This window comes from Alphaproteobacteria bacterium (assembly GCA_041396705.1).
Taxonomy (GTDB): domain Bacteria; phylum Pseudomonadota; class Alphaproteobacteria; order CALKHQ01; family CALKHQ01; genus CALKHQ01.
In genome coordinates this window covers 1-57671 of sequence record JAWKYB010000022.1, presented here as the reverse complement: position 1 = coordinate 57671, position 57671 = coordinate 1, and the positions used below count along the sequence as shown (strand labels likewise).

53 protein-coding genes and 1 pseudogene (1 of these 54 running past the window's edge) are annotated in these 57671 nt (G+C 71.1%); 43 read left to right on the top strand and 11 right to left on the bottom strand.

What is annotated here, in order from left to right; all coding sequences use genetic code 11:
- Positions 1-102 carry the 5' end (the start) of a DUF1579 family protein gene (locus R3F55_23975; protein MEZ5670434.1) on the bottom strand. 486 nt of this gene lie to the left of the window's left edge, so only the first 102 of its 588 coding nucleotides appear in the window; it begins with the start codon at positions 100-102; its stop codon lies off the left edge, out of view.
- 123 nt (positions 103-225) lie between these two features.
- Positions 226-681 (bottom strand): nuclear transport factor 2 family protein, encoded by a 456-nt coding sequence (locus R3F55_23970; GenBank protein ID MEZ5670433.1) that lies wholly within the window; start codon positions 679-681, stop codon positions 226-228.
- A 190-nt stretch (positions 682-871) separates the two neighbouring features.
- Here R3F55_23970 and R3F55_23965 point away from each other — a divergent pair, with 190 nt between their 5' ends.
- From R3F55_23965 to R3F55_23945, 5 genes are all read left to right on the top strand, one after another.
- Entirely contained in the window at positions 872-1891 is a 1020-nt protein-coding gene (locus tag R3F55_23965; GenBank protein MEZ5670432.1) for a LacI family DNA-binding transcriptional regulator, read from the top strand.
- Between the two features lie 71 nt (positions 1892-1962).
- A complete protein-coding gene (locus tag R3F55_23960; protein MEZ5670431.1) occupies positions 1963-3237 on the top strand; it encodes a sugar ABC transporter substrate-binding protein in 1275 nt (424 codons plus the stop codon).
- 122 nt (positions 3238-3359) lie between these two features.
- The gene (locus R3F55_23955) at positions 3360-4301 is read left to right on the top strand and encodes a sugar ABC transporter permease (GenBank protein MEZ5670430.1); all 942 of its coding nucleotides are present in this window, start codon (positions 3360-3362) and stop codon (positions 4299-4301) included.
- A complete protein-coding gene (locus tag R3F55_23950) occupies positions 4298-5146 on the top strand; it encodes a carbohydrate ABC transporter permease (protein MEZ5670429.1) in 849 nt (282 codons plus the stop codon). Before R3F55_23955 ends, R3F55_23950 begins: the two co-directional genes overlap by 4 nt.
- A gap of 115 nt (positions 5147-5261) precedes the next feature.
- Positions 5262-6266 (top strand): hypothetical protein, encoded by a 1005-nt coding sequence (locus tag R3F55_23945; GenBank protein MEZ5670428.1) that lies wholly within the window; start codon positions 5262-5264, stop codon positions 6264-6266.
- Between the two features lie 153 nt (positions 6267-6419).
- Here R3F55_23945 and R3F55_23940 read toward each other — a convergent pair whose 3' ends face one another.
- Complete coding sequence (locus R3F55_23940; GenBank protein ID MEZ5670427.1) at positions 6420-8021, bottom strand: von Willebrand factor type A domain-containing protein; 1602 nt, start codon at positions 8019-8021, stop codon at positions 6420-6422.
- Positions 8022-8202: 181 nt separating this feature from the next.
- Here R3F55_23940 and R3F55_23935 point away from each other — a divergent pair, with 181 nt between their 5' ends.
- Positions 8203-8886, top strand: a complete 684-nt coding sequence (locus R3F55_23935) for a hypothetical protein (GenBank protein ID MEZ5670426.1) — start codon at positions 8203-8205, stop codon at positions 8884-8886.
- A gap of 12 nt (positions 8887-8898) precedes the next feature.
- Here R3F55_23935 and R3F55_23930 read toward each other — a convergent pair whose 3' ends face one another.
- The 6 genes and pseudogenes from R3F55_23930 to R3F55_23905 form a co-directional block, all read right to left on the bottom strand.
- On the bottom strand, positions 8899-9747 hold the full coding sequence (locus R3F55_23930) for a fumarylacetoacetate hydrolase family protein (GenBank protein ID MEZ5670425.1): 849 nt from the start codon (positions 9745-9747) through the stop codon (positions 8899-8901).
- Positions 9748-9880: 133 nt separating this feature from the next.
- Positions 9881-10459: an RNA 2',3'-cyclic phosphodiesterase gene (gene thpR / locus R3F55_23925; protein MEZ5670424.1), complete on the bottom strand. Its 579-nt coding sequence runs from the start codon at positions 10457-10459 to the stop codon at positions 9881-9883.
- A gap of 105 nt (positions 10460-10564) precedes the next feature.
- Positions 10565-11611 (bottom strand): NADP(H)-dependent aldo-keto reductase, encoded by a 1047-nt coding sequence (locus R3F55_23920; protein ID MEZ5670423.1) that lies wholly within the window; start codon positions 11609-11611, stop codon positions 10565-10567.
- A 77-nt stretch (positions 11612-11688) separates the two neighbouring features.
- A complete protein-coding gene (locus R3F55_23915) occupies positions 11689-12804 on the bottom strand; it encodes an FIST C-terminal domain-containing protein (GenBank protein MEZ5670422.1) in 1116 nt (371 codons plus the stop codon).
- Between the two features lie 12 nt (positions 12805-12816).
- A pseudogene (locus R3F55_23910) lies at positions 12817-13364 on the bottom strand (arylesterase).
- Positions 13365-13456: 92 nt separating this feature from the next.
- The gene (locus R3F55_23905) at positions 13457-13840 is read right to left on the bottom strand and encodes a hypothetical protein (protein ID MEZ5670421.1); all 384 of its coding nucleotides are present in this window, start codon (positions 13838-13840) and stop codon (positions 13457-13459) included.
- 231 nt (positions 13841-14071) lie between these two features.
- Between R3F55_23905 and R3F55_23900 the strand changes: the two genes are divergently transcribed.
- The 7 genes from R3F55_23900 (at position 14072) to R3F55_23870 (ending at position 23567) form a co-directional block, all read left to right on the top strand.
- Positions 14072-14797: an ABC transporter ATP-binding protein gene (locus tag R3F55_23900; GenBank protein ID MEZ5670420.1), complete on the top strand. Its 726-nt coding sequence runs from the start codon at positions 14072-14074 to the stop codon at positions 14795-14797.
- Positions 14794-17388, top strand: a complete 2595-nt coding sequence (locus R3F55_23895; GenBank protein MEZ5670419.1) for an FtsX-like permease family protein — start codon at positions 14794-14796, stop codon at positions 17386-17388. Before R3F55_23900 ends, R3F55_23895 begins: the two co-directional genes overlap by 4 nt.
- A 137-nt stretch (positions 17389-17525) precedes the next feature.
- Positions 17526-18266, top strand: a complete 741-nt coding sequence (locus R3F55_23890; protein MEZ5670418.1) for a Bax inhibitor-1/YccA family protein — start codon at positions 17526-17528, stop codon at positions 18264-18266.
- Between the two features lie 135 nt (positions 18267-18401).
- Positions 18402-19217 (top strand): DUF547 domain-containing protein, encoded by an 816-nt coding sequence (locus tag R3F55_23885; protein ID MEZ5670417.1) that lies wholly within the window; start codon positions 18402-18404, stop codon positions 19215-19217.
- Positions 19218-19305: 88 nt separating this feature from the next.
- On the top strand, positions 19306-20070 hold the full coding sequence (locus R3F55_23880) for a glucose 1-dehydrogenase (protein ID MEZ5670416.1): 765 nt from the start codon (positions 19306-19308) through the stop codon (positions 20068-20070).
- Positions 20054-21778, top strand: coding sequence for an amidohydrolase family protein (locus R3F55_23875; GenBank protein MEZ5670415.1), 1725 nt, complete (start codon positions 20054-20056; stop codon positions 21776-21778). The genes R3F55_23880 and R3F55_23875 overlap by 17 nt, the downstream gene beginning before the upstream one ends.
- A gap of 94 nt (positions 21779-21872) precedes the next feature.
- Positions 21873-23567 (top strand): dihydroxy-acid dehydratase, encoded by a 1695-nt coding sequence (locus tag R3F55_23870; GenBank protein MEZ5670414.1) that lies wholly within the window; start codon positions 21873-21875, stop codon positions 23565-23567.
- 48 nt (positions 23568-23615) lie between these two features.
- Here the strand turns inward: R3F55_23870 and R3F55_23865 are convergent, their stop codons facing one another.
- Positions 23616-24542, bottom strand: a complete 927-nt coding sequence (locus tag R3F55_23865; protein ID MEZ5670413.1) for a hypothetical protein — start codon at positions 24540-24542, stop codon at positions 23616-23618.
- 158 nt (positions 24543-24700) lie between these two features.
- Positions 24701-25708: an SDR family NAD(P)-dependent oxidoreductase gene (locus tag R3F55_23860; protein MEZ5670412.1), complete on the bottom strand. Its 1008-nt coding sequence runs from the start codon at positions 25706-25708 to the stop codon at positions 24701-24703.
- 265 nt (positions 25709-25973) lie between these two features.
- Between R3F55_23860 and R3F55_23855 the strand changes: the two genes are divergently transcribed.
- The 30 genes from R3F55_23855 to R3F55_23710 all read left to right on the top strand — a co-directional run.
- A complete protein-coding gene (locus R3F55_23855; GenBank protein ID MEZ5670411.1) occupies positions 25974-27161 on the top strand; it encodes an aminotransferase class I/II-fold pyridoxal phosphate-dependent enzyme in 1188 nt (395 codons plus the stop codon).
- Positions 27162-27167: 6 nt separating this feature from the next.
- The gene (locus tag R3F55_23850; GenBank protein MEZ5670410.1) at positions 27168-27926 is read left to right on the top strand and encodes an imidazole glycerol phosphate synthase cyclase subunit; all 759 of its coding nucleotides are present in this window, start codon (positions 27168-27170) and stop codon (positions 27924-27926) included.
- The gene (hisH, locus tag R3F55_23845) at positions 27923-28585 is read left to right on the top strand and encodes an imidazole glycerol phosphate synthase subunit HisH (GenBank protein MEZ5670409.1); all 663 of its coding nucleotides are present in this window, start codon (positions 27923-27925) and stop codon (positions 28583-28585) included. Before R3F55_23850 ends, hisH begins: the two co-directional genes overlap by 4 nt.
- Positions 28582-29835: an N-acetyl sugar amidotransferase gene (locus R3F55_23840; GenBank protein ID MEZ5670408.1), complete on the top strand. Its 1254-nt coding sequence runs from the start codon at positions 28582-28584 to the stop codon at positions 29833-29835. The genes hisH and R3F55_23840 overlap by 4 nt, the downstream gene beginning before the upstream one ends.
- An 81-nt stretch (positions 29836-29916) precedes the next feature.
- Positions 29917-30597, top strand: a complete 681-nt coding sequence (locus tag R3F55_23835) for a hypothetical protein (protein ID MEZ5670407.1) — start codon at positions 29917-29919, stop codon at positions 30595-30597.
- Positions 30552-31388: a hypothetical protein gene (locus R3F55_23830; GenBank protein MEZ5670406.1), complete on the top strand. Its 837-nt coding sequence runs from the start codon at positions 30552-30554 to the stop codon at positions 31386-31388. Before R3F55_23835 ends, R3F55_23830 begins: the two co-directional genes overlap by 46 nt.
- Complete coding sequence (locus R3F55_23825) at positions 31378-32331, top strand: sulfotransferase (protein ID MEZ5670405.1); 954 nt, start codon at positions 31378-31380, stop codon at positions 32329-32331. The genes R3F55_23830 and R3F55_23825 overlap by 11 nt, the downstream gene beginning before the upstream one ends.
- 52 nt (positions 32332-32383) lie before the next feature.
- A complete protein-coding gene (locus tag R3F55_23820; protein MEZ5670404.1) occupies positions 32384-33121 on the top strand; it encodes a class I SAM-dependent methyltransferase in 738 nt (245 codons plus the stop codon).
- Complete coding sequence (locus R3F55_23815) at positions 33121-34089, top strand: hypothetical protein (GenBank protein ID MEZ5670403.1); 969 nt, start codon at positions 33121-33123, stop codon at positions 34087-34089. Before R3F55_23820 ends, R3F55_23815 begins: the two co-directional genes overlap by 1 nt.
- 1 nt (position 34090) lies before the next feature.
- Positions 34091-34930 (top strand): hypothetical protein, encoded by an 840-nt coding sequence (locus R3F55_23810; protein MEZ5670402.1) that lies wholly within the window; start codon positions 34091-34093, stop codon positions 34928-34930.
- Complete coding sequence (locus R3F55_23805) at positions 34897-35640, top strand: acylneuraminate cytidylyltransferase family protein (protein MEZ5670401.1); 744 nt, start codon at positions 34897-34899, stop codon at positions 35638-35640. Before R3F55_23810 ends, R3F55_23805 begins: the two co-directional genes overlap by 34 nt.
- Positions 35637-36710 carry a sugar phosphate nucleotidyltransferase gene (locus R3F55_23800; protein MEZ5670400.1) on the top strand — a complete coding sequence of 358 codons (1074 nt, stop codon included), beginning with the start codon at positions 35637-35639 and terminating at the stop codon, positions 36708-36710. The genes R3F55_23805 and R3F55_23800 overlap by 4 nt, the downstream gene beginning before the upstream one ends.
- The gene (locus R3F55_23795; GenBank protein ID MEZ5670399.1) at positions 36703-38589 is read left to right on the top strand and encodes an ABC transporter ATP-binding protein; all 1887 of its coding nucleotides are present in this window, start codon (positions 36703-36705) and stop codon (positions 38587-38589) included. The genes R3F55_23800 and R3F55_23795 overlap by 8 nt, the downstream gene beginning before the upstream one ends.
- Positions 38586-39611, top strand: coding sequence for a UDP-N-acetylglucosamine 4,6-dehydratase (inverting) (pseB, locus tag R3F55_23790; GenBank protein ID MEZ5670398.1), 1026 nt, complete (start codon positions 38586-38588; stop codon positions 39609-39611). Before R3F55_23795 ends, pseB begins: the two co-directional genes overlap by 4 nt.
- A 33-nt stretch (positions 39612-39644) precedes the next feature.
- A complete protein-coding gene (locus R3F55_23785; protein ID MEZ5670397.1) occupies positions 39645-40655 on the top strand; it encodes an aminotransferase class I/II-fold pyridoxal phosphate-dependent enzyme in 1011 nt (336 codons plus the stop codon).
- Positions 40636-40854, top strand: a complete 219-nt coding sequence (locus tag R3F55_23780; protein MEZ5670396.1) for a DegT/DnrJ/EryC1/StrS family aminotransferase — start codon at positions 40636-40638, stop codon at positions 40852-40854. Before R3F55_23785 ends, R3F55_23780 begins: the two co-directional genes overlap by 20 nt.
- Positions 40847-42775 carry a hypothetical protein gene (locus R3F55_23775; GenBank protein ID MEZ5670395.1) on the top strand — a complete coding sequence of 643 codons (1929 nt, stop codon included), beginning with the start codon at positions 40847-40849 and terminating at the stop codon, positions 42773-42775. Before R3F55_23780 ends, R3F55_23775 begins: the two co-directional genes overlap by 8 nt.
- Complete coding sequence (locus tag R3F55_23770) at positions 42772-43389, top strand: GNAT family N-acetyltransferase (GenBank protein ID MEZ5670394.1); 618 nt, start codon at positions 42772-42774, stop codon at positions 43387-43389. The genes R3F55_23775 and R3F55_23770 overlap by 4 nt, the downstream gene beginning before the upstream one ends.
- Before the next feature lie 13 nt (positions 43390-43402).
- Entirely contained in the window at positions 43403-44599 is a 1197-nt protein-coding gene (locus tag R3F55_23765) for an SDR family oxidoreductase (GenBank protein ID MEZ5670393.1), read from the top strand.
- Positions 44599-46395, top strand: a complete 1797-nt coding sequence (locus tag R3F55_23760; GenBank protein MEZ5670392.1) for an HAD-IIIC family phosphatase — start codon at positions 44599-44601, stop codon at positions 46393-46395. The genes R3F55_23765 and R3F55_23760 overlap by 1 nt, the downstream gene beginning before the upstream one ends.
- Before the next feature lies 1 nt (position 46396).
- Entirely contained in the window at positions 46397-46657 is a 261-nt protein-coding gene (locus R3F55_23755) for a hypothetical protein (GenBank protein MEZ5670391.1), read from the top strand.
- 16 nt (positions 46658-46673) lie between these two features.
- A complete protein-coding gene (locus R3F55_23750) occupies positions 46674-47648 on the top strand; it encodes a Gfo/Idh/MocA family oxidoreductase (protein ID MEZ5670390.1) in 975 nt (324 codons plus the stop codon).
- Between the two features lie 24 nt (positions 47649-47672).
- The gene (locus tag R3F55_23745; protein ID MEZ5670389.1) at positions 47673-48350 is read left to right on the top strand and encodes a TylF/MycF/NovP-related O-methyltransferase; all 678 of its coding nucleotides are present in this window, start codon (positions 47673-47675) and stop codon (positions 48348-48350) included.
- Between the two features lie 27 nt (positions 48351-48377).
- Positions 48378-49877, top strand: coding sequence for a hypothetical protein (locus R3F55_23740; GenBank protein ID MEZ5670388.1), 1500 nt, complete (start codon positions 48378-48380; stop codon positions 49875-49877).
- Positions 49878-49920: 43 nt separating this feature from the next.
- Positions 49921-51978, top strand: a complete 2058-nt coding sequence (locus tag R3F55_23735; GenBank protein MEZ5670387.1) for an aminotransferase class III-fold pyridoxal phosphate-dependent enzyme — start codon at positions 49921-49923, stop codon at positions 51976-51978.
- Positions 51975-53498 (top strand): UDP-2,4-diacetamido-2,4,6-trideoxy-beta-L-altropyranose hydrolase, encoded by a 1524-nt coding sequence (gene pseG, locus R3F55_23730; protein MEZ5670386.1) that lies wholly within the window; start codon positions 51975-51977, stop codon positions 53496-53498. Before R3F55_23735 ends, pseG begins: the two co-directional genes overlap by 4 nt.
- Positions 53465-54556, top strand: coding sequence for a pseudaminic acid synthase (pseI, locus tag R3F55_23725; GenBank protein MEZ5670385.1), 1092 nt, complete (start codon positions 53465-53467; stop codon positions 54554-54556). Before pseG ends, pseI begins: the two co-directional genes overlap by 34 nt.
- The gene (locus R3F55_23720; protein ID MEZ5670384.1) at positions 54540-55445 is read left to right on the top strand and encodes a hypothetical protein; all 906 of its coding nucleotides are present in this window, start codon (positions 54540-54542) and stop codon (positions 55443-55445) included. Before pseI ends, R3F55_23720 begins: the two co-directional genes overlap by 17 nt.
- Positions 55446-55528: 83 nt before the next feature.
- Positions 55529-56407, top strand: a complete 879-nt coding sequence (locus R3F55_23715) for an FkbM family methyltransferase (GenBank protein ID MEZ5670383.1) — start codon at positions 55529-55531, stop codon at positions 56405-56407.
- Positions 56404-57671 (top strand): asparagine synthase-related protein (locus R3F55_23710; protein MEZ5670382.1); only part of this gene is annotated, 1268 nt, incomplete at its 3' end. The genes R3F55_23715 and R3F55_23710, both read left to right, overlap by 4 nt.

Sequence of the window (57671 nt, the reverse complement as noted above, 5' to 3'; positions counted from 1 at the left end):
CGCCATCATCTCCTCCTCGGTCGGCTGCTGGGCCGCCGCCGGCACGACGGCAGACAACCCGGCGATCACCGCGGCCGCCGTCATCATCGCAACGCGCGCCATCTTTTCCTCCCTGCTGCTGCGTCCGGCCACCGGTGGCGGCGGGACGCCCGACTCTGGGTCCGGCCCGCGGTTGCGGTCAATCGCGGCGCGGTAGCAGTTTCGTGAGCGCCGCCGCCGCCGCGCCTAGCCGGGATTGGCCGTGGTGGTGAACAGGGCGGCGATCCGCCAGCCCGCATCGGTGTCGACCGCCAGCATGCTGACCAGGAAGCGCAGCCGGTCCGGCGCGGCGGCGCGCCCGATCACAAGCGTCAGCGGCAGGTGCAGATAGGCCGCGCTGGCGTTGACCGGCACGAACACGGCCTGGTCCAGCGCCGGCTCGACCTGCCAGACCTCGGCGCGCTGGAAGGTCGCCATCCGCTCGACCATGGTCTCGGGCCCCCAGTAGCTCATGCCGTTGCTGACCCACAGGAAGCGCGGCGAGTCCAGCAGCAGGTCCCGCACCGCCGGCACGTCGTGCGCGTTCTGCGCGGCGGCGAAGCGGTCGTAGAGGTCGCGCACCGCGCCCTCCTGGTCCGGCCCGGCCAGTGCGCCGGCCAGTGCGCCCCACAGCACCACGAACACAATCGCGATCCGCAGCATCGTTCCATCCTCCCTCCGGATTGCCGATGCCTGCGTTCTACGGGGCCGCCGCGCGACGGTGAAATGCCTGGCGGCTATCGACCGCAAAGCCCGGCGCTATGATGAGAATTTCCGCAGAAATACGCCAAAGACAACGTTGTCATTGACAACGTTGTCATCGCCGGTTTTGCTTTGCGGAAAGGAAGCGCCGATGCCGACCATCAAGGATGTCGCCACCCGTTCGGGCGTGTCGATCAAGACCGTCTCGCGGGTGATGAACGCGCCGGACACGGTGACGGCCCGCACCCGCGACCGGGTGATGCGCGCGGTGCGCGACCTCGACTTCGTGCCGGATCGGCGCGCCAGCGCCATGCGATCCGGCCGTTCGCGCGTGGTCGGCTTCCTCAGCGACATGGTCGCCACCACGCCCTACTCGGTCGACATCATCCGCGGCGCGCAGGAGGCGATGGCCGAGCGCGGCATGACCATGCTGCTGGCCAACGCCGACGGCGGCGGCTTCGGCGAGCATCTGCGCGACTTCCAGGGTTTCCGCGTCGACGGCGTGATCGTCGCCACCATGTACCACCGGCTGGTCGACGACCTGCCGCCGCTGGACGACGCCGTGCTGGTCAACGGCTTCGAGGCGGCGCTGCGCTATCCCACGGTGCTGCCCGACGACTGGACCGCCGGCTATCGCGCCGCCGGCCACCTGATCGCGCTGGGCCACCGCCGCATCGCCTTCGTCACCCTGCCGGCCGAGGTGGCGGCGACGCCGCTGCGGCTCGACGGCTTCCGCACCGCCCACGCCGAGGCGCGGCTGCCGGTCGATCCCGACCTGATCGTCGAGGGCGTGATGCGCACGCCGGGCCAGGGCCACGACGGCCAGACCTGGCGCGCGTTCGAGGTGGCCTGCGCCCTGCTGCAGCAGCCGGACCGGCCCGACGCGATCGTCTGCGGCAACGACATCGTCGCCATGCACGTCTACAACGCCGTCCACGCCTGCGGGCTTTCGATCCCGGCCGACGTCTCGCTGGTGGGCTTCGATGACAACGTTGTCATCGCGACCGGCCTGCGACCGGCGCTGACCAGCGTCGGCCTGCCCTATGCGGCGATGGGCCGGCGCGCGGTCGAGATCCTGCTGATGCCCGCGCCGGAGCGGCCGGTCGAGACCCTGTGGATCGACTGCCCGCTGGTCGAGCGCGCCTCGTGCCGAAGCCGGGCCGCACCGTGACCCGGTCCCGCAGACAACCGCGCGGCACAGCGCGGACCCACCGACCCAACCAACCGAAGGGAGGACTATCCATGCGCAGACTGCACGCAACCCTGGCCGGCGTCCTGCTGGCCGGCACCTGCATCGCCACCGCCGCCGCCCAGACCATCGAGGTCTGGCACCATGGCGGCCGCGGCGACGGCGAACGCGAGACCATCGAGGCGCTGATCGCCCAGTGGAACGCCGCCAATCCCGACGCCCAGGCCGAACTGGTGCTGCTGCCGGAGGGTTCGTACAACGAGCAGGTGCAGGCGGCGGCGCTGGCCGGCGACCTGCCCGACCTGCTGGATTTCGACGGGCCGAACTACGCCAACTACGTCTGGTCCGGCTATCTGCAGCCGATCGACGCGCTGGTCGACCCGGCGCTGCTGGCCAACGCGCTGCCGTCGATCATCGCCCAGGGCACCTATGCCCCCGACGGCAAGCTCTATTCGCTCGGCATGTTCGACAGCGGCCTCGCGGTCTGGGGCAACAGGGCCTATCTCGAGGCGGCCGGCGTGCGCATCCCCGACGCGGTCGACAACGCCTGGACCATGGACGAGTTCGAGGCCGCGCTGGCGGCCCTGCAGGCGCTGCCCGAGGTCGAATACGCCCTCGACCTGAAGCTGAACTACGGCCAGGGCGAGTGGTACACCTACGGCTTCGGCCCGATCGTGCAGTCGCTGGGCGGCGACCTGATCGACCGCACCGCCTGGCGGTCCGGCGGCGTGCTCGATTCCAGCGCCGCGGTCGAGGCGATGACCCACTTCAAGAGCTGGGTCGACAATGGCTGGGTGGTGCCGGCCTCGGTCGGCGACGACGCCTTCTACGGCACCAAGACGGCCGCGCTCGCCTTCGTCGGCCACTGGATGTGGACGCCGCATCGCGAGAACCTGGGCGACGACCTGGTGCTGATCCCGATGCCGAAGTTCGGCGCGGCCCACGCCACCGGCATGGGCTCGTGGTGCTGGGGCATCACCAGCGATGCCGATCCGAACACGGCGCGCCTGCTGGAATTCCTCATGACCGACGAGGCGATCCTGTCGGTCACCACCCGCAACGGCGCGGTGCCGGCCACCAAGACCGCGATCGAGGCCGCTCCGGAATTCGCCAAGGGCGGGCCGCTGTCGCTGTTCGTCGCCCAGCTCAACGCGATCGCCGTGCCGCGCCCCGCCCATCCGGCCTATCCGACCATCACCGCGGCGTTCGCCCAGGCGGTGGCGGACGTCATCGACGGCGCCGACCCGGCCGAGGCGCTCACGGATGCGGCGGCGCGCATCGACGAGGACATCGACGACAACGGCGGCTATCCGCCGTTCGGCGGCTGACCGGCCGGCCGGTGCAAGCCGGTGCCTGAGCGGGTCGGGCCCGTGCCCCGCCGTGCCGCCCCCCCCACTTCGGCGGAACAACGCGGCGGGGCCGGCGCCGGCCCGATACGGTCGTGCGGGCGATGAGCGGCGCACAGGCAGTCCGGCACGGCCCCGGCGCCGCCGCCGGGTTGACCCTGTCCCAGCGCGAGACGAGGGCCGCCTGGACGATGATGTCGCCGGCGATCCTGCTGGCGGTCACCTTCCTGGTGGTCCCGTTCGCGCTGGCGATCGGTCTGTCGTTCACCAACCAGCGGCTGGTGCCCAACCCGAACGCGCCGACCGACATCGTGTGGTTCACCAACTACCTGCGCATCCTGGGCGACGGCGACTTCCTGCAGTCGTTCTGGAACACGCTGGTGTTCGCGGCAGTGATCGTGCCGCTGCAATCCGCCTTCGCGCTGGCGGTCGCGCTGTTGCTGAACAGCGCGCTGCCGCTGCGCAACCTGTTCCGCGGCATCTATTTCCTGCCGACCGTGCTGAGCATGGTCGTGGTCTCGGTGGTCTGGTTCAGCCTGTACCAGCACGACGGCTTCTTCAACACGGCGCTGGGTGCGGTCACCTTCGGCGCGGTCGAGCCGGTCGACTGGCTGCGCGACCCCGACCTGGCGCTGCCGGCGATCATCCTGCTGTCGATGTGGCAGGGCTTCGGCTTCCAGATGGTGATCTATCTGGCCGGCCTGCAGCAGATCAACGCCGCCCTCTACGAGGCCGCCCGCGTCGACGGCGCCACGCGCTGGCAGGAGTTCCGCCACATCACCCTGCCCTGCCTGCGCAACACCCACATCGTGGTGATGGTCACCACCACGATCCTGGCATTCAAGCTGTTCTCGCAGGTCGAGCTGCTGACCCAGGGCGGCCCGCGCGGGGCGACCAACACCGTCGTGCGCTACATCTACCAGTCGGGCTTCAGTGAGGGCCGGGTCGGCCGCGCCGCGGCCGCGTCGGTGGTTTTCTTCGTCGCCGTGCTGCTGATCGCGCTGGTCCAGCGCTGGCTGGTCCGCGAGGAGCGCGAGATCCGATGAGCCTCGCGCGCCCCGCCGATCTCGTCCGCCTGGTGCTGGCGCTGGTGCTGGTCGCCGTCGTGCTCGGTCCGATGCTGCTGATGTTCGCCACGTCGTTCAAGGCCGACGAATCGCAGATCCTGCGCGACCTGGGCGGCTTCGCCGCCTTCTGGGTCGACCCCGGCGAGATCGCGCTGACCAACTACGATCAGGTGCTCGCCGACCGACAGTCGCCGTTCCTGCGCTACATGATGAACTCGGGCATCATCGTGTTCGCCGTCGTGGTCGCCGGCGTGTTCGTCAACTCGCTGGCCGCCTTCGCACTGGCCCGGCTGCGCTTCCGCTTCCGCGCCGCAATCCTGGCCGTGGTGGTGTCGCTGATCATCATCCCGATCGAGGCGGTGGCGGTGCCGCTGCTGCTGATGGTCAACGAGGTCGGCTGGCTCGACACCTACCAGGCGCAGATCGTGCCGTTCATCGCCCATCCGTTCTCGATCTTCCTGTTCTACCAGTTCTTCACCAAGCTGCCGAAGGACCTGGACGAGGCCGCCTATGTCGACGGCGCCTCGCCGCTGAAGATCTACTGGTCGGTGGTGCTGCCGCTGTCGCTGCCGGCGGTCGCCACCGTCGCGATCCTGCAGAGCCTGGAATACTGGAACGCGTTCCTGTGGCCGCTGATGGTGACGCGCGGGCCTGAAGTGCGGCCGGTGTCGCTGGCGCTGGCACAGTATTTCGGTACGCCGCCGCCGCTGTGGGGCGACATGATGTCCTTCTCGGTGATGATGTCGCTGCCGATTCTCGTCATATATTTCGCTTTCCAGCGCTGGTTCATCCAGTCGATCGTCAACAGCGCGGTGAAGGGGTAGCGTGCGCCCTTCGCCGTCCCACCCGGCGGCGCTTCCGCCATTCCCGGTCAAGTCCCTCGCGGCCGCCGCGCGACGCGGCCGGACCGGCAATCCCGTCTTCTGAGGACCCCTCCGCATGAGCTTTCGCCTGCCCGATGCCTGGATCTGGGATTTCTGGTTCGCCAAGGACGGCGCGACCTATCACATGTTCTACCTGCGCGCGCCGCGGTCGCTGGGCGATCCCGAGCTGCGCCACCACAACGCGGTGATCGGCCACGCCGCCTCGCGGAACCTGGTCGACTGGCAGGATGTCGGGCCCTGCTTCGGGCCGGCGCGCGACGCGGGGTGGGACGACGGCCCGAGCTGGACCGGCAGCATCATCCGCCGCGACGGCCTGTGGCACATGTTCTACACCAGCACCGCGCAGGCCGAGGAGCTGAAGAAGCAGCGCATCGGGCTCGCCACCTCGCGCGACCTGCACCACTGGGACCGCCACCCCGCCAACCCGGTCCTCGACCTGGAGCCGGTGGTCTACGAGGAGTACGACCCCGCGCTGTGGCACGACCGCGCCTGGCGCGACCCCTATGTCATCCCCGACCCGGTCGGCGACGGCTATCGCATGTTCCTGACCGCCCGGGTGAACAGCGGCCCGGCGGCGGCGCGCGGCGTCATCGCCCAGGCCAGGTCGCGCGACCTGGTGGAGTGGCACATGATCCTGCCGGCGACGACGCCGGGCAGTTTCGGGCAGCTGGAGGTGCCGCAGTTCCTGCGCCTGGGCCGGCGCTGCTATCTGCTGTTCTCGACCGCGGTGGAGCATGTGGGCCCGACGCTGCGCGCCGGCATGAAGCCGGGGGCGGTGCATTTCGGCGGCACCCACTACTACATGGCCGACCACCCGAACGGGCCGTGGCACCTGGGCGGCGCGCCATTCCTCAGCGCCGGCACCGAAACCGACCTCTATTCCGGCAAGATCGTGATCGACCCGCAGGGCGCGCCGGTGTTCCTCGCCTTCCGCGACCGCGACGCCGGCGGTCGCTTCTACGGCGAGGTCAGCGACCCGATCCCGGTGCGGGTGCATGGCGACGGCCGGCTTTGGCTCGACCACACCCGCGCCGAGGCCGCGCCGCGCCGGTTCGCCTGAACCGCTTCGCCCCAGGCGGCGCGGCAGCCGGCGCCGCGTTCAGGGCAGCGGCGCGCCGGTGCCGAGCCCCGTGACCGCCCTGCGCAACCGTAGCGGCCCGGAAACGCGGACGGCGGCCCGAAGGCCGCCGCCGTCTCGGCCCTGCCGGCCGGGTCAGTTGGACAGGTTCTGCGCGTCGCGGACCAGCTCGAGGAAGGCGCGGCGTGTGCCGAGCGGGTCGTCGCCCAGCGCGCCGGCGGCGAGGTCGTAGACGGCCTGGTAGTCGAAGCCGCGCAGCATCCGCGGGTCGTCGCGCAGCAGCAGGCCGAGGCCGGCGACGGCGACGGCGAAGCGCGTGTCGGCGTCGGTCGCTGCGATCGACGACCGCGCGTCGGCGGCGGCCACCCGGGCCGTCACCTCGTCCGCCCGGCTGGCATTCGGCAGGCGGTAGCGTACGTCGACCTGGGCCAGGGTGCGCGGGTCCCACGGCTCGCCGTCGCTGCCGAAGCTGGCCGGCACAACCCGCGGCTCGCCGCGCGCCACGTTCAGCATCGGCACGATCTCGTAGATCGCGGTGACGCTGTGGCCGGCGGAGATGTCGCCGCCGTCGGCGGTGTCGTCGTAGAACTGCTCGCGGGTGATCGCCCGGGTCTCGTAGCCGAGCAGGCGGTATTCCGCCACCAGCGACGGGTTGAAGCTGACCTGGATCTTCACGTCGTCCGCGATCGGGAACAACGTGTGCGCCGTGGAGTCCGACAGCGCCCGGCGCAGCTCGGCCGCGCTGTCGACATAGGCGGCGATGCCGTCGCCGCGCTGGGCGATCGCCTGCATCAGCGCGTCGTTCAGGTTGTCGGTGCCGAAGCCGAGCACGGTGATGTAGACGCCCAGGTCGCGGCGCGCCGCCACCATGTCGCCCATCGCATCCGGGCTGCTGGCGCCGACGTTGAAATCGCCGTCGGTGGCCAGGATCACCCGGTTGACCGCCTTCGGATCGTAGTTGGCGGCGGCGAGATCGTAGGCCGCCTCCAGGCCGCCGGCGCCGTTGGTCGAACCGCCGGCCCTGAGCGATTCGATCGCCTGGGCGATGCGGGCCTGATGGTCGCCGGGCGTCGGCTGCAGCACCACGTCGACGCCGCCGGCATAGGCGACCAGCGAGACCCGGTCGACCGGCCGCAGCACCTCCAGCAGGTCGAGCAGCCCGCGCTTCAGCAGCGGCAGCCGGTCCGACGGCTCCATCGAGCCGGACACGTCGACCAGGAACACCAGGTTCAGCGGCGGGCGCAGCACCGTGTCCTCGTGGAAGCCCTGGATGCCGACCCGCAGCACCTGCGAGCGGTCGTTCCACGGCGACGGCGCCAGCGCCGTCGACACCGCGAACGGATGCAACCGGTCCGCCGGCACCGGGTAGTCGTAGGCGAAGTAGTTGACCATCTCCTCGATGCGGATCAGGTCGGCCGGCGGCAGCATGCCGTCGGCGAGGAAGCGCCGCACCCGGGCGTAGGACACCGTGTCGACGTCGGCGGCGAAGGTGGAATGCGGCTGGTCGCCGGCGACCACGAAGCCGGCCGCCTCGAACGGCGCATAGCGTTCCGACGGCTGCGGCACCGCCAGCGGCGGCGGAGCCTGCGGCGCCATCTCCATCGCCACGGTCGCCGGCTGCGCCGTCGTGCCGGCCGTCTGCAACGCGGCGATCCCGCCCTGGCCTTCGCAGCCGGCCAGGCCCGCAAGCGCCATCACGCCCAACGCGGCCCATGCCGCGCGCCGTGCCCTCTCCATCGCAACCCCCTGCCTCTGGAAGTTCTGCATCGGACAGGTCACCGCCGCGATGTGGCGAGATGTGGGCGCCAATGGGCCGTTTTCGCGGCGGCGCACGTCACCCATGACCCTGATCAAGACACCCCGGCGCGCTATCTGATAAGCGGTGTGCATCGGTGCCGTGCCGCCGAGGGAGGTGACCATGCCGAAGCCGTTCGCCATCCTGCTCGCCGTCCTGCTGGCGCTGCCGGCAGCGGGGGCGGGCGCACAGCCGCTGCAGCTGGCCGATACCAGCGAGGACGCGCGCACCGACGCCGCGCGGCCGACGGCGGTCGACGCCATCACCTATCGCGCCGCCATCGGGCTGACCGGCACGCTGACGCGGCTCTATCTCGTCACCGGCGACGCGGTCTACGGCGCCGATCTCGCCGGCCGGCTGACCCGGGTCGGCGAGGACCGCATTTCGCTGCAGGCGATCCCGCTGCTCGGCGACGTGCAGGGGCGGACCTATTCGCGCGTCGACTTCGGCCCGGCCAACAGCGTCGGCTCGGTCGGGATCGCGGGATCGGCCCTGGTGGTCAACATCGGCGCCACCGCCGGCCAGCAGCCGTGGCTGTCGCCGGCAGCGCTGGCGACGATCGCCGGTTCGCTGCACGCGCCCGGCCTGCCGCCGGTCGATGCCGCCGGGCAGCTGGACGTGACGAGCATCGTGATCTTCCACGGCGACTACAGCTATCGCCTGGCCGCCGCCCTGGTGCGGCCGGTGGCGGCAGGCGCCGCGGCGGCCGCACCGGCGGTGGTGCCGCTGGGCGAAACCGGCGGCGCCTACCGCAGCGGCGACGAGCTGCTGGTCGAGATCAAGCCGGCGATCATCACCGGCTATTGAGCCGGCGCGGACTCAGCCCGAATAGGGCACGCAGCGCTGCTCCTGCTCGCCCAGGCCGGCGATGCCGAGCCGGACGACGTCGCCCGCCTTCAGATATTGCGGCGTCGGCTTCTGGCCCATGCCGACCCCGGGCGGCGTGCCGGTGGAGATCACGTCGCCGGCGCGCAGGGTGATGAACCTGGACAGGTGCGCGACCAGCGCCGCGACGCCGAAGATCATGGTCTTGGTGCTGCCGTTCTGCTTGCGCTCGCCGTTGACCTCCAGCCACATCGCCAGGTTCTGCGGGTCCGGCACCTCGTCGCGGGTCACCAGCCACGGGCCGATCGGGGCGAAGCTGTCGCAGCTCTTGCCCTTCACCCACTGGCCGCCTTCTTCCAGCTGGAACTGGCGCTCGGACACGTCGTTGCTGATGCAGTAGCCGGCGACGTAATTCAGCGCGTCGGCCTCCGCGACATGGGCGGCGGTATCGCCGATCACCACGCCCAGCTCGACCTCCCAGTCGGTCTTGACGCTGTTCTTCGGAATCACGATGGGGTCGTTCGGCCCGGTGGCGGCACACAGCTTGCCGAAGATGATCGGCTTCTCCGGCACCGGCAGCCCGCTCTCGGCCGCATGGTCGGCGTAGTTGAGGCCGATGCAGATGAAGCGCCCGATCCGGCCGACGCAGGGCCCCAGCCGGGTGTGGCTGGCTGCCGCCGGCAGGCTGGCCGGGTCGATCGCCCGCAGCCGCGCCATGCCTTCGTTGGTCAGCACCTGGCCGGCGATGTCGTCGACGACCCCGGACAGGTCGCGGATGGTTCCGCCCGCATCGATCAGGCCGGGCTTTTCGGCACCTGCCTCGCCATACCGCAACAGCTTCATCGGTCGCTTCCTTCCCCTTGTTCTCGTGCCACGCCGCGCGCGGCGCTGCGCCTTTATAGCCGAGCGGGCCGGGCCGACAATCGGCAATCGGGCAGGGGAACGGCGGGCCGGGGGGCGGTGCGCGCGGCGGCGCTCAGACGATCTCCTCGCGCTCGTCGTCCCATTCGGTCAGCACGCCGCCGCCGAGCGGATAGTCGGCCTCGGCGACATATTGCGCGCCGTGCTTGCCGAGATGGCTGGAGAACAGCGTGAAACGGTCGACGAGAAAGGAATCCGAGCGGAAGTCGGCGCGGTCGCGCAGGAACGAGCGTACCCGGTCCAGCGGCGCCGCCTTCAGCCGGGCCAGGGTGACATGGGCGCGGAAGTTGCGCGTGTCGTAGCGCAGGCCGGTGCGGCGCAGCGCCGAATCGACCTTCTCCTGCAGGCGCGCCAGGGCCGGGCACGGCGCGATGTCCGCCCACAGCGCCGACGGCTCGCCGCCGGTCTCGAAATGGCCGACGCCGCGCAGCGCCAGGTCGAAGGCCGGCGAATCGATCCGGCCCAGCGCCAGGTCGATCTCCTCGGCGTCGTGCACCGCCACCTCGCCGATGAAGCGCAGGGTCAGATGCAGGTTCTCCTGGTCGATCCAGCGCGCACCGGGGATCGCCGAGCGCAGGCGGCGCAGCCGATCCTGTATCTGCAGCGGCATCCCGATACCGACGAACAGTCGCATGATCGGCGCCCTCCCCTGCTGGTCTCGCCCCGCCGGCGCTGCGGCGCGGCCCGCTACCTGACCGCCCCCGGACGGCGCCGCGGGCCGGGCCCGCGACTCACCCCGTCAGGGACAAGGATTGCTGATTTCGCGGTGAATCGCATCGATCCCGTCGAGCACAGCCTGCGGCAGCGTCACGCCGACGCTGGCCACCATCGTCTCGATATGGGCGGGCCGGGTCGCGCCGGGAATGTTGGCGGTCACAAAAGGTCGTGAATTGACATAGGCCAGCGCCATGATCGCCGGGTCCAGCCCGTGCTCGCGCGCCAGCGCGACATAGCGCTCGGTCGCCTTCACCCCGGTCGGGTGGGCGTAGCGCAGGAAGCGGTCGCCGAACAGCGTCAGCCGCGCCCCTTCCGGCCGGGCGCCGTTCAGGTACTTGCCGGTCAGCACGCCCATGCCGAGCGGCGAGTAGGCCAGCAGGCCGACATCCTCGCGCACCGCCATCTCGGCCAGCCCGATCTCGAACGACCGGTTGAGGAAGCTGTAAGGGTTCTGGATGCTGACCACGCGCGGCAGCCCGGTGCGGTCCGACACGCGCAGGAATTCCATCACGCCCCAGGCGGTCTCGTTCGACAGCCCGACCATGCGGATCTTGCCGGCACGGACCAGGTCGCCGAGCACGCTCAGCGTCTCCTCGATCGGCACGGTCACGGCGTCCGGCTTGTGGACATAGCCGAGCTGGCCGAAGTTGTTCACCGGCCGGTCCGGCCAGTGCAGCTGGTAGAGGTCGATGTAGTCGGTCCGCAGCCGCCTGAGGCTGGCGTCCACCGCCGCCGCGATGTTGGCGCGGTCGAGCCCGCCCTTGCCGCCGCGCAGGAAGCCGAAGCGGCCGTCGTTGCGGCCGATGACCTTGGTGGCCAGGATCACCCGGTCGCGCGGCGCGCCGCCGGCGAACCAGTTGCCGATGATCTCCTCGGTGCGGCCGTAGGTCTCCTCCATCGGCGGCACCGGATACATCTCGGCCGCATCGACGAAATTGATGCCGGCGTCGATCGCCATGTCGAGCTGCTGGTGCGCCTCCGCCTGGGTGTTCTGCTGGCCCCAGGTCATGGTGCCGAGGCAGATGACGGACACGTCGATTTCGGTTCGGCCCAGACGCCGGTACTGCATGCCTGCCCCCCTGGCTGATTTGCGTGGAACGCCGCCGGAGCGGCGGCGAAGGCCGGGGCGCCGGCGCGGCCGGCACCCTAGCAGAAGACGGTCAGGACCCCGGTATAGCCGTGCAGGCGGCCGTTGAAAATCTCCCCGTTGGCGAACAGGCCGATCACGGGAACCGGGCCGAGGCCGTCGCAGATGCGGCGGATCTCCTCCGACTTCTCGCCGAACAGGTTCGGGCCGCGGGCGACGCAGGTGATGTAGACCGCGGCGCGCGGCCGGCCGGGCAGCCTGCCCTGCAGATCCGCCAGCATGGCGTCGAGGTCGGCCAGCGCCGCGTCGCGGTCGCGCCGGCAGAACTGCAGCGGCGCGCCGGGCGACAGCACATCGCCGATCACCACCAGCCCGCACTTGGGATCGACGGCCAGCACGTTGCGGACCAGATATTCGGCGCGGTCGCTGTTCTCCACCGGCAGCGCGGCGTTGAGCACGTCGGCATAGGCGCGCAAGCCCTCGACGTCGCTGACGCCGAGATCGGCGTAGAGCACCTTCAGCGCCGGCTCGCCGTCGAGCTCGAACACCAGGTTGCGGTCGGCGGCGGTGACCCGGTGCACCTTGCCGACCGGGGCGCAGCCCTGCGCGATCGCGGTGGCCAGCGGCACGGTGTCGGCGAACAGCACGCCCGACAGCGAGTCCGCCCGCACCCGATCGGCGACCGTCAGCGCGCCGTTGCGCGAGGCGGTCAGCCCGCCGACGACGAAACAGCCGGCGGTCTCGCCGAGCTCGATCAGATCCTGCAGCAGGTGCGGCGCCGATGCGGCGGCGTGGACCAGTCCCAGGCCGGGGCTGTGCCGGGCGATCCAGGCGCCATGGCCCTCCAGCGGGTCGCAGCCGTCGGCGGCCGGCTCGAGGATGCGGAACTCCTCCGCGGCGATGGGCAGGGCCAGCGCGGCCAGCGCCGGGCAGTCGTAGAACTCGCGCCCGGCCACCGACACGCCGTAGCCCAGCGTCCCGACCCAGTGGCGCAGGCCGGTGCGATCGCCGAGCAGGCCGACCACCGCCTCGAAATCGTCCGCCAGCCGGTCGGAGGCGTAGACGATGCCCAGCGTGTTGTCCGGGTCGAGCGTCCCCAACTCCTGCGCAACGCTCTCGGCGAGGGCGCGCCAGTCGTCGTCGGCCGCGTGGGCGCAGTGCGCCGGCTTGTTCATCGGATGCATCCCTCAGGTGTCGGCGTGGCCCTCCAGCCACGGCACCAGCACCGGCACCATGCGGGCGACGATGGCGGCCACCCCGGCGCTGTTGGGGTGGATGCGATCGCCCTGGTTGAGTTCCGGCACCGTCGCAACGCCGTCCAGGAAGAAGGGATAGAGCGGGATGCCATGCGCCTCCGCCAGCTCGGGGTAGATCGCGTTGAACTCGGCGGCATAGTCGCTGCCGAAATTGGGTGGCGCAAGCATCCCGGCGAGGAAGGCGGGATGCCCCTGTCCGCCAGCGCGGCCAGGATCGCATCGAGATTGGCCCGCGCCGCCGCCGGTTCGATGCCGCGCAGCCCGTCGTTCGAGCCGAGCTCGACCAGCACGTGGGTCGGGTTGTCGCCCAGTGCCCAGTCCAGCCTTGCCAGCCCGCCAGCAGTGGTGTCGCCAGACACGCCGGCATTGAGCACCACCACGTCCAGGCCCTCGGCCCGCAGCGCGGCCTCGAGCTGGGCGGTGAATCCCTCTTCCGGCTGCAGGCCGTAGCCGCTGGCCAGGCTGTCGCCCAGCACCATCAGGCGGACCGCCTCGGCGGCCGCCGCCGATGCGGACACCGATGCCAGCACGGCGGCGGCGACACAGAGGCCGAGGCTACGGAGGCGCGCGATCATTCGCCTAAGATGGGCGTCAAAACCTCCGCGCCAAGAGTGTCGCCGCCATTGACCGCCCAGGCGCCGTAGAGCGTGCCGTCGGTGTCGCGCTGGTAGACCGCGGTGCCGCCGTCATAGCCGACCGCGAGCACGTCGCCGTAGCCGATGCCGGTGCCGACGAAGGTCTGGTCGCCGACATACCACTCGACCCGCCAGGTCTCGCCGGTGCGGATGATGTTGGCCTGGCCGTCGTAGCCGCTGGTGCCGTCCGGGTTCTGGCCCTGCACGGCGTAGACACCGGCGAAGTCGATGGCGTCGTCCTTGGCCAGGGCCTGCGGAATGGCGAGGGCGCAGACCGCCAGCGCGGCGGGTGCCAGGCGGCTGAAAACGGGAAGATGCATCGCGGGACTCCTGGTTGTGCGCCGCACGGGCTCACGAAATGTTGGCCGGGTCGAACGGAAACTATCGATCCAAGCAGACAAAGGAACGGTAAAACCCCAGCAGGCGGTTCCGGCGACGCGCGCTTGAACCTGCGCCCCGGCGCCCCACATCCTGACCGGGCCGGTCGCCCGATTTCCGCCCGAATCGGGCGGTTGGGTCGGCGCCGACGCTTCTGCACCAAGGGAGACGCCATGCCACCCTCCAGCCCAAGCCGCGCCAACGGTCGGGTCGTCGACCTCGACGACGTCCGCCTGACGCTGCGCAGCGAGGCGGGCGAGGTCGAGATCCTGCGCGGCCTGACCCTGCGCATCGATCGTGGCGAAACCGTGGGCGTGGTCGGACCGTCCGGCAGCGGCAAGTCGACCATGATGATGATCGTCGGCGGGCTGGAGCGCGCGACCGGCGGGTCGGTGCGCGTCGCCGGCCGCGACCTCGGCACGATGAGCGAGGATGCGCTGGCCCTGTTCCGCCGCGACCATGTCGGCATCGTGTTCCAGGCGTTCCACCTGATCCCGACGATGTCCGCGCTGGAGAACGTGGCCGTGCCGATGGAACTGGCCGGCGTCGCCGACGCCTTCGACCGCGCCCGTGCCAGCCTCGACGCGGTCGGCCTCGGCCACCGGCTGACCCACTACCCCGGCCAGCTGTCCGGCGGCGAGCAGCAGCGGGTGGCGATCGCCCGCGCCTTCGCCGGCGAGCCGGTGCTGCTGCTGGCCGACGAGCCGACCGGCAACCTGGACGGCGGCACCGGCGAGAAGGTGATCGAGCTGCTGTTCGGCATGACCGAGCGCACCAATGCCACGCTGATGCTGATCACCCACGACGCGCGGCTGGCCGGCCATTGCAGCCGCACCGTGCGGCTGGTCGACGGCCGCATCGCGGCGGACAGCGCCCTGGCGGCAGAGGCGGCGCAGTGAGCGCCGGCAGCGAGACCGCGGTCGGCGTCGCGGCGGCAGGACGCGGCGCGGCACGAGGCGGCGTCGGGCTGGCCATGGCGGTGAAGATCGCGCGGCGCGAGATGCGCGGCGGCATCCGCGGCTTCCGCGTGTTCCTGGGCTGCCTGGCGCTCGGCGTCGCCGCGATCGCGGCGGTCGGCTCGCTGTCGGCCGGCATCGAGGACGGGCTGCGGGCGGACGCACGCGCGCTGCTGGGCGGCGACGTCGAGGTCCGCCAGCTGTACACGCCGATCGAGCCGGAGCAGCGTGCCTTCCTCGACGCGGCCGGCGCGACCGCGGCGAGCCGGCAGATGCGCGCGATGGCGCGCACCGACGACGGTGCCGCGCGGGCGCTGATCGAGCTGAAGGCGGTCGACGGGCGCTATCCGCTGTTCGGCGCCGTCGAGACCGCGCCCGCCGCGCCGCTGGACGACCTGTTCGCCGCGGATGGCGAGGGCCGGCCCGGCGCGGTGGTGGACGGAGCGATCCTCCGGCGGCTGGGCCTGGCCGTCGGCGACCCGCTGCGCATCGGCGACGGCAGCTTCCACGTGGCGGCCGAGCTGACGGCGGAGCCCGACCGGCTGTCGTCGACCGGTTTCTTCAGCCTCGGCCCGAAGGTGATCATCGCCGACGCCGCGCTGGCCGCGACCGGACTGGTCCAGGAAGGCAGCCTGATCTACCACTTCTATCGCGTCGCCCTGCCCGAGGGCGCCGACGCCGCCGCCTTCAAGCAGGCGGTGACCGACGCCTTCCCCGACGCGCCGATCCGGGTGCGCGATTTCAGCGACGGCGCCGAGGGCCTGCGCCAGTTCGTCGACCGGCTGTCGGCCTTCCTGACCCTGGTCGGCCTGACCGCGCTGCTGGTCGGCGGGGTCGGCGTGGCCAATGCGGTGCGGGCCTATCTCGACGCCAAGGTCGCGACCATCGCCACGCTGAAGTGCCTGGGCGCCAGCAACCGGCTGGTGTTCGGCGCCTATCTGATCCAGGTGATGGCGCTGGCCGGCCTGGGCACCGTTGCCGGGCTGGTCGTCGGCGCGCTGGCGCCGGCGCTGGCCACCGGCTTCCTGAACGAGCAGTTCGGCCTGACCGGCGGCTTCGCCATCCACCCGCTGCCGCTGGTGATGGCCGCCGCATTCGGCCTGCTGACCGCCCTGGCCTTCTCGATCTGGCCGCTGGCCCGCGCCCGCGAGGTGCCGCCGGCCCAGCTGTTCCGCGCCATCGTCGCACCGGCGCGGCGCTGGCCCGGCCGCGCCTATATGGCGATGACCTTCGCGGCCGGCGGCGCGCTGGCGGTGCTGGCGGTGCTGACCGCGGCCGACAAGCTGCTGGCGGCGCTGTTCGTCGGCGGCGCGCTGGGCACCATGCTGGCGTTTCGCGGCGCCGCCGCGCTGGTCGCCTGGACCGCACGGCGCGCGGGCCGGCCGCACGGCGCCGCGCTGCGCCTGGGCCTGGCCAACATCCACCGGCCCGGCTCGGCGACCGCCTCGGTGGTGCTGTCGCTCGGCCTCGGCCTGACCGTGCTGGTGGCGATCGCGCTGATCGAAGGCAACCTGCGCGGCGCGATCCAGGACCGGATTCCGGAACAGGCGCCGGCCTACTTCTTCCTCGACATCCAGCCGGACCAGGTTGCGACCTTCGAGGCGACCGCCGCCGCGGTGCCCGGCGTCGGCACCATCCAGGGCACGCCGATGCTGCGCGGGCGCATCGTCGCGATCAACGGCGTGCCGGCCGAGCAGGTGCAGGTGGCGCCGGAGGCGCAATGGGGCCTGCGCAGCGAGCGCGGCCTGACCTACGCGGCCGAGCCGCCGGAGAACAACGAGATCGTCGCCGGCGAATGGTGGCCGGCCGACTATGCCGGCCCGCCGCTGATCTCGTTCAGCGCCGATCTGGCCAACGGCTTCGGCATCGGCGTCGGCGACTCGCTGACCTACAATGTGCTGGGCCGCGAGATGACCGCCACCGTCGCCAACCTGCGCGAGATCGAGTGGGGCACGCTGCAGCTCAACTTCACCACCATCTTCTCGCCGGGGGTGCTCGACGCCGCGCCGCACACGCTGCTGGCCACGGTGCAGGCGACGCCCGACGCCGAGCTGCCGCTGGAGCGCGCGGTCACCGACGCGCTGCCCAACGTCTCGGCGATCCGGGTGCGCGATGCGCTCGACACCGCCAACCAGGTGCTGACCAACATCGCGCTGGCGGTCACCGCCACCGCGGCGATCACGCTGGTCGCCGGCGCGCTGGTGCTGGCCGGGGCGGTGGCGGCGGGCCATCGCCGCCGGGTCTACGACGCCGTGGTGCTGAAGGTGCTGGGCGCGACCCGCGGCCAGGTCAGCCGCGCCTTCCTGGTCGAATACGGGCTGCTGGGCATCGCCACCGCGGTCGTCGCCGCAGCGCTGGGCGCGGCCGCTTCCTTCGTCGTGGTCACCCAGATCATGAACCTGGACTGGGCGTTCCTGCCTTCGGCCGTGCTGCTGGTGCTGGCGGTCAGCCTAGCGGTGACGCTGGCCTTCGGCTTCCTCGGCGCCTGGCGCGCGCTCGGCCAGAAGGCGGCGCCGCTGCTGCGCAATGCCTGAATCGCTGCCGATTGCGGGCGATGCGCCGAATCCGGACAATCGTTGCTTGATCGCAAGGTCCGAAGTTCCAATATTAGCGGCAAGTGGCCGCGGCCGATCGTGGCCCCGTCGCTATGCGTAACGAGAGGGATTGTGCAATGGCGCCTCGGCTCGACAACCAGTTCATGACGCGCGTACAGGGCATTGCCACGTCGGCCGACGTCGATGCCGGCCTGCGGTCGTACATGCTGCGCGTCTACAACTACATGGTGCTCGGTCTCGCCCTGACCGGCGCCATCGCGTTCTTCATCTCGACCTCGCCGTCGATCTGGCAGCTGTTCTTCACGCCGACCGGCCTCAGCGGGCTCGGCTGGATCGCGATGCTGTCGCCGCTGGCGCCGGTGCTGTTCTTCATGTTCGGCTACGAGCGGATGTCGCCGGGGATGGCCCAGGCGATGTTCTGGCTCTATGCGGGCCTCAACGGCATCGGCTTCGCGCTGATCTTCATGGTGTTCCTGCCGGCCGACATCTTCCGCGCCTTCTTCATCACCGCGGGCATGTTCGCGGGCATGAGCCTGATCGGCTACACCACCAAGCGCGACCTGACCGGCCTCGGCGGCTTCCTGATGATGGGCGTGATCGGCCTGATCATCGCCTCGGTGGTCAACATCTTCCTCGGCTCCACCGGGCTGATGTTCATCATCTCGATCGCCTCGGTGCTGATCTTCGCGGGCCTGACCGCCTATGACACCCAGAAGATCAAGGAGAACTACTACCAGGTCGGCCACGACGGCACGCTGGCGCAGAAGTCGGCGATCTTCGGCGCGCTGATGCTGTACATCGACTTCATCGTGATGTTCCGCAACATCCTGTACCTGATGTCGATCGCCCGCGAATAGGGCGGCGCCAGCCCGTACGAGACACCGACGCCCGGGCCCTGGCCCGGGCGTTTGGTTTTCGGGCCGGATCAACGCCGCTCAATCCGCCGTGACGGCCCCTGGCGAAGGCGCCCGCCGCAGGCTATCTCAGCCGCCATGCGCCGCCTGCTCGCGATCCTGATCCTGCTCGTGCCCGCCGCCGCGGCTGCCGCGCCGGACGCGGAACTGTGGACGCGCTGGACCGGCCACGACCCCGCCTCGCAGGCGACCGTCGACCACGGCGCCTGGTCCGCCTTCCTCGCCCGCTACCGGGTCGATGGGCCCGACGGCATCGCCCGGGTGCGCTACGGCGCCGTCACCCCGGCCGACCGCGCCGCTCTCGACGCCTATCTCGACCGGATGGCGGCGACCCGGGTCACCGCGCTGGCCCGCGCCGAGCAGCGGGCGTTCTGGATCAACCTCTACAACGCGCTGACCGTGCGCACCGTGCTCGACCACTTTCCGGTCGACAGCATCCGCGACATCGACATTTCGCCCGGCGTGTTCGCCGACGGTCCCTGGGGCGCCGAGCTGGTCGCGGTCGAGGGCGTGCCGCTGACGCTGGACGATATCGAGCATCGCATCCTGCGTCCGCTGTGGGCCGACCCGCGCACCCACTATGTGGTCAACTGCGCCGCGCTGGGCTGCCCAGACCTGCCCGCCGCGGCACTGACCGCCGCCACCATGGAGGCGGCGCTGGACGCCGCCGCCCGCGCCTATGTCAACCATCCGCGCGGCGCCGCGGTGACCGCGGACGGCGAGCTGGTGGTGTCGTCGATCTTCGACTGGTACGCGGCGGATTTCGGCGGCAGCGACGCCGCGGTGATTGCCCACCTCGCCCGCTATGCCGCGCCGGCGCTGGCGTCGCGGCTGGCCGGCATCGACGCGATCGCCGACGACGCCTACGACTGGTGGCTGAACCGCGCCGAATAGCGCCCCTCGCCCCGCTTTCGCCTTGTCAGCGGCCCGCCGCCGCGGGCAGGCTGAGGCCGAACGACAACAATGGGGGAGGAAGGCGTTCATGCGCCTGCAGGACAAGGTGGCGCTGGTCAGCGGCGCCGGCAACGGCATCGGCCGGGCGATCGCCGAGCTGTTCGCCGCCGAAGGCGCGGCGGTCGCCGTCGCCGAGATCGAACCCGACAGCGGCAAGGCCGTCGCCGACGGCATCGTCGCACGCGGCGGCCGGGCGCTGGCCCAGGTCACCGATATCGCCGACATGGCCGCGGTGCAGGCCGCCGCCGACGCGACGGTGGCCGCTTTCGGCCGCATCGACGTGCTGGTCAACAACGCCGCCGCCTTCGTCTTCGGCGGCATCGACGAGATCACCCAGGCCGATTGGGACCAGGTGCTGGGGGTCAACGTGGTCGGCTATGCCAACACGGTGAAGGCGTGCCTGCCGGCCTTGCGTGCGGCCGGCGGCGGCGCGATCGTCAACGTCGCCTCGGTGTCGTCCTTCGTCGCCCAGCCGCGCTTCATCCCCTACAACGCCTCGAAGGGCGCGGTCGCCCAGCTGACCCGCTGCCTGGCGATGGACCTGGCCACCGACAACATCCGGGTCAATGCGATCTGCCCCGGCTCGATCAAGACCCGCGCCACCGACCGCCACATCGCCCGTCTCGGCCTGGACCCGGAGCAGGCCTATCGCGACTTCGGCGCCGCCGCGCTGATGAACCGGCTCGGCCGACCGGAGGAGATCGCCACCGTCGCGCTGTTCCTCGCCACCGCCGATTCCTCGTTCATGACCGGCGCCCACATCGTGGTCGACGGCGGTGCAACGCTGGACTGAGGGGCCGACGGCGATGCACGACCTGATGTTCAGGAATGCGACGATCGTCGACGGGACCGGGGCGGCGCCGCGGCGCGGCGACCTGGCCGTCGACGGCGCAACGATCGCGGCCGTCGGGCCCGGGCTGGCCGGGCCGGCGGCGGCGACGATCGACGCCGACGGGCTGGCGCTCGCGCCCGGCATCATCGACGGCCACACCCACTACGACGCCCAGATCACCTGGGACCCGTTCGCGCGGCCGTCGCCGGCGCTGGGCGTGACCACGGCGGTGATCGGCAACTGCGGTTTCACCATCGCGCCGTGCAAGCCCACGGACCGCGACCTGGTGATGCGCAACCTGACCCAGGTCGAGGGCATGTCGCTGGCCGCGCTGCAGGAGGGCATCCGCTGGGAGTTCGAGAGCTTCGCCGACTACATGGCGATGCTGGAGCGGCGCGGGGTCGGGCTGAACGTCGCCGCCTTCTTCGGCCACTCCTCGGTGCGGACCTACGTGATGGGCGCCGACGCGGCGCGGCGCGCGGCCAATGACGACGAGATCGCGCAGATGGCGCAGCTGGTGCGCGCGGCGATGGCGGCCGGCGCGGTCGGCTTCGCCTCGTCGACCAACGAGCCGCACAACGGCGCCGGCGGGGTGCCGATGCCGTCGCGGCTGGCCGACCGCAAGGAGTTCGCCGCGCTGCTGGCGGCGATGCGCGAAAGCGGCCGCGGCGTCTACATGCTGACCAAGGGCGCGGTGACGTCGGTCGCCGACCTGGAATCGCTGGTCGCGGAGACCGGCGCGCCGACCGTGGTTGCCGCCATGTTCCACGCCAGCCGCGCGCCGAACGCGGTGTTCGACCAGATCGGCGCGATGGCGGCGGCGCGCGGCCGCGGCCGTCCGATCATCCCGCAGACCTCGTGCTGCCCGCTGGAAATGGAGTTCACCCTGGCCAGCCCCTATCTGTTCGAGGGCCTGGCCAGCTGGAAGCCGGCGATGGCGGCGGCGCACGACCGCGCCGCGCTGGCCGCGGTCTATGCCGACCCGGGCTTCCGCCGGGCGGTGGGCGCGGAGATCGCCGGCATGCGCGGCGGCCTGTTCAACGGCGAATGGGACAAGGTGCACCTGGTCGAGGCGGCGACGCCGGCGAACGCCGGCAGCGAGGGCCGGCCGCTCGACGCGCTCGCCGCCGAGGCCGGCAAGGCGCCGCTCGACCTGATGCTCGACATCGGGCTGGCCGAGGACCTGGGTACCACCTTCACCGCCCAGCTGCTGAACATCGACGAGCCGGCGGTCGGCCGGCTGCTGCAGATGCCGGAGGGCCACATCGCGCTGTCGGACGCCGGCGCGCACCTGACCTTCCTGTGCGACGCCGGCTTCGGCCTGCACCTGCTCGGCCACTGGTCGCGTGACCGCGGCGTGATGAGCCTGGAGGCGGCGGTGCACCGGCTGACCGGCCAGCCGGCGGCGATCTTCGGCATGGCTGACCGCGGCACGCTGGCGCCGGGCAAGGCGGCCGACCTGATGCTGTTCGATCCGGCCACGGTCGGCCGCGGGCCGCGCTACCGCGTGCACGACCTGCCCGCCGGCGCCAGCCGGCTCAACACCGACGCCCGCGGACTGCACGGCGTCTGGGTCAACGGCCGGCGCATCGTCGACGCGGACGGCCTGATCGGCGAGGCGCCGCTGGCCGGCCGGGTGCTGCGCCGCTTCGCCGACGCCGCGCTCTGAGCGCGCCTGGCGCGTTGACAGCATCGAAGCCGCGGCTAGGGTGCGGCGTCTTGCGGCCGCCCCTTCCGGCGCGGCCGGATCGGGGAGGACCAGGGTGGCACGCGGGCTGCGGCGGCGACTGACCAGTTACGGCGACGAGGATTTCTCGCTGTTCCTGCGCAAGGCCTTCATCAAGGCGATGGGCTTTTCCGACGACGCGCTGGACCGGCCGATCGTCGGCATCACCAACACCTATTCCGACTTCAACCCGTGCCACGGCAACGTGCCGCAGCTGGTCGATGCGGTGAAGCGCGGGGTGATGCTGGCCGGCGCGCTGCCGATGGTGTTCCCGACCATCTCGATCCACGAGAGCTTCGCCCATCCGACCTCAATGTACCTGCGCAACCTGATGGCGATGGAAACGGAGGAGATGCTCCGCGCCCAGCCGATGGACGCGGTGGTGCTGATCGGCGGCTGCGACAAGACGCTGCCGGCGCAGATGATGGCGGCGGCCAGCGCCGACGTGCCGGCGATCTTCCTGCCGACCGGGCCGATGTCGACCGGCAGCTTCCGCGGCGAGACGCTGGGCGCCTGCACCGACTGCCGCCGCTACTGGGGGCAGTATCGCGCCGGCGAGATCTCCGCCGACGAGCTAACCGAGATCAACAGCCAACTGGTCGCCTCGGTCGGCACCTGCACGGTGATGGGGACGGCCAGCACCATGGCCTGCCTGGTCGAGGCGATGGGCCTGTGCCTGCCCAGGGCGGGCTCGGCGCCGGCGACCTCGGCGGAGCGGGTGCGGCTGGCCGAGGAGACCGGCCGCGCCGCGACCGCGCTCGCCGCGCGGCAGGGCCCGACCGTGGCCGAGCTGCTGCGCGGCGGCGCCGTCGTCAACGCGATGGCGACGCTGCAGGCGCTCGGCGGCTCGACCAACGCAGTGGTTCACCTCGCCGCGGTGCTCGGCCGCGTCGGCCGCCGCCTCGACCTCGCCGCGCTGGACGCAGTCGGGCGCAAGGTGCCGGTGCTGGTCGACCTGAAGCCGTCGGGCAGCGGCTCCATGAAGGAATTCCACGACGCCGGCGGCATGCCGCGGCTGCTGGCCGAGATCGCCGACGACCTCGACCTGTCCGCCGCCACCGTGACCGGCGGCACGCTCGGCGCCATTGTCGCCGCCGCGCCGCCGGCGCACGACCGCACCATCCGCCGCCGCGACGACCCGATCAGCGCCGAGGGCGCGATCGCGGTGCTCGGCGGCACCCTGGCGCCGCGCGGCGCGATTATCAAGCAGTCGGCCTCGACGGCGGCGCTGCGCACCCATGCCGGCCGCGCCGTGGTGTTCGATTCCATCGCCGAGCTGACCGAGCGGCTGGACGATCCGGCCCTGGACATCGCCGCCGACGACGTGCTGGTGCTGCGCAACATCGGACCGCTCGGTGCGCCGGGCATGCCGGAGGCGGGCTACATCCCGATCCCGCGCAAGCTGGCCCGCGCCGGCGTGAAGGACATGGTCCGCATCTCGGACGCGCGGATGAGCGGCACCGCATTCGGTACCGTCGTGCTGCACGTCGCCCCGGAATCGGCGGCCAACGGACCGCTGGCCGCAGTGCGCACCGGCGACCGCATCGGGCTCGACATCCCGGCGCGCCGGCTGGACCTGCTGGTCGGGGCGGACGAGATCGCGCGGCGGCTGGCGGCCCTGCCGCCGGTGCAGCCGTCGGGCGAGCGCGGCTATCGCGGACTCTATCTCGGCCACGTCAACCAGGCCGACCTCGGCGCCGACTTCGACTTCCTCGCCGGCCGCGACGACTGACGCGCGGGCCGCAGCGGCCCGCGCGCCGGTCGGCGGCCGATGGCGGTCCTACTGCCTGCGGCAGTAGGACATCCGGAACACCGGCGAGCCCGGCTGCATGATCTGGCCGAGGTAGGTGTAGCCGGCCGGGCACTGCGGCCCGTCGAAGATGATCACCGAGCCGGACGGTAGCGCACCGGCGACGCTCGGCGGCGTCGGCTGCTGCGGCACCGACGGCGGCAGCGACGAGAACGGCATGGCGACGATCACCGCGCGGCAGGAATATTGCGACTGGTCGGGATAGGCCATCTGCCACTGCCCGCCGCTGACCCGCATCGAGCGCCCGGTGTAGACGTAGTCGGAGGGGTTGGCGAAGTTGGTGCCGCGGATGTCGCACAGCAGCGGCATCGCGCCCGGCGCCTGGCAGGAGACGTCGTTGCCGGCGCAGGTGCGCAGCTGGCCGCCGTAGCCCTGCGGGATCGGGCCGACCAGCACGGCAGCGCAGGCATAGTCCTGCTGGTTGTGCGAATAGAAGAACCGCCACTGGTTGCTGACCACGCGGATGGCGTCGCCGGTGTACTGGTAGACCGTGGGCTGACCGACCGCGGCGCCGTCCTGCCAGCAGGCATAGGGAACCTGACCGGGGGTCTGGCAACTGCGGTCGTTACCGGCACAGACCCGCATGCCGCCGCTCCACCCCTGGCCCAGGCCGCGCTGCACCAGCACGTTGGTGCAGTTATAGGTCTGGCTGGTGCTGGCGTAGAACATCTGCCAGCGGCCGTTCAGCACGCGCAGGGCGTCGCCGGTGTCCTTCCACAGCGTCGGGTCGCCGACGGTCTCGTTGGAGCCGAGGCAGGCGAGCGCGACCGTGCCCGGGGTCTGGCACTTCGCGTCGTCACCGGCGCAGACCTCCAGACCGCCCGCCCACTGCGCCGACGCGCTGCCGGCGAAGCCGCAAGCCAGCGCGACGAAAAAGAAGAACAAGCCCAAGCGCATCGTCTTTCCCCATGCTGTGCCCGCCGCCCGGCGGCCGGGCCGTGGCCCCACTTTCGCGGCGGCGGGCTGTAATTGCCATAGCCGTCCGGTTAGGCGCCGTTAATGCGGCCGCGCACCGCCCGCATTGCGCCGGGTCAAGGTGCCGGCCGGCGCGACGGTCAGACGGCGTAGCCGGCGCCGGTTCGCACCGCCCCGGCGGCCAGCCGCTCGCGCCACCATGCGACGGTGCGTTCCAGCCCGGCACGGAACTCGACCTGCGGTTCCCAGCCGGTTGCCTGGCGCAGCCTGTCGGCGCCGGCCAGCAGCACGCGCACCTCGGACTTCTCCGGCCGCAACCGGGCCGCTTCGGTTTCCACCGGCTTGTTGACGCCGGTGATGTCCTGGACCAGCGCGATCATCTCGGCCACCGAATGGGCGACGCCGCTGCCGGCGTTGTAGGGCACGCCGCAGGCGACGGCCGGCGACGCGCCGACCGCAAGGAAGGCGCGGACCGTGTCGCCGACATAGTTGAAATCGCGCAGCGGCGCCGTATCGCCGACCCGGATCGACGTGCAGTCCGGGTCCAGCGCCTGACGGATCACTGTCGGGATCACCGCGCGCTCGCTCTGGCGCGGCCCGTAGGTGTTGAACGGGCGCAGGATGACCGCCGGCAGGTCGAACGACCGCGCGAACGCCTCCACCATCATGTCGGCGCCGATCTTGCTGGCGGAATAGGGCGACTGGCCCTGCAGGGGATGGTCCTCGCCGATCGGCGTCGTGATCGCGGTGCCGTAGACCTCGCTGGTCGAGGTGTGCACCAGCCGGCCGACCCCCGCGGCGCGCGCCGCCTCCAGCACGTTGACGGTGCCGGCGACGTTGACGTCCACATAGGATTGCGGCGCCTGGTAGGAATAGGGAATGGCGATCAGCGCGGCGAGATGGAACACCACCGCCTGGCCGGCCACCAGCTTGGCGACGAAGCCGGGATCGCGGATGTCGCCGCGCACCAGCCGCATCGCCGCCCGCGTCGCCTGCGGCAGCGAATCGAGCCAGCCGTGACTGCCGAAGGCATCGTATTGCGCCAGCGCGGTGGTGTCCGCGCCGGCCGCGACCAGGGCCTCGGCCAGATGCGAGCCGATGAAGCCGTCCGCCCCGGTCACCAGCACCGTCTTGCCCGCATAGTCCATCGCTTCGGCATCCCCGCGCTGTTCCCAGGCCGTGCGCATGTCTTTATCAGCCCGTCCCGGCGGGTCAAACACCGCGATCCCCGGGCCGCCCGGACGGCGCCAGATAAGGCGTTGACGTCGATGTTCAAAATATGAACAATGCGCCCGCTTTCTCTTCCAGGCGCGGGTGGCGTCATCGGCCTTTTGGCCGGGCGACGACGAGTCACCTCGCGTGCGGTAGCTTGCGCGACCGCCGGAATCGCCTGGGTCTGACCCCTCGAGCACGATGACCAGAACCTCCACCGAGTCGGCCGCGGCGCACGGGCGCATTCCGCTGGCGGTGCCCGACCTGCGCGGCAACGAAGCCGCCTATCTGCTGCAGTGCGTCGCCGACAACTGGGTGTCATCGGCCGGGCCGGCAGTGTCCGAGCTGGAGGCACGGCTTGCGGCGCTGACCGGCCGCCGGTCCGCCGTCGCCACCGTGAACGGCACGGCGGCGCTGCATCTGGCGCTGAAGGCCGCCGGCATCGAGGCCGGCGCGCGGGTCGTCGTGCCCGACTACACCTTCGCGGCGACCGCCAACGCGGTGCTGTCGGTCGGCGCCGTCCCGGTGTTCGTCGACGTGACCGCCGAGACCTGGACGCTGGACCCCGCCCTGCTGGCGGCGACGCTGGAGGCGGAGCCGGATGGCCTTGCCGCCGTCATCGCCGTGCACGTGCTGGGGCATCCCGCCGACATGGACCCGATCGCAGCGCTCTGCCGCCGCCACGGCGCGACCCTGATCGAGGACGCCGCCGGGGCGATCGGCGCCGCCTATCGGGGCCGGCCGGCGGGCGGGCTGTCGGACATCGCCTGCTTCAGCTTCAACGGCAACAAGACGGTGACGGCCGGCGGCGGCGGCATGCTGGTGATGGACGACGCGGCCTGGGCGGAACGCGCGCGGGCGCTGTCGACCCACGCGCGCTCCGGCGCCGCCTATCGCTATGGCGAGGCTGGCTTCAACTGGCGCATGCCGAACGTCAACGCCGCTTTGGGCCTGGCGCAGCTGGAGCGGATGGACGAGATGGTCGCGGCCAAGCGCGCGATCGCCGCGCGCTACGACGCGGCCCTGGCCGGCCGCAACGACCTGGTGCCGATGCCGCGCGCCGGCTGGGCCGACAGCTCGTGCTGGCTCTATTCGGTCCGCTGCCGCGACGCCGGCGTCGCGTGCGCGCTGGTTCACCATCTGGCCGGACGGCAGATCGAGGCGCGGCCGTTCTGGGAGGCGCTGTCGAGCCAGCCGCCCTATCGCCGCTTCGCACGCGGCACCAACCCGGTCGCCGCATCCCTGTCGGGAACCGTGGTCACGCTGCCCTGCTCCAGCCATTTGCGACCGGACGAGCAGGACCGGGTGCTGGCAGCGCTGGCTGACTGGCGTGGCGGCGCGGCCGTCGCGGACGCCGCCGGTCCCGTCGCCGCCGCGGCGCAGGGATAGCCCGCGCTGCCCGCCCCCCGCATCATCGCCCGGCTGGACATCAAGGGCGCCAATGTCATCAAGGGCATCCACCTGGAAGGCCTGCGCGTGGTCGGCCGGCCCGCGGACCTGGCACGCGGCTACTACGAGCAAGGCGTCGACGAGATCATCTACATGGACACGGTGGCCTCGCTCTATCGCCGCAACAACATCCTCGACGTCGTCAGCGAGGCCGCCCGCGACATCTTCGTGCCGCTGACGGTCGGCGGCGGCATCCGCTCGACCGACGACATCGTCGCGGCGCTACGGGCCGGCGCCGACAAGGTGGCGCTGAACACCGCGGCGATCGCCCGGCCGGCGCTGATCCGCGAGGCGGCCGAGGCGCTGGGCAGCCAGTGCATCGTCGTGTCGGTGGAGGCGAAGCGGCGCCCCGACGGCCGCTGGGAGGCACTGACCGACAACGGCCGCGAGCGGACCGGCGTCGACGTGCTGGACTGGGTCGCGGAGGCGGAGCGGCTGGGCGCCGGCGAGATCCTGGTCACCTCCGTCGACATGGAGGGCACGCGCAAGGGCTTCGACCACGCGTTGCTGCGCGCGGTGCGCGAGCGGGTCGGCATTCCGGTGATCGGCTGCGGCGGCGCCGGCAGCGCCGACGACGTGGTGGCGGCGGTCCGCGACGACGGGCTGGACGCGGTCGCCTGCGCCAGCCTGTTCCATTACGGGCTGTGCGCGCTGGGCCCGCTGAAGGGCCGGCTGACGGATGCCGGCATCGCGGTGCGCCAGTGATCCTGGTGCTGGACTATGGCCGCGGCAACCTGTTCAGCCTGGGCGAGGCGCTGCGCCACCTGGGTGCCGACTATCGTATTTCCGGCGACCCGGCGGCGCTGGCGCAGGCCGAGCGCATCGTCTTTCCCGGCGTGGGCGCCTTCGGCGACGCGATGGACGGGCTGCGCAAGCGCGGTCTGGTCGCGCCGCTGCAACAGGCCGCCGCGCGCGGCGTGCCGATCCTCGGCATCTGCGTCGGCTGCCAGCTGATGTTGGACCGCGGCGAGGAATTCGGTGCGCACGCGGGCCTGGGCCTGATCCCCGGCGCGGTCGCCCGCCTGCCGGCACCGCGGTCCGGCGATCCGGATGCGATCCGCATTCCCAACGTCGGCTGGCGCCGGCTGGAGGTGCGGCCGGGCGCGCCGGTGCTGGACACGCTGGCGCCGGGCACGATGATGTATTTCGTGCATTCCTATGCGCCAATGGTTGCCGATCCCGCGCACGTGGCGGCAACCATCGACGTGAACGGGACCGCGATCCCCGTGGCGATCCACCGCGGCAACCTGGTCGGCGTGCAGTTCCATCCCGAGAAGAGCGGGCCGGCGGGGCTCGCGCTGATCGGCCGGTTTCTAGCCGCGGATTTCAGCCCCGCCAGAACCGAAGTCGAGCAGGAGGCATGAGCCAGGTGGACGCTGCAAGCGGCAACGCGACCGAGGGCGGGCTGGAGGTCAAATACGGCCTGCCGGCGGAGGTGAGGTTCTGCACCCGCTGCGTGATCTCGAACCAGCGCCCGTCGTCGAGCGTGGAATTCGAGCACACGCGCGAGTCCAAGAAGCAGACCATTCACTTCGACGCCGAGGGCGTGTGCGACGCCTGCCGCTATGCCGAGGCGAAGGAGACCCGGGTCGACTGGCAGGAGCGCGAACGCGCGCTGAGGTCCCTGTGCGACCGGTTCCGCTCACGCAACGGCTCGTACGATTGCCTGGTACCCGGCTCCGGCGGCAAGGATTCGGTCTACGCCTCGATGGTGCTGAAGCGGACCTACGGCATGCACCCGCTGACCGTGACCTGGGCGCCGCATCTCTACACCGACGTCGGCTGGCGCAACCACCAGGCCTGGGTGCACCGCGGCGGCTTCGACAACTACCTGTTCACGCCCGACGGCCAGGTGCACCGCAAGCTGACCCAGCTGGCCTATCGCAACCTGCTGCACCCGTTCCAGCCGTTCATCTTCGGCCAGAAGAACTACGCCCCGAAGATGGCGGTGCGCATGGGCCTGCCGCTGGTGTTCTACGGCGAGAACGAGGCCGAGTACGGCAACCCGGTGCAGGAGAACAGCACCGCCCAGCGCAGCCTGTCCTATTTCGCGCGCGAAGGCCGGGCCAACCGCCAGCTCTTTTTCGGCGGCGTGCCGCTGGACGAGCTGCCGGCGCACGGCATCGAGCCCGGCCAGATGGACCCCTACATGCCGGCCGAAGCCGACGCGCTGGCCGGCGCGGGTGTGGAGGTGCACTACCTCGGCTACTATCTGCGCTGGACCCCGCAGGAAAACTACTACTATGCCGCCGAGCACATCGGCTTCGAGGCGAACGAGGACCGCACCGAGGGCACCTATTCCAAGTACAACTCGATCGACGACAAGACCGACCCCTATCACTACTGGACGACGCTGGTGAAGTTCGGCATCGGCCGGACCACCTACGACGCCAGCCAGGAGATCCGCAACCGCCACATCACCCGCGAGGAGGGCGTGGCGCTGGTGCACCGTTACGACCAGGAATTCCCGCGCAAGTACTTCCCCGACTTCCTCGCCTATCTCGACATGGACGAGGCCGAGTTCTTCGCCATCGCCGACAGCTTCCGCTCGCCCCACCTGTGGCGCCGCACCGAGGCGGGCTGGGACCTGCGGCATCGGGTTCGGAATGGCTGACGCCGTGCAGGCCGAGCGCAATCACACGCACATGGCGCCAATGCGCGTCCCGGAGAGTGCGGGGACGGGAGCGGCGCCGAGATGAGAATCTTCCTCGTCGCCCACTCGGAATATCGCGGCGTCTACGTTGGCGTGGCCCGGAAACTCCAGGAGGAATTCGCGGCACAAATCGATCTATATGTTTCGACACCGCAGGAGGAGACCTACTACAGGCGGACCCACCCGCAGCTGTTCGAGACGATCACAGTCGCCCGCGCGCTGTACGCGGCCTGCGCCGATCGGGTTGCCGAGCCGGCTCAGGTCATCGAGACGGCACGACGCTTCGAGGCGCAATATGCGACGACCATCAACGAGCTGGCGGTTAGCGACCGCCATCTCGGCCGCGGATTTGCGCCGGGCGGATATCGTCACCCGCGCTCGCGCATCTCGGAAGGCACGTCCTATTTCCAGATGCTCAATGGATTCAATACGGTGATCGCCTTCTGGCGCGACCAGATCGCCGAAAAATCACCGGCGCTGATCATCAACCCCGGCAAGGTGCTTTGCGTCGTCGCCCGCGCGGCAGGCATCCCGTTGCGCTTGCTGGCGGGCGCCCGTTACAAGAACTACTATTACTGGTCGGACTCGGAGTATTTGGACAACCCAGCGTTGGAAGCGGCTTTCGCCAAGGCAGTGGCACCGGCTGACCTCGGTATCGATGCCCCTATGATGCCCACATGCGCTTTCGCGAAAGGCATCGGAAGGACGTTTCTGTCCTGCTGACGCTCAAGAAGACGGCGTTTCTGTTTGCCCGCTACCTGTATTGGCATCTTCGCGGCTACCAGAAGGCGAAAGGTTATTATGTACTGGAGAACGCCACCTATCTGTGGCGTCGCAGGCGCGACATCGCCCGCATGACCAGCGCGGAATTGCCCGGCCTCGAAGGGTTCGCGGACGCACCTTTCGCATTCTTCCCGCTGGCAACGGAACCGGAGACCGCCCTGCAGCGGCTGTCGCCGGAATATCTCTACCAGCTCGCTGCAATCATATCGGTGGCACGGGACCTGCCCGCCGGCGCCACTTTGGCCGTCAAGGAGCATTTTGCGGCCACCGGCCGCCGGCCGGCAGACTTCATCGGCCAGATCAGCGAGTTGAAGAACGTCCGTCTGATGAACATGGCGGAGCTCGGGATGGCGGCGACCCGCAATTGCCGTGTCGTCGTCACGATCAGCGGCAGCAGCGGCTTCGAAGGCGCAGTCATGGGTAAGCCGGTGATCAGTTTCGGGCGGCACAACACGTACAATTTGCTCGATCACGTATTGGTCGTGACCGACGAGGCACAGCTGAAGGGCTATCTTGAGCGCGCCTTCGCCATGACGTTCGATGAACACAAGGCCCGCGCAGATGGACAACGCTTTTTGCAGGCCGTGATCGACACGTCGTTCGATCTTGGGACGTTCGTGCCTTCGGAGCCGGACTCGATCGGGCCGGAAGCCCTGGACAATGCCTTCCGTGCACTGACCGACAGCCTCGGCCTCGACGCGCAGCGCCGCGAGTTCGCTCATGCCAGCTGACCTCTCCGCCCGCCGCAGCGCTCCAGCAGGCGACTGCTCCCCGCTGGTGATAACTGGCGCACCGCGATCCGGCACCAGCCTCATCTACAACCTTTTCGACGGACATCCGGAGGTCAACTGGCTGGTCGACGAGGGCTTCCTCTTCGAATACCTCGACGACATGGGCCCGGCCGGTGCCGACCTTTTTCTTGACGCCATCCCTGTCGACCTGAACGCTCTCGTCGCCGGCCTCCGCGACAAGCAGGTGATGCCGCCAGTCGAGCGGCCCTACCGTCAATCCCGAGACCGCGGCAGCGTTTCCGACGTCGAAATCCAGGCGGACTGGGACGAAGAATGCTTCATCGCTTCGCTCGCGCAGCCGGCCAGGGGCGGCGTCTGCGGGCTGTGGCTCCGTCTTGCGCATGCCTATCTGGCCGGCATGCGGCAGGACCCGCGTCGCTATTGCTGCCTGAAAGCCCCGGACTACGGCAAATCCGCAGCCAGCGCCCTGGCATCGATTCCCGACGCGCGCGCAATCGTAATCGTGCGAGACCCGATCTCCTCTCTGGACAGCCTGAAGCGGTCGCGGGAGTTGCGCGGCGAAAAGCTGCTGACCTGGCCCCTGCTCGCCCAGAATGTGAGGAACTTCCAACGTCTGCTGGATCGGATCGACACTGCAGACCCTGATCGGACGCGCGTGGTTCGCTACGAATCCCTTGTCGCAGAGCCGGAACCGACGATGCGGGCGCTTGCCGACTGGCTGGAAATCGCATTCGATCCATGCCTGCTGCAGCCCACGATGCGGGGCCAGCATTGGCCCGGCATATCGAGCTTCAAGGCGACGGACGGAATCGAGACGTCCGCCGCGCGCCGGCCTGTCCTGTCCCTCGATGAGGCGGAGGTCGACCTGGTCACCCGCCATCTGGCCGGCTTCCGCATGCGGTTCGGCTACGGTCCGACCTGATTCGACCACTGCTGAGAGGAACGACGAGCACCGCGGCGGAAAGTCCCGTAAAATGATCGAAACGATCAAGAAAGCGCTCCGTGGGCGCCACAATTCGCTGCGTTACAAGTTCTTTGTGCTTCCGCGCGAGTGGCTGATCTATTTCCTTGCCTACCGGCTTCGCGGCCGTTCCTGGGTGGACTTTTATGCGCATCGCCTGGATGCCTATGTTGCCGGCGATGCCAACAGGCCGGTCAGCCAGCGCTATCTCGGCGGCGGTCAGATCCACCGCGACTACTTGGTCGCGCATGGCCTGCTCGCACACCATCGTCTGTTGGATTTCGGCTGCGGGATGCTTCGCAGCGGGCTGCATTTCATCCGCTACCTAGATGACAATCGGTATGTCGGCGTGGATATTTCCGGCCACCGGGTCGAGCGGGGCATCAGACTGCTTAGCGATCACGGCATTCCGGCGGATCGGTTCGAGACTCACGTGGTGGGCGACTGCAGGTTGCGCGAACTGACCGGGCAGACCTTCGACTATGTCTGGGCCAATTCCGTGGTCACCCATATGCCAGAGTCCGACGTACGCACCGCATTCCGGGCGATTCGTGGCCTGTTGGCGCCGGACGGCGCATTCTACTTCACGTTCGCCGAAGCCGACCGCCGCCGGCGCATGAACATCAAGGATTTTTGGTACACGCGGGCCGACATGCAGGCCCTGTGCGCCGATTGCGGACTCGATTTCGCCGTTCAGGAAGACTGGCGCGATCGCGGTGACGTGATGGTGTGCGCCCGTCGGGCGAACTGATGACCCAGCCGGACGAGGCCGACGAGATTCTGTGCGCCTGCGTCGGCCTGGGCCGCAAGGCGGCAACGAGCCGGCTCGCCACGGCGCCGGGGCAGTCCTTCGATGCCTTTCTGGCCGCGACCGGCGCCGGGCAGGTTTGCACGGCCTGCATGCTCGACCTCGAGCATTTCTTTGTCGAGGCGCCGCGCGCCGCCCCGACCCATTCCGGCGCGCCGACCGAAACCAAAGCCGCGCGACGCAGTTTCAAGCAGCGCGTCTACGGCTTTCTCGACCGCCTGTCTCCGCCCGTCGCGACCAATCGCACCAACTGGATGCCTGTCCTGCATGGCGCCGGGGTCGAGCAGTTCCTGTGGGTGTCCAACCACGCGCTGCTCTATCAGCGCGGCAGCGGCGAGACCGACTTCCGCATCGCCTACCAGATCAGGGACACATCGGGTCGCATCGTGCTGCGCGCCCGCGAAACACTGCCGGTCGACGGCATGTTGCGGCTTCCGTTGTCGCAGCATCTTCCCCCGGCCGAGGAACTCACGGTCGGCAGTGTCGCGGTCGACCGGGTTGCCGTGCGCCCGGGCGTTCGCGGAACGACCAGGCCGCAGGTGGAAATCGTCACCGCGTCTGCGGCGGCCAGCCTGCATTTCCAGGCGCCCAATCGGGGATATCGCAAGTCGGTGTCATTCCACTACCGGCCGACGGCGGAGCGGATCTTTTTCACGGCAGTAAACTGCGCTGACGCGCCATTCTCGCTCAGCCTGAGCTACCGGCTCGCCGAGACCGGCAACGAGACGTTCGCGACGGCAGATCATGCGCTCGGCCCCTTTGAAGGACGCCTTATCGAAGCAAAACCAAGTCTACCCGCGGGTCGCGACGAAGCGTTGGTGACCGCCGACCTGCGGTCTTCCGGCTATGGCAAGCTTCACCTGCTAATTGCTTCGCCGGACCTGTCACGGTTGTCGCTGGATCATTTGTGACATGGCCTCGGCATTCCTGATCCCGATCGTGACCTGGCTGCCGAAAGGCTACGCCTGCACAATCGTCATGCCACCGGCTGCCCTGGTCGACGTCGTGCGGCCGCAGGGCGGGGTCGCCGAACAATACTGGCGGGTGTCCGCCGGCGGCACCGTTGTCGACGAGGGGGCCGATGAAATCGTGTTCGGCCGCGGCAGAATCGAATCGGCGCCAAGCCACTGGCTGACCTGCCGCGCGGCTCTGGCAGCCGACTGGCCGGAGGATGGCGGCTTTCTCGAATACGGCGTGCGTGCCAAGGACGACACGCCGCTGTTCGCCGGTCGCCGGCTGCCCAGCTTCTACAACATATACAGCGGCGAGCGACGCAAAGGCTTCGTCACCTGTCACACCTGGAAGTTCGGGTCACCGCAGGTGATCAGTCAGATCGCGCTGTTCGGCCGCTATGTCGACGCCTACTCGGTGATTCACATCGATCGCCGCCGCAACCTCGGCGACAGCCTGATCCTGGTCAATCCATACAAGAAGCCAGTGCTGGCCCAGCTGCTGGCCAGCGACGGCCAACGGCCGGCGCGCCAGCGCGTCCCGGCGTTGGGCGTGCATCGGCTGGACCTCGGCACGATGCTGGCCGAAGGTCGCGACGAATGGATCGGACAGGTCCAACTGACGGCGAACAACCGGCTGATCACGCACATCGTCAAGCATTCGTTGTCGGACCCGACCGTGATCAGCGCCGTCGAGCACCTGGATCCGTTCCGGGCGGATCCGACGCACATGCCCGGGTTCCAGTGGTTGCGCAACCAGTATGGCGAATGGGCGGCGCGGCGCCGGGCGAGGCACGCCTGAGCGCGGTGCGCGCGGACCTGCTGGTGCTCGTCCCGGCCCGCGGCGGGTCGAAGCGGCTGCCGGGCAAGAACCTGCGCCCGCTGGCCGGCCGGTCGCTGCTGGCGCACACGGCCGAGGCGATCGCCGCATCGGGGCTGGCGGCGCCGGTGCTGCTGACCACCGACGACGCGGCCATCGCGGCGGAAGGCCAGCGGATCGGCTGGCAGGTTCCGTTCCTGCGCCCGGCCGCACTGGCCGGCGACGCGGCGCCGACCGTCGGCGCCGTGCTGCATGCGCTGGATTGGTGGCGGGCGACGCACGGTGCGGACCCCGCCGCGGTGATGGTGCTGCAGCCGACGTCGCCGCTGCGCGGCGGCGCGTGCCTGCGCCGGGCGGTCGCCCTGCTCGACGAGCACCCGCTGCACGACAGCGTCGTCGCTGTCGACGCCCTGCATGTCGCCGCCGGCCATGTCTATGTGCCGACCTCGGACGGCGGCATGGCGCCGCTGGCCGGCACCGATGGCCGCCGTCCGGTCTATGTGCCCAACGGCGCCCTCTACCTCACCCGGGTCGCCGCACTGCGCCGCGACGAGACGCTCTATGCCGGGCCGATCCTGCCGCTGCCGCTGGCACCGCCGCGCGGTCTCGATGTGGATACCGAGGACGACTGGTTCATGGCCGACGCCCTGATCGCCGCACTGGCCGCCCGTCCGGCCGGGAGCGCACCGTGAGCCGGCGCGGCCTGGTCCGGGTGACCGACCTGTCGGGCTACGAATGCGCGCCCGACCAGCCGATCCGCCTGGCAATGACCCGCCTGAACGCCAGCGACCACCTGTTCCAGCTGGTGGTCGACAGCAACCGCCGCCTGCTGGGCACGGTGACCGACGGCGACGTGCGCCGCGCGCTGCTGCGCGGCGTCAGCCTGGACGACCCGGTGCGCGACTGCATGCACACCGCCTATGTCGCCGGACGCAGCGGCGACGACAGCCGCAACCGCGAACTGGCCGGCGGGATGAAGTTCCTGCCGATCCTCGACGACGGCGGCCGCGTGTGCGAGGTGCTGGCGCCCGGATCGCGGCTCGGCGGCATCGGCACCGCGGTGGTGATGGCCGGCGGCTTCGGCACCCGGCTCGGCGAGCGCACCCGGAACACGCCGAAGCCGCTGCTGCCGGTGGCGGGCAAGCCGATCCTGGAGCATGTCATCGCCAGCCTCGAGGCCGCCGCCGTGCCGCGGGCCTATCTGACGCTGCATTATCTCGCCGACCAGGTGCGCGCCTTCGGCGAGGCCCGCCGCGGCTCGATCGCGCTCCACTACGTCATCGAGGACCAGCCGCTCGGCACCGCCGGCGCGCTGACCCTGATTCCCGACCTCGGTGCCGGCCCGGTCCTTGTCGTCAATGGCGACGTCATCACCGACGCCGACTTCGCCGCCCTGCACGACTTCCACGTGCGCCACCAGCACGACGCGACCATCGGCGTCTCGCGCTACGAGCACCGGCTGCCGTTCGGCGTGGTCAGGCACGACGAGCACGGGTTGTTCCGCCGCATCGACGAGAAGCCGCTGATCTCCGAGTACATCTCCGCCGGGCTCTACTACCTCGAGCCGGCGGTGCTGGCGCTGATCCCCCGCGGCCGGCCGGTCGACATGCCGGAGGTGCTGAACGCCGCCCAGGAGGTGGGGCTGCGCATCGGCCTGTTCCCGATCCACGAATACTGGACCGACGTCGGGCGGCCGCACGACCTGGCCGCCGCCGACAGCAGCCTGGCCGGGCCGCGCAACGCGGGAGCCGCCGATGGCTGAGAACCGGCTGCTGCGGCCCGTGCGCGCCTTCCTGCCCGGCTTCGTCGACGGCATGCGGCGTCTGCACTACCGCTGGAACTGGGTCGCGCTGATCCTGCTGCTGCAGCTGGCCGCCGTCGCATTCGAGACGCTCGGGCTGGGCAGTATCGTGCCCATCCTGGAATACATGGACGCCGCCGGCGACACGGCCAAGCTCGCCGAATCCTCCGACGCCTGGCAGGTCATCCTGTCGGTATCGGACGAGATCGGGATCGAGGTCGGGCTCGGCACCCTGCTGATCGGCGCGTTCATCGCCATCGTCCTGCGCCAGGCGTTCTCCTACCTGCGCCAGGTGTTCTCCTTCCATGTCCAGAACGAGCTGATCCGCAACGTGCGCGACCGCGGCTTCCAGCTGTATCTGAACGCCCGTTTCGAGACGACCGACCGCATCAGGCCGGGCGTGCTGGTCAACGAGATGACCACCGAGCTGGCCCGGGCGATCGGCGCCATTTCCGCCGCCATCGACTGCATCGCCTATTGCATGCTCGGTGCCTGCTACCTGGCCATCGTCCTGGTGCTGTCGCCGACCCTGTCGCTCGCCGCGATCCTGATCCTGCTGGCGGTGGCCCTGCTGCTCGCCCGCATCACCCGCGACGTCCGTCACATCGGCCAGGGCGTCACCGATTCGAACCGGAACGTGTCGTCCTTCCTCGTCGAGCGGCTGGGCGCCGTGCGGCTGGTGCGGCTGTCCGGCGTCGAGGCGGCGGAGACCGAGACCTTCGCGCGCTTCACCCGCGTTCAGCGCGACCGGATGATCGGGCTGCAGCGCCTGATCGCGCTGTACAGCGTGCTGATCGAGCCGGTGATCATGGTCTTCGCCTTCGTCATCCTGTACGTGACGGTCGAAGGCCAGCTGCTTTCGTTCGAGACCACGATCCTGTTCTTCTTCATCCTGATGCGGCTGGCGCCGATCGGAAAGGAGCTGATGCTTCGGCGGCAGACCTACCTCGGCACCATCCCGTCGGTCGACGTGGTCAAGGCGCGGCTCGACGCGCTGGAGGCCGCGCCCGATCCGGTCGGCGGCACCCGCGCATTCCAGCCTTTGCGCGACGGCATTGCCTTTGCCGACGTCCACTTCAGCTACGAGGCGCCGGGCAAGCCCGCCGCCCTGCATGGCGTCGACCTGTTCATCCCGGCCAACCGCCTGACCGCGATCGTCGGACCGTCCGGCGCCGGCAAGTCCACCCTGCTCGACCTGCTTGCGAGCCTGCGCACGCCGCAGACCGGGACGATCCGCTATGACGGCGTCGCGCAGGCCGAATTCGCCACGTCGAGCCTGCGAGGGGCGATGGCGTTCGCGCCGCAGACGCCGCAGATGTTCGACGGCACCTTCGCCGACCACATCCGTCTCGGCCGGCCCGGCGCGAGCGACGCCGAGATCCGCCGCGCGGCCGAGCTGGCCCAGGCGGCCGCCTTCATCGAGCGGCACGCCGACGGCTACGACGGCGGCATCGGCCCCGGCGGCAGCGCCCTGTCCGGCGGGCAGCGCCAGCGGCTCGACCTCGCCCGCGCGCTGGTGCGCGGCGCGCCGATCCTGCTGCTGGACGAGCCGACCAGCAACCTCGACCCGGAATCGGAGGCGCTGTTCCGGCAGGCGCTTCAACACATTCGTAACGAAACCCGGACCACCATCATCATGATCGGCCACCATCTGCCGACCGTCAGCGTCGCCGACCAGATCGTCGTGCTGATCGACGGGCGGATCGCCGAGACCGGCACCCACGACGAACTGGTCCGTGCCGGCGGCTGGTATGCGGGCGCGTTCCGCCGCCAGGCGCTGCACGCCCCGATGCCGGACGCGCCCACCCCCCTGCAGAAAGCCAAAGCGGTCGCACAATGAGCAACCCCAGCTATCCGATCGACATCGACCTGAACGGCAAGAGCGTGCTGGTGACCGGCGGCACCGGTTCGTTCGGCAACGCCTTCGTCGAGACGGTGATGGCCCGCTACAAGCCGAAGAAGCTGGTCATCTTCTCGCGCGACGAACAGAAGCAATACGAGATGTCGCAGCGCTGGAACCTGAACACCGCGCCGATGATCCGGTACTTCATCGGCGACGTGCGCGACGGCGACCGGCTGGACATGGCCATGCGCGGCATCGACATCGTGATCCACGCCGCCGCGCTGAAGCACGTGCCGATCGCCGAATACAACCCGTTCGAATGCATCAACACCAACGTCCTCGGCGCGCAGAACGTGGTCAAGGCGGCGATCCAGAACAACGTGCGCCGGGTGATCGCGCTGTCGACCGACAAGGCGGCGAACCCGGTCAATCTCTATGGCGCCAGCAAGCTGGCAGCGGACAAGATCTTCGTCGCCGCCAACAACCTGAGCGGCCACGCCCCGACCCGATTCGCCCTGGTCCGCTACGGCAACGTGCTCGGCTCGCGCGGCAGCGTGGTGCCGCTGTTCCGCCGCCTGATCGCCGAGGGCGCCGACCACCTGCCGATCACCGACGCGCGGATGACCCGGTTCTGGATCACGCTGCCGCAGGGGGTCGACTTCGTGCTGTCGTGCCTCGGCATCATGCAGGGCGGCGAGATCTTCGTGCCCAAGATCCCGTCGATGAAGGTGACCGATCTCGCTGCCGCGATGGCGCCGCAGCTGCCGCAGAAGGTAGTCGGGATCCGGCCGGGCGAGAAATTGCACGAGGTGATGATCACCAAGGAGGACTCCGGCCAGACCATCGAGCTGACGGACCGCTACATCATCCTGCCGACCTTCTTCTATTGGTCCGCCACCGCGCCGGAATATCCCGGCTCGCATCCGGTGACGGAAGGCTACGAGTATTCCAGCGACACCAACGACGACTGGATCGAGGGGCAGCGCCTGCATGCCCTGCTCGAGACACTGGGCGGGTAGACGGCCACGCACACGCTTCCCTATGCCCGCCAGCTGATCGACGACGACGATGTCGCGTCGGTCGCGGCGGCCCTGCGCGGCGAACTGCTGACCACCGGCCCGCTGGTCGAGCGGTTCGAGGCGGCCCTGGCTGACGTCACCGGCGCGCGACACGCCGTGGCGTGCAACAACGGCACGTCCGCGCTGTACATGGCCGCCCGTGCGCTGGAGATCGGCAGCGGCGACGCGGTGGTCGTGCCGGCGCAGACGTTTCTCGCCACGGCCAGCGGCCCGCATCTGGCCGGCGCCGAGGTCGTCTTCGCCGACGTCGACCCGGAGACCGGCCTGATGCGGCCGGCCGACCTGGAACGGGCGATCGATGCGGCCCGGCGCCGCTTCCCGACGCTGCGGCTCAGGGCCGCCTTCGTGGTCCACCTGAACGGCCAGGTCGCCGACATGCCGGCGCTGAAGGCGCTGTGCGACAGCCAAGGGCTGGCGCTGGTCGAGGACGCGGCCCATGCCGTGGGCGGGCTTGCGCGCCGCGCCGGCGATGCCGGGTCCGGCGGCTCGGACAGCCGCGTCGGCGACTGCCGCTGGTCGTCGATGGCGACCTTCTCGTTCCATCCGGTCAAGACGATCGCGATGGGCGAAGGCGGTGCCGTGACCACGAATGACGATGTGCTTGCCGCGCGTCTGCGCCGGGTGCGCAACCACGGCATGGAACGGGACAGCGCCGCCTGGCAGCACCGCGACGCGGGGTTCGGCGGCGACGGTCTGCCGAATCCCTGGTACTACGAGATGGCCGAGCCCAGCCTCAATTTCCGCGTACCCGACATCCTGTGCGCGCTCGGCATCAGCCAGCTGCGCAAGCTCGCGTCATGGGTGGCGGAACGCAGGCGGCTGTTCGAGCGCTACCGGCATCTGCTGGCCGACGTCGGCGCGCCGGTTCGCCCGCCGGCAACGGTGACGTGGGGCGCACCGGCCTGGCATCTGGCCGCGGCCCGGATCGCGTTCGACGCCAGCGGCGCCGTCGCGCGCCGAGACGATGCGACGGCTGCGCGCTGAGCACGGCGTCGGCTCGCAGGTCCACTACATTCCGGTCCACAACCAGCCCTATTGGCGCCGGCGACACGGCCCGGTCAGCCTGCCCGGCGCGGAGGCCTATTACGCGCACGCCCTGTCGTTGCCGCTCTACATCGGGCTGACCGACGCCGAGCAGGACCGGGTCTGCGCGGCCTTGAAGGCGACGCTCGCCGTTGGCTGACCCCGAGGTCTATGCGGTGGTCGAGTGCGCCGAGGCGGTCGAGCATGCACGCAGCGTGCTGGCCGGGCGACGCATCGCCATGGCCGCGACCTCGCCTTATGTGCTGGAATTCTGCCGGCGGGAAGGCTTGGCCTTCCACGCGCTCGACGGTTCGGTCAGCCAGGCCGAGGCGGATGCGATCGGCTTCGCCAGCCTCGACGCGGCCCATGCGATCGCGCGCCGGCTGGATGCGGACGGCGGTCCCGACCGGCCCCCGCTCGGCCTCGCGGTGCAGCCCGTCCTGCACCGCACGCTCTGTGCCTATCTGTACAAGGCGCACCTGCTCGACCGGCTGGTCGGGCACGCCGGCCGGACCGGTGCCGAGATCCGCTGTTTCGGCGTTGCCGAGGACGAGGCGGTCAGAGGCTTCGGCCTGATGCCGAACCGGTTCGCCACGCTGCTGACCGTCCTCGGCAGCCGGATCGGCCTGGCGCACGAGGCCTTCCAGGGCCGCGAGCCCTCCGGCGCCCAGGAAAGCGGCGATTTCATGCGGCCGTCGGCCTGGACCCGCGTCGTCACCCTGCTCAACGCGCCGAAGGCCAGTCTGGCCTATCGCCTGTGGCGCCGCATGCTGCGCGGCAGGCCAGTCAGCCTGCCGCTCTCGCGCGGGCCGGCGGTGCTGCTGTACCGCAGCAACGAGCTGATCGAAGAGCTGATCCTGCCGCTGCTGCGCCACGGATGCGCGTTGCGCAGCTTTGCGATGCCCCAGTTCGCGGCGCCGGACGCGGCCTGCCGGCATCGACCGGGCGGCGAGGTCGACGAACTGGTCGCCACGGCCGTGACCGCGGCCTGGCGCAACCACGGCCTGCAGCCGGCGCCGGCGGTGACCGCCGCCGCCGCCGCGGTGGCCGCGCGGCTGGCGTGCGTGCTCGATCACGCGGCCGCCTGCGCACCGCAGATCCGTGCCGCCGTCGTCACGGCCATGGCCGACGCCGACAACAGCGGCCGCCCGACCGTGTTCCTGTCGAACGCGATGACCGCGCCGGCCGACCGCCTGCTGCGCTTCGAGGTGGAGCGGCTCGGCCGCCCGGCCATCGTCGCCGAACATGGCGTGGCGCCCGGCCTGAGCCCGATGCACTTCGCCGTCGGCGCGCGCGAGGCGCCGGCGTGGCTCGGCCATACCCTGCTCTACACGCCGGCGCAGCGCGACCTGATCGGCGAGATCGCCGGCGTCGACGTGGCGGCGAGCTGTGCCGTCGTCGGCGCGCCCGGCCTGATCCGCCGCGTCGGGGCGCGGGCGATCCAGCGCATGGCCGGCCGACTGGCGCTGAAGGCCAGCCGGCGGCTGATCGTCTGGTGCACCGCCTTCTATCCCAACAACTTCCAGTTCCTGCCGCATTACTGGCGCGACACCCACTATCACGACATCCGCCGCCAGGTGCTCGACCAGGTGCTGGGCAGGCTGCCGGACGACGTGCTGCTGAAGCTCTATCCGACCTATCGCTACCTCGACCCCGATCCGCTGGCCGGACTTGTCGCGCTGCCGGCCAACTGCCGCGTCCAGCAGTTCGTCGACTTCCGCAACATGCGCGCGGCGGCCGACGTGGTCATAGTCGATGGCCCTGGCAGCATCATGTCCTGGGCCTGGAGCGCCCGTGTGCCGTTCGTCTTCCTGGAGACGGGCATGTATGTCGTCACCGATGCCGCGCGCCAGGCGCTGGAGCGCGGCGCCTTCGTGGTGGACTGCCGCGAGGACGGCTGGATCGACCGCTTCCACGCCCTGCTGGCACAGGACCACGCGTCCCTGCGCCGGCAGTTCGCGGCGAAGGCCGATGCCCGCCGGGACCTGGAGGAGCGCTTCCTGTTCGGTCCGGCCGGCACCGGCCGGAGCGGCGTGCGCTTCCTGCGCCGGATGGCAACGGCAACGGCGCGCGCGGCGTGACGATACCGGCCGAAGCGACGGCGGCGGCGCCGGCCTATCGCGAGCGGCTGGACGGCACGCTGGTCGACCTGGCCCGGTTCCGGCCGGAGGACGTGGGCGACGACTATCTCGGCTGGATGCGCGACCCGGAGGTCACCCGGTTCATCCAGGCGCGATTCCAGCGCCACGACATCGCCAGCCTGCAGCGCTTCGTCGCCGGCTTCGACCATCGCGACACGTTCATCTTCGCGATCCATGCCAGGGAAACCGGCGAGCGGATCGGCACGTTCACGCTGCGCGTCGATCCGGTGCACCGCTTCTCCAGCATCGGCTACCTGATCGGCGCCCGCGCCTACTGGCAAGGCGGCTATGCACTGGATGCCTGCCGCACCGGCCTGGACTTCATCTTCTTCGAGCGCAAGGTCAGGCGCGTGTTCGAGCCGACGACCGCCAACCACCTTGCGTCGAACTTCAACTTCAAGCGCCTCGGCTTCACCCTGGTGGCCACGGTGCCGAACCTGTACTGGGGCGGCGACCGCTACCAGGATGCGACCTACTGGATGCTTTCGGTCGAGGAATGGGCCGCGCAGCGCGGCCGCCCGGTACCGGACATTCCGACGCCGGATCGCCCATAGCCCCGACGACGCCATGAGTGGACTGCCGAAAGTGGACAGCGAGGCCGCGATCGAACTGGCCGTCGATGCCGACCTGCTGGACCGCTTCGCCGCCTACTCGGGCGACCGCAACCCGATGCATTTCGACGACGATTTCGCCCGCAGGCACGGCCTGCCGGGCCGGGTTGCCCACGGCATGGCATATGCCGCCCACATCTCCACCCTGATCGGCATGCACCTGCCCGGACCCGGCGCGCTGTGGGCCTATCTGACCCTGCGGTTCCTGAAACCGGCCCATGTCGGCGACCGGGTGACGCTGAGCGCCCGCGTGATCCGGGTCTCGGACCGGCGGCGCGAGGTCGTGCTCGACCTCGCGGCCCGGAACCAGCACGGCGAGGCGCTGCTGTCCGGCGAGGCCGGGACCCTGCTGCCGCTGGGCGGTGCAGAGTCGGCGACGGACGACCGGGGGCGAGCGGAACGGCCCGTCATGCCGGAAGGCGCGGCGGGCACCGCCTTGGTCTTCGGTGCATCCGGGGCGCTCGGTGGCGCGATCGCGCGGCGCCTGGGCGCGGACGGTTTTGCCGTCGGCCTGCTCGGCCGCCGGCTCGACGCGCTGCAGCGCTGCGCCGACGAGCTGGGACCGGCCGCGGCGCCGCTGGCGTGCGACCTCACCGACGCCGGCTCCGTATCCGATGCGGTCGACCGTGCCCGCGCCGCATTCGGTCCGATCCGGGCCGTGGTGCATTGCGCCAGCGCCCCGCTGGCCGCGCAGCCGGTGGACGAGATCGGGGCCGCCGCGGTCGACGCCCACTTCCGGGTCCAGGTGCATGGGCTGGTCAACATCCTGCGGGCCTGCGCCCCCGCCCTGCGCGAGGCAGGCGGCGGAACCGTCACCTATCTCGGCTCCACCGCGGCACACGGCGCGCCGCCGCCCGGACTGGCGGCCTATGCCGCGGCCAAGGCGGCCGGCGCCGCGCTGGTGCGTTCGGTCGCGGCCGAGCTCGCGCCCGCCGGCGTGCGAGGCAACATCGTGTCGCCGAGCTTCCTGGCCACCGAGTTGACGGCGCACGTGCCGGAGCGGGCGCGCAAGCTGGCCGCGGCGCAGACGCCGATGCGCCGGCTGGCCGAGCGCGACGAGGTCGCCGCGGCGGTCGCCTTCGTGGCCGGCGCCGCCGGCAGCTACGTCAACGGCCACGACCTTGTCGTCGACGGCGGGCAGGTGATGGCCTGATGGCTGCGAACGACGCGCTGGCGCCGGCCGAGCTGGCCGCTCTTCGCGCCGAGGTCCGCGCGGCGCCGCAGCTGCTGACCTATCTGAAGCTCCGCAAACGGCTCGGCGGCGAGCCGGCTGCCGGCCGCAAGGTTGCCGTCGTCTCGTCCTACACCGTGCGCCCGCTCGAGCCCTATCTGGCCGTCGAGGCCGCCCTGAGCGGCTGGCGTATCGCCGCGGGCTTCACCGAATACAGCCTGTGGCAGCAGGCGCTGCTGGCGCCGCCGGACGACCTGGAGGCCTGCGTGCTGCTGCTGCACCTGGGCGAACTGATCGGCGACGCGCGCGACGCGGCCGCCGCGGCGGAGACGGCCGCCGCGTCGCTGGCCGGCGTCCTCGCCGGCTTCCGCGCGCGCAGCGGCGCACCGCTCGTGATCGCCCGCGTGTCGGCGCCGGCCTGGGCAGGCGCACAGGCATTCGGCGACCGCGGCGCGGCATCGCTGTCGCGCGCAGCCGCGACGGTGAACGCGGCCATCGACGCATTCGCAGCCCAGCACCCGCAAGCCCATGCCATCGACCTGCCGCAACCGAGCGACGGCGACGCCGGCGCGGAAGGCCTGGCGCGTACGCTTTCGCCGATCGCGCCGACCGACGCGCCGCGGGTCGCCGAGGCCGTCGCGCGCGCGCTGTCGGGCTTCTTCCGCCCGCGCCGCAAGGTGCTGGTCACCGATCTGGACAACACGCTGTGGCACGGCGTCGTCGGCGAGGTCGGCCCGGAGGGCATCGGCCTGGCCGGGTCCTGGCCCGGCGAGGCCCACCGCCAGCTGCAGCGCGCCATGCTCGACCTGTCGCGCAGCGGCGTACTGCTCGCCGTCAACAGCAAGAACAACGAGGCCGACGCCCGCGCCGCATTCGAGCGGGACGACATGCTGCTGCGCTGGGACGACTTTGCCGCGCACCGGGTCAACTGGCAGGACAAGGCCGAGAACATCGGCGAGTTGGCGCGCGAGCTCTCGCTCGGCACCGACAGCTTCGTGTTCGTCGACGACAGCGCCATCGAATGCGCCCGCATCCGCGCCGCCTTTCCCGAGGTCGAGGTCGTCCAGCTGCCGGAGGATCCGGCGCGTTTCGTCGACGCGCTGATCGACTGCCGCGGGTTCGACGCGTTGTCGGTGACCCGAGAGGATCTGGCGCGGGCCGAGGGGGTGAAGGCGGAGCGGAAACGCACGGCGCTGCAGGCCGCGGCTGTCGACCTGTCCGGCTTCCTGGCGTCGCTCGACCTCACCGTCGCGATCCGGCCATGCGACGACGCCACCCGCGAACGCATCCACCAGCTGTTCAACAAGACCAACCAGTTTCATCTGACCCTGGAGCGGCCCGGCCTGGCCGACCTGGCCAGGCGCGGCGACGGGCTGTACGCGCTGTCGCTGAGGGATCGCTTCGGCGACTATGGCGTGATCGGCGCGCTGGAAATCGCCGCGGACGGCGAGGCCCTGCAGCTGCGCAACCTGGCCCTGAGCTGCCGGGCGCTCGGTCGCAGGGTCGAGGAGACCGCGCTCGCCTTCGCCGTGGAGCAGGCGCGCCGCGCCGGCGCGAAGACGCTGACCGCCCGGCTGGTCCGCGGCCCGCGCAACGCGCCGGCCTGGGAGTTCGTCGCCCGCGCCGGTTTCGCGGCGCGCGACGCAGGCGAGCGTGTCGGCGATCCGGCCGGCCAGTGGTTCGGCCTGGACCTGGCATCCGCGGCGGACGGCTACCCGCCGGAGGTTTCGGTCACGCGGCCGGAGCCCGCGCCGGCGCTGGCGGCGGTCGGGAGATGAGATGACGCAACAATGGACGAAGGCCGGCATCCGCGCGGCGCTTGTCGAGGTGTTTTCCCTGGTCCTCGACATGCCGGAGGCCGAGGTGGCGGACGAGCTGTCGCCGGACAGCTGCCGCAACTGGGATTCGCTGCGCCACATCCAGCTCTGCACGGCCATCGACGAGACCTTCGGGCTGTCGCTCGACGTGGCGAAGCAGGTCGAGATCCTCACCTTCGACCTGGCCGTCGAGACCGTCGCCGAGGAACTGGGCGTCGGCTGAGCGGCCGGGCGCGCGGATGCGGATCGCCGTGCTCGGCCTCGGCTCGATCGGGGCCCGCCACTTGGCCAATGCCGTCGCCCTGGGGCACCGGGCGGTGGGCTTCGACCCGGTCGCGGCGCAAGCCGAGGCCGTCTGCCGGCAGGCGGGCGCGACGCCGGCCGGATCGCGCGCGGACGCGCTGGCGCAGTGCGACGCGGTGGTCGTCGCCAGCCCCTCTGCGGCGCATCTGGCCGATCTCGCCGCCGCCGTCGACGCCGGGCGCCACGCACTGGTCGAGAAGCCGTTCGCCCATACCGCCGAGGGTCTCGGCGCGATCCTGGACCGGGCCGAGGCGGCCGGCGCGACGGTCGCGGTCGCCCAGAACCTGCGCCATCACCCGGCGGTCGAGCGGGCGCGCGCGCTGGTCGAGCGGACGGCGTACGGGCCGGTGCTCGCCGCGGTCGCGGTCGGCGCCAGCTACCTGCCGGACTGGCGCCCGGGTCAGGACTACCGGCAAGGCTATGCCGCCGACCCGCAGACCGGCGGTGCGATCTTCGACTGGGTGCACGAGATCGACCTGCTGGCCCACCTGCTGGGGCCATTCGCCGTTGCCGGCGCGACCGCGCAGGCCGGCCGCTGCCTCGACATGGCCGCCGAGGAAAACGCCGGGCTGCTGCTGCGCCATGACGGCGGCGCGCTTTCGACCGTGCTGCTCAGCTATGCGACGCGGCCGCCCTTGCGCCGGACGACGCTGCTGGGGCCCGGCGGCCGCATCGAGATCGACATCCCCGGACGGCGGCTCACCATTCTGGACGCTGCGGGCGAGCCGGTCGAGGATTCCGCCTTCGGCGGTGCGCATGCCGACGACTACCGGGCGGAGCTGGCCGATTTCGTCGCCGCCGCGGCGGCAGGTCGGCCGCCGCGATGCCCGGCGCGCGAGGCGCTGGCGATCCTGGGCGGCGTGCTCGCCGCCCGCCGGCTCGCCGGCCTGCCGCAAGCCGGCGCAACCTGACACGACAAGACCGGAGCGAAGCCCGTGACCAGGCAGTCATCCAACGCCGACGCGCGGATGTGGGAGGTGTTCAACGCCTTCCACTATCTGTGCGATACCCACCGCTACCAGAAGCTGCTGGCGCGCGCCGAGCTGGTGCGCCGTGTCCGCGACCTGCCCGGCGACATCGTCGACTGCGGCACCTTCAAGGGCGTCAGCACGATCCAGTTCGCCCACTTCCTGAAGACTTACCGGCCGACCGGCGCCGGCCGGGTGATCAGCTTCGACACCTTCGAGGCGGTGTTCCCGCGGGTGCGGCCCGACGAGGCGGCGGCGGCGGAGGACCACATGACCGCTCTCTACGACCAGTCCGCCTACGACAACCTGCGCGAGGCGCTGCCGAGGCTGGGGCTCGACGAGGCGGTGACGCTGGTCCGCGGCGACATCGTCGAGACTCTGCCGGCGTTCCTGGCCGAGCGCCCCGGCTTTCGCATCAGCCTGCTGCACTGCGACCTTGACGTTTATGCGGCGACGCTCGAAGTCCTGAAGTTGGCGTGGCCGCGCATCGTGCGCGGCGGCCTTGTGGTGTTCGACCAGTATGCGGTCGACAAGTGGGGCGAGTCGGACGCGGTCGACGAGTTCCTGGCCGGCCTCGAGGCGCCGCCGCAGATCGCCCTGGTGCCGGACACGCCGACGCCGACGGCGTATCTGGTCAAGGCCTGACGACAGCGCGGGAAGGAGCGAGACAGCATGAAGCCGTTCCGGGCGGTCGAGGACAACCGCCGCAGCTATCACCGCGACGCGGCGCGCAACAGCGTCCATCGCGCATCGCTGCTGGTGCCGGAGCTGCCGGGCAGCAGCGCCTGGATCAGCTTCCTCAACCACTTCATGCTGAAGCGCGGCTACGAGCAGGTCGGCTGCCGGATCACGGCGATCGACGAGGCCGGCCAGCGGATCGAATCGCGGCTGGTCTCCATCGATGCGGCGCGCGCCTATGCCATCCCCCTGACCGGCATGGTCGACGCGCCGGCGCACAGCTATCTGGTCGAGTTCTTCGCCGCCCAGAACCTGTTCATCCCGTTCCCCGCGGTGATGGTCAACCATGTCGGCGACGGCTTCCTCAACACCGTCCACGCCTATAACCGCGTGCTCAACGACGTGTTCGAGGACGACGAGATCAACACGATCCAGCACACCGAGGTCGCCATCGACCTGCAGCTGGCCGACGGCGTCGACACCTTCGTCCAGTTCGCCGCCGGCGCGACGCCCGTGGCGGGCGATATCGCCATCAGCGTCAGCGCGAACGACCGGCGGCTGACCCGCGCGGTGCCGGTCGCGCTGCCGCGCTTCGGCCAGCGCCGCATCGACCTGGCCGCGCTGTTCCCGGAGATCGCCGGCTGCGACGGCGGGGTGATCCGCGTGCGCGCGCCGCGCCAGCCGATGTTCTTCGGGCGGATGCTGGTCGGCCAGCGTCGCGCCGACGGCGCGTTCAGCGGCAACCACTCCTACTACGACTGCTCCGACGCGGCGGAATACTGGGACGACGCGCGGCCTTCGTCGCGCCTCTACCCGTTCATCGCCGCGCTGGACAATCGTCTGCGCTTCTACCCGATCATGGCGCCGGGCCGCTTGCGGCTGCGCGCCTCGGCCCGCGACGCGGCCGGCGCGGCGGTCGCGGCGCTCGACCTGGGCACCATCGCGTCGCCGGGCGACGCGCATCTCGACATCGACCTGAACGCGCGCCTCCGCGCCGCCGGCGTCGACCCGGCCGTCGTCACCGCCGTCGCGGTGGATGCCGAGCCGGCCGACGGGCCGACGCCCACCCGGATCAACCATCAGCTGGTCTATGGCGGCGGCGCGGGATCGCTGGCGACGTCGATCAACATGTCACTGACCAACCCGAACGTGTTCGCGCCGCCGGGCAAGACCGGGTTCCATTGGGGCCAGGTGCCGGTCGGCCCCGACCTCGACACCTGGCTCGGCCTGGTCTGCAACGCGCCGGACGGGCCTGACACCTCGATCGAACTGACGCTGTACGACGAGGACGGCGTGGCGGCCCGGCGTACGGTCGCCCTGCCCGCGGGCGGCGCAACCCTGATCGAGCCCGACGATCTGCGCCGGATGGCGCGCGGCGAAGCACGGCTGAACTTCGCCTGGTTCGAGCTGCGGTCGGACAACCCCGACATTTACGGCTATGCGGTGACGCGCCACCGCCGGTCGGGCCACATGACCGGCGAGCACGCATTTTGACCGTCGCGGTCGTCGGCGCCTCTTGCGACAGCGCGGCGGCGGCATGAACGCGGTCGCGATCATCCAGGCGCGCATGGGCTCGACCAGGCTGCCGGGCAAGTCGCTGACCGCGATCGCCGGCATGCCCGCCCTCGGCTGGACCGTGCGTGCGGCCGGCGCGATCCCGGGCATCGACACGGTGGTCGTCGCCACTTCCGAGGCCGCGGACGACGACGCGATCCGCGACTGGTGCCGGGACGCCGGTGTGCGCTGCTTCCGCGGCGACGAGCGCGACGTGCTGACGCGCTTCGCCGGCGCGGCACGCGAGGCCGGCGCCGACGTGGTCATGCGGCTCACCGGCGACTGCCCGTTTCTCGACCCGGCGGTCTGCGACCAGGTGCTGCACCTGCTGGTCGGCGGCGGGCTCGCCTATGCGTCCAACGTCGATCCGGCGCGCTGGCCGGACGGGCTCGACTGCGAGGCGATGACCATGGCGGCCCTGGCCGCCGCCGACGCGGAGGCGAGGCGGCCAAGCGACCGCGAACACGTGACGCCGTACATCCGCAACCACCGCGACCGCTTCGGCCAGGCCAATTTGGATTGCCCGCTGCCCGATCTGTGGCGCGAGCGCTGGACTCTCGACACCCCGGAGGACCTCGCGTTCCTCCGCGCGGTCGCCGAGCGCCTTCCCGCGGATCGGCCGCCGAGCCACGTCGAGGTGCTGCGCTGCCTCGACGCCGCGCCGGACCTGCGCGCGATCAACGGCGGCGGCCAGCGCAACGAAGGCTTCCGGAATGCGCTGATCGAAGAGGCCGAGACCGACGGCGTCGCGCCGATGCGCGGCTTCGAAGGCTCCGTCCGCCAGCTCGCCGTCGCCGAGCGCCTGATTCCGCTGGGCGCGCAGACTTTCAGCAAGAGCCGGGTGCAGTTTCCGGTCGGCGCCGCGCCGCTGTTCGTGACACATGGCGACGGCGCGCGGGTGTGGGATGTCGACGGCAACGAGTATGTCGACCTGGTCAACGGGCTGCTGTGCGTGTCGCTGGGCTATCGCGACCCCGACATCGACGAAGCCGTCCGGCGCCAACTCGGGCGCGGCGTCAGCTTCTCGCTGTCGACGGCGCTGGAGGCCGAGCTCGCCGCACTGATGGTCGACCTGGTCCCGTGCGCGGAAATGGTGCGCTTCGCCAAGAGCGGTTCCGACGCCACCTCCGCCGCCATCCGCGTCGCGCGCGCCGCCACCGGCCGCGACGGGGTGATCGCGTGCGGCTATCACGGCTGGCACGACTGGTATATCGGCGCCACCAGCCGCAACCGCGGGGTGCCGGAGGCGGTCCGCGGTCTGACCACCACCGTCGCCTACAACGACGTCGCGGCGCTGGAGCGCGCCTTTGCCGAGCGCAGCGACCGGGTCGCGGCGGTGATCATGGAACCGGCCAACGCCGTGCCGCCGGCCCCCGGCTACCTGGCCGCGGTCCGCGACGTCGCCCATCGCAACGGCGCCCTGCTGGTGTTCGACGAGGTCATCACCGGCTTCCGCTTCGCGCTCGGCGGCGCCCAGGCGTTGTTCGGCGTGACGCCGGACCTCGCCGCCTTCGGCAAGGGCATGGCCAACGGCTTCCCGATCTCGGCGGTGGTGGGCCGGGCGGAGCTGATGCGCGAGATGGAGGAAATCTTCTTCTCGGCCACCTTCGGCGGCGAGGCGGTGTCGCTGGCCGCCGCGATCGCCACCGTGCGCAAGATGCAGCGCGAGCCGGTGATCGAGGCGCTGTGGCGCGTCGGCGAGGCGCTGGCAGCGAAGACCCAGGCCCTGATCGACGAACACGGCCTCGGCGACACCATCGGGCTGGCCGGCCTGGCACCCTGGAAGCTGATCCAGATCCGCGAGCATCCCCGTGCCGGCGCGCAGATGATCAAGACGATGCTGATCTACGAGCTGGCCGCGCGCGGGGTGCTGGGCCTGGGCAGCCACAACGTCTCGTACGCGATGACCGGGCCCGACCTGGCCCAGGTCGCCAGCGCCTATCGCGGCGCCTTCGCGGCGATCCGCGAGGCGCTCGACAGCGGCCGCTTCGCCGAGCGGCTGAAGGTGCCGCCGCTGCAGCCGGTGTTCCGCATCCGATGACGGCGGGCACCGCGCGCGCGATCTTCCGGGCCGACGCGTCGCCGGCGATCGGCGGCGGCCATGTCGCCCGCTGTCTCACCCTGGCCGATGCGCTGCGCGAGGCAGGCTGGCAGTGCCGCTTCGCCTGCACCGAGCAGACGCCGGACACCATGCCCGCGCTGGCCGCCAGCGGTCACGGTGTCGACCTCGTGGCCGGCACCGACGCGTCCCTGCCGACGGGCTGCGGCGACGCCGACCTGCTGGTCGTCGACCACTACCGGCTCGACGCCGCCTTCGAGCGCGCGCACCGCGACCGGGCCGGCCGCATCCTGGCAATCGACGATCTGGCCAACCGCTCGCACGACTGCGACGTGCTGCTGGACACGACGCCCGGCCGGCGCGCCGCCGCCTATGCCGGCATCGTGCCGGCAGCGACCGAGTTTCTGCTCGGGCCCGACTATGCACTGCTGCGCCCGGCATTCGCCGCCGCGCGGCGGACCCGCCTGCCGCTGGGGCGGCGCCCGCTGCGCCGGATCGTCGTCGGCTTCGGCGCCACCGACCCGGACAATCTGACGGCCGTGGCGCTGGCGGCGCTGGCGGCGCTCGCCCGCCCACTCGAGGTGACGGTCATGCTCGGCGCCGGCGCCCCGCATCGCGCGGAGGTGGCGCGGCTGGCAGCGCAGGTCGGTGCCAAGCTGGCACCGCCCGATGCCGGTGTGGCCGGCCTGCTGGCCCACGCCGACCTGGCCATCGGCGCCGGCGGCACCAGTGCGTGGGAGCGCTGCTGCCTGGGCCTGCCAACCGTGGTTCTGGTCGCGGCGGACAATCAGCGCGCCAATGCCGACGCGTTGCAGAACCTCGGCGCCGCCTTGGTGGTGCCGCACCCCGATGCGGCGCTGCTGGCCGAGGCGCTGGCGGGGCTGCTCGACGATGCCGCCGCGGTCGCGGCGATGGCGGCGCGCGCGGCGCGGCTGTGCGACGGCTACGGCGTGCGCCGCACCCTGCTTGCCATCGCCCCGCCGACGACGACGGCGCACGGCCGCGCCCTGGCGGTGCGCCCTGCCCGGAGCGACGACGAGGCGCTGCTGCTGGCCTGGCGGCGCGATGCAGGCACCCGCGCCTTTGCCCGCAATCCGAATCCGCCGTCGGCCGCCGAGCATCACGACTGGCTGGACGCCAAGCTGGCCGACCCATTGTGCCTGCTGCACCTGCTGCTTGTCGGAGACGAGCCGGTCGGCGTGCTCCGCCTCGACTGGCGGGCCGACCTCGGCGGCTGGGAGGTCTCGCTGACCGTGGCGCCGGATTGGCGCGGCCGCGGCATCGGCGTCGCCGCGCTCGACTGCGCCGCCCGGCTGACCGGCAGCGAAGCCCAGTGGGCCTTCATCAAGCAGACCAACGCCGCCAGTTTGCGCGCATTCGCCCGGGCCGGCTTCGCGCCGAGCGAGCGACCGGACTGGTATGTGCGCACGGGCGCGCCGCGACCGATGATGTCCGGCACGGTCGAACAATGCAGGGAGCCGATGCCGTGCGGCATCCGCTGATCGAGATCGCGGGGCGGCCGATCGGGCCCGGCCACCCGCCCTATGTGATCGCCGAGCTCTCCGGCAATCACAACGGCAGGCTGGAGCGTGCGCTTGCGCTGATGGAAGCGGCCGCCGCGGCCGGCGCCGATGCCGTCAAGCTGCAGACCTATACGGCCGACACCATCACCATCGACCACGACGGCCCCGACTTCCGCATCGAGGGCGGGCCGTGGGGCGGGCGCACGCTCTACGACCTGTACCAGGAGGCGCACACCCCCTGGGAATGGCACCCGCAGCTGTTCGTCAAGGGCCGCGAACTGGGCGTCGCCGTGTTCTCGTCGCCGTTCGATGCCACCGCCGTCGCCTTTCTCGAGCGGCTCGGCGCGCCGGCATTCAAGATCGCCAGTTTCGAGTTGGTCGACATTCCGCTGATTCGGGCCGCAGCCCGCACAGGGAAGCCGCTGATCATGTCGACCGGCCTTGCCGACCTGGACGACATGCAGCGGGCGGTCGAGGCCGCCCGTGCCGCCGGTGCCGCCGGCCTGTGCCTGCTACACTGCGTCAGCGGCTATCCGACCCCGCCCGAGGACTGCAACCTGCGCACCATCGCGGACCTGGCGGCGCGCTTTCCGGACGTCGTCATCGGCCTGTCGGACCACACGCTCGGCGTGGCGGTGCCGACCGCTGCGGTCGCCCTCGGCGCCGCGGTGATCGAGAAGCACGTGACCCTGGCGCGCAGCGACGGCGGGCCGGATGCGGGCTTTTCGCTGGAGCCGCACGAGCTGCGCCAGATGATCGAGAATATCGGGATTGCCAGCCGGGCGCTCGGCGCGCCCAGCTACCGTCTCGAGGACAGCGAGCGCGGCAACATCCAGTTCCGGCGTTCGCTCTACGTGGTGCGCGACGTCGCCGCCGGCGAGCCGCTCAGCCCCGAGAACGTGCGCTCGATCCGCCCCGGCCACGGCATGCCGCCAAGGCTTCTCGACAGGGTTATCGGCCTGCGCGCCGCCCGTGCCCTCGCGCGCGGCGAAGCGCTCAGGCCCGACATGATCGTCGGTCTTGAGCCCGAAGACTGACGACCGCGACGGTGCCGGCGCGGAGCGGTTCGTGTTCACCGCCTCGACCGGGCGGTGCGGCGAGGCCTCGCTGACCGAGGTGCTGCGCCGCCACGCACCGCTGGTCTATCCCGGTTTCGAGGAACCCCAAGTCCGGCCGATGCTGCCGTCGATCCTCGGCACCGCCGAGCGGCATTTCCGGCGCCGCTGGGTCGAGACCGACGCACTGCTGGGACGCGGCGAAACCCTGCGCGCCGCCGCGCGCGGCGACACCGCCTTCCTCGAACGGATCGCCGCGCGGCGCCTGCAGATGGCGCGCGCAAGGATGCGGCGAAGCGGCGCCCGGGTCTATTTCGACATCAGCAAGTTCTTCGTCCGTGGCCTTCACCTGGGTTTCGCCCGGCTGCTGCCGCGCTTCGACATCGTGCTGCTGGTGCGCGATCCTGTGGTGAACATGCGCAGCTACCTCAACCGCCACAAGGCGTTCGCGAAAGACAGCCTGTTGCCGTCCGACCGATCCAATCTGCTGTGCATGACCGACAGCGACCTCGCGCCCGGCGAGCTCTATCTGTGGGCGTGGTTCGAGACCTATCTGCGCTATCTGGCGCTCTGCGAGGACGCGCGGGTCAGCCGCAGCGCGACGCTGCGCACCGAGCATCTCTCCGACCCGGCCCGCGTCGAGGCGTTCCTGACCGCGCTGGACCTGCCGCACGAGCCGGTCGGCCGCGTGCCGCCGCAGAACACCAACGTGACCGCGGGCCACGGCCCGACCCATGTCAGCGACGACGACCGGCGCCTGTTCGAGCGCTTCCTGTCGCGCGTGCCAGCCCACGTCGTCGATCGCATCGGCTATCTCGACGGCTATGTCCCGGCCGGTGCCGGCGCATCGCAAGCGGGAGCGGCGGCCTGAGCGCGCTCGCGCCGCTGCGCCGCCTGGTGCGCGCCCGCCGCTATCGGGTGTTCCTCGATTGCCTGGCGGAGTGGACGCCACGCATGGCCTTCGACCGCGACGCGGACGGCCCGCTGGTGCGCATCGCCACGCACGACGTGGTGCTGGGCGGCGTGGATTCGACGCCGCGCGACATCGCCATGTTCGACGCCCTCGCCGGCCTGCTGCCGGCCGGGATCGAGCCGTGGAACTTCCGGCTGGCCCGCGACGTCGTCACCCGCTTCGCATTCCCCCACATGCGGCCGGACCTGAAGCCCGGCGGCCGCCGCGGTGCCGCCGGCCTCGACGGCTTCCACGGCCAGCACAAGGACGCGATCGCCGACCTCACCGATCCGCACGTGCGCGAACAGCTGATGCACGCCTTCGCGCCGAAGCCCGGAGACGTCGTGCTCGACTGCGGCTCGTTCCTGGGCTTCGGCGCGCTGCGCATGGCGCAGGACGCGCCGGGCGGCCGGGTGATCGCGGTCGAGGCTAGCCGCGCATGCTTCGCCCGGCTGGAGAGCAATGTCGCGCGCAACGCGTCCGGTGGCGTGGTGGCCCGGCATGCGGCGATCTGGTCGACCGAGGAGACCCGCGCGCTGAACGTGACCGCCGCACAGGCCAACAGCCTGATCGCCGAGATCCAGGACAGCGACCGCGCCGAACCGACGCCCACCGCCACCGTGGACGGTCTGGTCCGCGACCATGGCCTGCAGCGGCTCGACATGCTGAGCCTGACCCTGAACGGGGCCGAGGTCGAGGCACTGGCGGGGGCGACGGCGACCCTGCGCGACCTGCGTCCGCGCGTGCGCGCCGCCGGCTGGTATCGCCGCGACGGCCGGCTGATCGCCGAAATCGTGAAGCCGGTGCTGCAGCGGGCCGGCTACACGGTTCACGTCGGGCCGCACGGCAACGTGCTGGCGGTGCCGGAGGGTTCACGATGATCGGGCCATTCGGCAAGTTCCACGCCGACCCGGCCGCACCGGCCTGCCTCGACGACATGGCCGCCCGCACCGCGCCCGGGCTGCACGTCGACATCCTGGGCGGCAAGGGGGCGGCGCTCGGCCTGCTGTCGCACGGCGCCGGCGGCGCCGGCACGCTGGCGGACCCGTCCGGCGAACTCGCGGTCGTGGTCGCCGGCCACATCTACAACGGCAGGGCCCTGTGCCCGGCGCTGGAGCACGACGCGCCGGAGCCGGCACAAGTCGTCGCTGCGCTCTACCGCGCGGACCGGCTCGACGACCTGGCGCAGGCCAACGGACAGTTCTGCGCCGCGCTGGTCGACCGGACGCGGCACCGGCTGGTGCTGGTCACCGACCGCCTGGCGACCTTTCCGATTCATGTCTGGCAGGACGGCGCCGGCGTCGCCTTCGCCAGCGGGCTCTACGTGCTGCTGGGCGACGCCCGTGTCGGCCGCCGCGCCAGGCTCGACACGCTGGCGCAGCTGTTTACCATGCAGCGCACGATCGGCACCGACACGCCGATCGCAGGTGTCGAGGCCCTGCCGGCCGCGACCATCGCCACCTTCGATCGCGAAGGCCGGCGCGACCGGCACTACTGGCAGCTGCGCTGGAACGCCCGCCGCATGGCGGCCGCCGAATGCGCCGAGGCGCTGCAGGGCGCCATGCGGGCGGCAGTGGCGCGCGCGCAGGGCGCCGGCGCCGACGGCCTGCTGCTGTCCGGCGGGCTGGACAGCCGCTGGCTGCTGGCCGCACGCCAGGGCCCGATGCACTGCTGGACGACGGCAAGCTACGCCGACAACCCCGAGCTGGCGATCGCACGGCAGATCGCGAAGATGGCCGCCAGCCCCCACCACGCCTGCCTGGTCGACCCGGCGTCGACGCTTCGTTGCCTGGAAGACGCAATCCGCGACAACAGCGGGCTCTATCCGGCATCCACCCCCTTCGCGGCATTCATGCCGGACGTCGGCCGGCAATCGCGCGCTATCATCAGCGGCCATGGCGTCGACTACACCCTGCGCGGCTACTATCTGCCGGCGCAGTTCTTGCGGTTCGGCGGCACCGCGACGCGGCTGCCGGCACTGCGTCCGATCCCCCAGAGACCCACCGGACGGGATGTGCTGAACAACCTGCGCCAGGGCCCGCCGCTGTCCACGCTCAGGCGCATTGTAGCGCCGTCGTGGCGCGAGCGCTGGTGGGATGGGCTCGCGACAACATTGCACGCCACGCTGGAACCGTGGCTGGCAAG

Excerpts from the sequence above, each read along its gene's own strand:
- R3F55_23970 (MEZ5670433.1), bottom strand. The coding sequence starts at position 681 with ATGCTGCGGATCGCGATTGTGTTCGTGGTGCTGTGGGGCGCACTGGCC.
- R3F55_23965 (MEZ5670432.1), top strand. The coding sequence starts at position 872 with ATGCCGACCATCAAGGATGTCGCCACCCGTTCGGGCGTGTCGATCAAG.
- R3F55_23960 (MEZ5670431.1), top strand. The coding sequence starts at position 1,963 with ATGCGCAGACTGCACGCAACCCTGGCCGGCGTCCTGCTGGCCGGCACC.
- R3F55_23955 (MEZ5670430.1), top strand. The coding sequence starts at position 3,360 with ATGAGCGGCGCACAGGCAGTCCGGCACGGCCCCGGCGCCGCCGCCGGG.
- R3F55_23950 (MEZ5670429.1), top strand. The coding sequence starts at position 4,298 with ATGAGCCTCGCGCGCCCCGCCGATCTCGTCCGCCTGGTGCTGGCGCTG.
- R3F55_23945 (MEZ5670428.1), top strand. The coding sequence starts at position 5,262 with ATGAGCTTTCGCCTGCCCGATGCCTGGATCTGGGATTTCTGGTTCGCC.
- R3F55_23940 (MEZ5670427.1), bottom strand. The coding sequence starts at position 8,021 with ATGGAGAGGGCACGGCGCGCGGCATGGGCCGCGTTGGGCGTGATGGCG.
- R3F55_23935 (MEZ5670426.1), top strand. The coding sequence starts at position 8,203 with ATGCCGAAGCCGTTCGCCATCCTGCTCGCCGTCCTGCTGGCGCTGCCG.
- R3F55_23930 (MEZ5670425.1), bottom strand. The coding sequence starts at position 9,747 with ATGAAGCTGTTGCGGTATGGCGAGGCAGGTGCCGAAAAGCCCGGCCTG.
- thpR (MEZ5670424.1), bottom strand. The coding sequence starts at position 10,459 with ATGCGACTGTTCGTCGGTATCGGGATGCCGCTGCAGATACAGGATCGG.
- R3F55_23920 (MEZ5670423.1), bottom strand. The coding sequence starts at position 11,611 with ATGCAGTACCGGCGTCTGGGCCGAACCGAAATCGACGTGTCCGTCATC.
- R3F55_23915 (MEZ5670422.1), bottom strand. The coding sequence starts at position 12,804 with ATGAACAAGCCGGCGCACTGCGCCCACGCGGCCGACGACGACTGGCGC.
- R3F55_23905 (MEZ5670421.1), bottom strand. The coding sequence starts at position 13,840 with ATGCATCTTCCCGTTTTCAGCCGCCTGGCACCCGCCGCGCTGGCGGTC.
- R3F55_23900 (MEZ5670420.1), top strand. The coding sequence starts at position 14,072 with ATGCCACCCTCCAGCCCAAGCCGCGCCAACGGTCGGGTCGTCGACCTC.
- R3F55_23890 (MEZ5670418.1), top strand. The coding sequence starts at position 17,526 with ATGGCGCCTCGGCTCGACAACCAGTTCATGACGCGCGTACAGGGCATT.
- R3F55_23885 (MEZ5670417.1), top strand. The coding sequence starts at position 18,402 with ATGCGCCGCCTGCTCGCGATCCTGATCCTGCTCGTGCCCGCCGCCGCG.
- R3F55_23880 (MEZ5670416.1), top strand. The coding sequence starts at position 19,306 with ATGCGCCTGCAGGACAAGGTGGCGCTGGTCAGCGGCGCCGGCAACGGC.
- R3F55_23865 (MEZ5670413.1), bottom strand. The coding sequence starts at position 24,542 with ATGCGCTTGGGCTTGTTCTTCTTTTTCGTCGCGCTGGCTTGCGGCTTC.
- R3F55_23860 (MEZ5670412.1), bottom strand. The coding sequence starts at position 25,708 with ATGGACTATGCGGGCAAGACGGTGCTGGTGACCGGGGCGGACGGCTTC.
- R3F55_23855 (MEZ5670411.1), top strand. The coding sequence starts at position 25,974 with ATGACCAGAACCTCCACCGAGTCGGCCGCGGCGCACGGGCGCATTCCG.
- R3F55_23840 (MEZ5670408.1), top strand. The coding sequence starts at position 28,582 with ATGAGCCAGGTGGACGCTGCAAGCGGCAACGCGACCGAGGGCGGGCTG.
- R3F55_23835 (MEZ5670407.1), top strand. The coding sequence starts at position 29,917 with ATGAGAATCTTCCTCGTCGCCCACTCGGAATATCGCGGCGTCTACGTT.
- R3F55_23830 (MEZ5670406.1), top strand. The coding sequence starts at position 30,552 with ATGCGCTTTCGCGAAAGGCATCGGAAGGACGTTTCTGTCCTGCTGACG.
- R3F55_23825 (MEZ5670405.1), top strand. The coding sequence starts at position 31,378 with ATGCCAGCTGACCTCTCCGCCCGCCGCAGCGCTCCAGCAGGCGACTGC.
- R3F55_23820 (MEZ5670404.1), top strand. The coding sequence starts at position 32,384 with ATGATCGAAACGATCAAGAAAGCGCTCCGTGGGCGCCACAATTCGCTG.
- R3F55_23815 (MEZ5670403.1), top strand. The coding sequence starts at position 33,121 with ATGACCCAGCCGGACGAGGCCGACGAGATTCTGTGCGCCTGCGTCGGC.
- R3F55_23810 (MEZ5670402.1), top strand. The coding sequence starts at position 34,091 with ATGGCCTCGGCATTCCTGATCCCGATCGTGACCTGGCTGCCGAAAGGC.
- R3F55_23805 (MEZ5670401.1), top strand. The coding sequence starts at position 34,897 with ATGGGCGGCGCGGCGCCGGGCGAGGCACGCCTGAGCGCGGTGCGCGCG.
- R3F55_23795 (MEZ5670399.1), top strand. The coding sequence starts at position 36,703 with ATGGCTGAGAACCGGCTGCTGCGGCCCGTGCGCGCCTTCCTGCCCGGC.
- pseB (MEZ5670398.1), top strand. The coding sequence starts at position 38,586 with ATGAGCAACCCCAGCTATCCGATCGACATCGACCTGAACGGCAAGAGC.
- R3F55_23780 (MEZ5670396.1), top strand. The coding sequence starts at position 40,636 with ATGCGACGGCTGCGCGCTGAGCACGGCGTCGGCTCGCAGGTCCACTAC.
- R3F55_23765 (MEZ5670393.1), top strand. The coding sequence starts at position 43,403 with ATGAGTGGACTGCCGAAAGTGGACAGCGAGGCCGCGATCGAACTGGCC.
- R3F55_23760 (MEZ5670392.1), top strand. The coding sequence starts at position 44,599 with ATGGCTGCGAACGACGCGCTGGCGCCGGCCGAGCTGGCCGCTCTTCGC.
- R3F55_23755 (MEZ5670391.1), top strand. The coding sequence starts at position 46,397 with ATGACGCAACAATGGACGAAGGCCGGCATCCGCGCGGCGCTTGTCGAG.
- R3F55_23750 (MEZ5670390.1), top strand. The coding sequence starts at position 46,674 with ATGCGGATCGCCGTGCTCGGCCTCGGCTCGATCGGGGCCCGCCACTTG.
- R3F55_23740 (MEZ5670388.1), top strand. The coding sequence starts at position 48,378 with ATGAAGCCGTTCCGGGCGGTCGAGGACAACCGCCGCAGCTATCACCGC.
- R3F55_23735 (MEZ5670387.1), top strand. The coding sequence starts at position 49,921 with ATGAACGCGGTCGCGATCATCCAGGCGCGCATGGGCTCGACCAGGCTG.
- pseG (MEZ5670386.1), top strand. The coding sequence starts at position 51,975 with ATGACGGCGGGCACCGCGCGCGCGATCTTCCGGGCCGACGCGTCGCCG.
- pseI (MEZ5670385.1), top strand. The coding sequence starts at position 53,465 with ATGCAGGGAGCCGATGCCGTGCGGCATCCGCTGATCGAGATCGCGGGG.
- R3F55_23715 (MEZ5670383.1), top strand. The coding sequence starts at position 55,529 with ATGGCCTTCGACCGCGACGCGGACGGCCCGCTGGTGCGCATCGCCACG.